Genomic DNA, 57000 nt, shown 5'->3' on the forward strand with positions numbered 1-57000 from the left:
ACCTCTTCCCGCATCTGACCGTCCTGGAGAACGTCGTCGAGGCGCCCGTCTCCGCCCTGCGCCGCCCCCGCAGGGAGGCGGCGGAGACGGCCCGCAGGCTGCTCGCCCGGGTCGGTCTCGCCGGCAAGGCCGACGCCTACCCGCGGCAGCTGTCCGGCGGCCAGCAGCAGCGCGTGGCCATCGCCCGGGCGCTCGCCCTCGAACCGAAGGTGCTGCTCTTCGACGAGCCCACCTCGGCGCTCGACCCCGAGCTGGTCGGCGAGGTCCTCGATGTGATCAAGGACCTGGCCGCCGGCGGGACCACCATGATCGTCGTGACCCACGAGATCGGCTTCGCCCGCGAGGTCGCCGACACCGTGGTGTTCATGGACGGCGGAGTCGTCGTGGAGCAGGGGCCGCCCGCGGCCGTCCTGGACACCCCGCGGCACGAACGCACCCGAGCCTTTCTCTCCAAGGTCCTCTGACCGCCCCTCAGCCCACCTCGCCGGCAAGGAGAACCACCGTGTCCACCCTCACCCGCCGTACCGCCGCAGCGGCTCTCGGTCTCGCCACCGCTCTCGTCCTCGCCGCCTGCGCGAACCCCGACGACGGCGGCACCACCGAGGTCGCGGACACCAAGGGCACCAAGACGAAGATCAACACCAGCCCCGACCAGGACCGGGTCACCACCGAGAAGGTCGACTCCATAGCCGCCCAGGTGCCGGAGGAGATCCGCCGGAGAGGCACCCTGGAGATCGTCGACTCCTCGGGCTCCGCAGCGCCGCTGACCTTCCACGCCACCGACAACAAGACCGTGATCGGCGTCGAACCCGACATCGCCCACCTGGTCGCCGACGTCCTCGGCCTGAAGGCGCACATCAACACCGTCTCCTGGGAGAACATCTTCGTCGGCCTCGACAGCGCCAAGTACGACGTCGGCTTCAGCAACATCACCGTCACCGAGGAGCGCAAGGAGAAGTACGACTTCGCCACCTACCGCGAGGACAACCTCGGCTTCGAGGCGAAGAAGGGCAGCGGGCTGAAGGTCGACGGCCCCGAGGACGTGGCGGGGAAGACCGTCGCCGTGAGCAGTGGCACCAACCAGGAGAAGCTGCTCGTCGAGTGGAGCGAGCGGAACGAGAAGGCCGGCCGGAAGCCGGTGGACATCAAGTACTACCAGAACGACAGCGACACCTACCTGGCCCTGCGGTCCGGCCGGATCGACCTCTACCTCGGCCCCCACCCCACCGCCGCCTACCACGCCGCCACCTCCGGCGAGACCGAGGTCGTCGGCACCTACTCCGGCGCCGGCGCCGACCTCCAGGGCCTCATCGCGGCCACCACCAAGAAGGACAGCGGCCTGGTGAAGCCGCTCGCCGCCGCGCTGAACGAGGTCATCGAGAACGGAACCTACGCCCAGGTGCTGAAGCGCTGGGGCCTGTCCGACGAGGCCGTCACCACGTCGGAGATCAATCCGCCCGGCCTGCCCAAGACCGCCGAGTAGCCCGCCCCCGCCCACCCCTGTACGCCGAAGGGTTCGCCATGGCCACCGTCCTGTCCGTCTCCGGAAGCCCCTCCGCCACCTCCCGTACCGCCCGGCTGCTGCGCCACCTGGACCGGCGGCTCACCGCCCAGGGACACGAGGTGATCCCGCTGGACGTCCGCACCCTGCCCGCCGAGGCCCTGCTCGGCGCGGACGTCCGGCACCCGGCGATCGCCGAGGCGATCGCCCTGTTCGACCGCGCCGACGGGGTCGTGATCGGCACGCCCGTCTACAAGGCGGCCTACTCCGGGCTGCTGAAGTCCCTGCTCGACCTGCTGCCGCAGTACGGCCTGGTCGGCAAGACGGTGCTGCCGCTGGCGACCGGCGGCACCACCGCGCACGTCCTCGCCATCGACTACGCCCTGCGCCCGGTGCTCAGCTCCATGGGCGCCGGGCACATCGTGCAGGGCTGGTTCACGCTCGACAGGGACCTCGCGGTGGCCGACGACGGCACGCTGTCCGTCGCCCCCGGCGCCGCCGAGGCGCTGGCACAGGTGGTCGACCAGTTCTCCGCGGCGCTGGGCAGCCGTACGACCCTGCTGGCGGCCGCCGGATGAGCGTCCGTCAGCTGAAGAGCGTCCGGACAGGCGTCCGTCCGATGCAGAGCGGCCGCACGGGCGCGCCGCACCGTACCGCCGACCACGAGCGAAAGGCCTGACCCGCACGTGAGCCTCACCTTCCACTGGTTCCTGCCCACCAACGGCGACAGCCGGCATGTCGTCGGCGGCGGCCACGGCAGCCCGGCCACCGCCAGCGCGGCCGACCGGCCGCCCAGCGTCGGCTATCTGAGCCAGATCGCCCGTGCCGCCGAGGACCTGGGCTTCAGCGGCGCGCTCACCCCGACCGGCGCCTGGTGCGAGGACGCCTGGCTGACCACGGCCATGGTCAGCCGGCACACCGAGCGGCTGAAGTTCCTCGTCGCCTTCCGGCCCGGCTTCGTCTCCCCGACGCTGGCCGCGCAGATGGCCGCCACCTTCCAGCGGCACAGCGGCGGGCGGCTGCTGCTCAATGTCGTCACGGGCGGGGAGAGCCAGGAGCAGCGCGCCTACGGCGACTTCCTCGACAAGGACGCCCGCTACGCCCGTACCGACGAATTCCTGCACATCGTCCGGGAGTTGTGGGACGGACACACCGTCGATCTCGCGGGCGAACACCTGCGGGTCGAGGGCGCGCGGCTCTCCCGGGTGCCCGAGCCGCGCCCGGACATCTACTTCGGCGGGTCCTCGCCCGCCGCCGGAGAGGTCGCCGCCCGCCATGCGGACGTCTATCTCACCTGGGGCGAGCCACCCGCCGCCGTCGCCGAGAAGATCGCCTGGATCCGGGCGCTGGCCGAGAAGGAGGGACGGACCCTCCGCTTCGGCATCCGGCTGCACGTCATCACCCGGGACACCGCCGAGCAGGCCTGGGCCGAGGCGCACCGGCTGCTCGACGGGTTCGATCCCGAGACCGTGGCCGCCGTGCAGGCGGGGCTGGCCCGCAGCGAGTCCGAGGGCCAGCGCCGCATGCTCGCCCTGCACGGCGGCCGGCGCGACGCCCTGGAGATCCACCCCAACCTGTGGGCGGGCATCGGACTGGTGCGCGGCGGCGCGGGTACGGCCCTGGTCGGCAGCCACGACGAGGTCGCCGACCGGATCGCCGAGTACCACGGGCTCGGCATCGACGAGTTCGTCCTCTCCGGCTACCCCCACCTGGAGGAGGCGTACTGGTTCGGCGAGAACGTCCTGCCGCGGCTCGCCGCACGGGGGCTGTGGACGCGTCCCCGGCCCTCTTGACGGGGCTCGACAGCGGGCTGACACTCCCTGGAGATTCCCTAGTGGACAGGTAGGAAATGATGGAGCGTCCGGAGTCGTCCGCCGACCGCGCGGTGCGCGCGGGGCGGCCGGCTCTGCTCCTGACCTCCCGCCGCCACATCGATCTCCTGCGCGTCTGCAGCGCGGCGAGCCTCCGGCACTGACCGGCGGCGCCCACCGGCACCGCACCCTCTCGCGCACGGGCAGGCGCTGTCGCGCGTCCGTCCCCGGCTCCTCCCGTGCGCCGCTCGCCGCCCACCGCGCGCACCACACGACGGACCCGGACCCAGGGAGACACATGCCCGCCGCACCCCTGACCAGCCCGCCGGCCCAGCCCTCCTTCCGGGGCAGGATCGGCTGCGACACCGGCAGCGGCTACTACGCCGTCGCCCGCCGCTACCGCCTCCATCTCTCGCCGTCCTGCCCGCACTCGCTGCGGCTGGCCATCACCCACAGCCTGCTCGGTCTGGAGCACGTCCTCCCGGTCACGCTGCTCCCGTCCGTGCCCGACGGCCCCGACGGCGGACACTCCGCGCTGCGTCCGCTGTACGAGGCCAGCTCGCACCGGCATCCCGGCCCCGCCGCGGCACCGGTGCTGAGCGACGACTGGACCGGACGGATCGTCAGCACCCACGCCCCCGACATCCTGCGGGACATGGTCCGCCACTTCGGCCGCGACCGCTCCGAGCTGTATCCGCGCGGCGCGGAGGCGGAGATCGAGGCCGTCGAGCAGCTCTGCGCGCGAGGCGTCGACGAGGCCGCCCAGAGCGCGGGGCGGGCCGGCGCCGACGCCGGGGAGCGCGGGGCCGCCCTCGCCCGGCTGCTGGCCACGCTGCGGCAGTGGGACGGGCTGCTCGGCTTCCAGGACTTCGTCCTGGGCGACCGGCTGACCGTCGCCGACGCGCACGTATGGGTGAGCCTGGTGCAGCTCGACACCGTGCACCGCCGGCACCTGGACGCCGCCGCCGTCCACCGCGTCGCCGGCCATCCGCACCTGTGGGCCTACGCCCGCCGGCTGGCCGCCCACCCCGCCTTCGGCCGCCATCTCGACCTGCCGGGCATCGCCCGCCGCCACCATGCCCGCTGCCAGGGGCTGGAGGCCGCGGGCGCGGCGGTCCGGATCCTCGACTGGGCGGCGCACATCGCGCCCTGTCGTCCCTGACCCGTTCCTCCTCCGCCGGCCCTTCGCGCGAGGGCCGGCCCCCCTCACGGTCCGATCAGAAAGGCACCGCTCCTCGTGTCCGTATCCCCGCCCCTGCACCTCGCCGTCGCGCTGGACGGCGCCGGCTGGCACCCGGCCGCCTGGCGCGAGCCGAGCGCCCGCCCGCACGACCTGTTCACCCCCGGCTACTGGGCCGACGTCGTGACCGAGGCCGAACGTGGCCTGCTCGACTTCGTGACCTTCGAGGACGGGCTCGGGCTCCAGTCCTCGCACCCCACGGAGCCGGACGACCGTACCGACCAGGTGCGGGGCCGGCTGGACGCGGTCCTCGTCGCCGCCCGGGTCGCACCGCTGACCCGGCACATCGGGCTGGTGCCGACCGTGGTCGCCACCCACACCGAGCCGTTTCACCTCGCCAAGGCGATCGCCACCCTCGACTACGTCAGCACCGGCCGCGCGGGCCTGCGCGTCCAGGTGACGGCCCGGCCGGACGAGGCGGCGCACTTCGGCCGCCGTACCGTCCCGCCGCTCACCGTCGAGGAGTGGGACACCCCGGCCGGGCGGGAGCTGATCGCCGGGCTCTTCGAGGAGGCCGGTGACTACGTCGAGGTGGTGCGCCGACTCTGGGACAGCTGGGAGGACGACGCCGAGATCCGGGACGTCGCCACCGGGCGCTTCATCGACCGCGACAAGCTGCACTACATCGACTTCGAGGGCCGGTACTTCAGCGTCAAGGGCCCCTCCATCACACCCCGGCCGCCCCAGGGGCAGCCCCTCGTCACCGCGCTCGCCCACCAGAGCGTGCCGTACGGGCTGGTGGGCCGCTCGGCCGACCTCGGCTACGTCACGCCGCACAGCACCGGCCAGGCCCGTGCCGCCGTCGCCGAGATCCGCGCCGCACAGGCCGCGGCCGGCCGGGCGGACGAGCCCGTGCACGTCTTCGCGGACCTCGTGGTGTTCCTGGACGACGCTTCCGGCGCCGCCGAGGACCGCAAGGCCCGCCTCGACGACCTCGCCGGACACGCGTACTCCAGCGACGCACGGATCTTCACCGGCACTCCGTCCCAACTCGCCGATCACCTCCTCGAGTTGAGGGAAGCAGGACTGAGTGGCTTCCGGCTGCGCCCCGGCGTCATCGGCCACGACCTGGAGCGCGTCACCCGGGGCCTGGTGCCCGAACTCCAGCGCCGGGACGCCTTCCGGCACACCTACGAGGCGGACACCCTGCGCGGGCTGCTCGGCCTCGCCCGCCCCGCCAACCGCTATGCCGCAGCCTGAGGGAGCGCGCCCATGAGCAAGTCGCTGAACACGCCGGCGGGCACGTCGCTGAACACGCCGACGGGCAAGCCGCTGAAGCAGATCCACCTGGCCGCCCACTTCCCGGGCGTCAACAACACCACCGTGTGGAGCGACCCACGGGCGGGCAGCCACATCGAGTTCTCGTCCTTCGCCCACTTCGCGCGGACCGCCGAACGCGCCAAGTTCGACTTCCTGTTCCTCGCCGAGGGGCTGCGCCTGCGCGAACAGGGCGGGAAGATCTACGACTTGGACGTGGTGGGGCGGCCGGACACCTTCACCGTGCTGTCCGCGCTCGCCGCCGTCACCGAACGGCTCGGTCTGACCGGCACCATCAACTCCACCTTCAACGAGCCCTACGAAGTGGCCCGCCAGTTCGCCACCCTCGACCATCTGTCCGGCGGGCGGGCCGCCTGGAACGTCGTCACGTCCTGGGACGCCTTCACCGGCGAGAACTTCCGCCGCGGCGGCTTCCTCCCGCAGGAACAGCGCTACTCCAGGGCCAGGGAGTTCCTGTCCACCGCCACCGAACTCTTCGACTCCTGGCACGGCGGTGAGATCGTCGCCGACCGGGGATCCGGCATCTTCCTCAAGGACGCGCAGGCGGGCGCCTTCGTCCACCGGGGAGAACAGTTCGACATATCCGGCCGGTTCAACGTGCCCCGCAGCCCGCAGGGCCGCCCCGTGATCTTCCAGGCGGGGGACTCCGGCGAGGGCCGCGAGTTCGCCGCCGCGAGCGCCGACGCGATCTTCAGCCGGCACGCCGCCCTCGACACCGGCCAGGCCTTCCACACCGACGTGAAGTCCCGCCTGGCCCGGTACGGCCGCCGCCCCGACCAGCTGCTCATCCTGCCCGCCGCGAGCTTCGTGCTCGGCGACAGCGACGCCGAGGCCGAGGAACGCGCCAAGGAGGTGCGCCGCCAACAGGTCAGCGGCGCCACCGCCCTCAGGCACCTGGAGTTCGTCTGGAACCGGGACCTGTCCGGCTACGACCCGGACGGCCCGCTCCCCGACATCGACCCCGACCCCGGCGCACACCACATCGCCCGGGGCCGCGCCCAGGTCCGGATGTACCGCGACCCGCTGGCCACCGCCCGGGAATGGCGCGCCCTGGCCGAGGCCCACAACTGGTCCATCCGCGACCTGGTCATCGAGACCGGCAACCGCCAGACCTTCGTGGGTTCCCCGGCCACCGTCGCGCGGGCGATCAACGACCACGTCCAGGCCGACGCCGCCGACGGTTTCATCCTCGTCCCGCACCTCACCCCGGGCGGCCTCGACGAGTTCGCCGACCGGGTCGTCCCCCTCCTCCAGGAGCAGGGCGTCTTCCGCACCGAGTACACGGGCACCACCCTGCGCGACCACCTCGGCCTGGCCCACCCGGACGAGCCGGCCGGGGAGCGGGTGGCCTCGTGAAGTTCCTCGCCATCACCCTGATCGCGCACCGCCCGGACCCGGTCACCGGCGTGCTCAAGTCCACCCGGGACCGCTTCCGCGAGGTGCTCGACAACGCCCTGCTCGCCGAGGAACTCGGCTTCGACGGCTTCGCCGTGGGGGAGCGGCACGAGCGGCCGTTCCTCTCCTCCTCCCCGCCGGTGGTGCTCAGCCACATCGCCGCCCTGACCCGGCGCATCCGGCTGTTCACCGCCGTGACGACGCTCGGCCTCCTCGACCCCGTCCGCGCCTACGAGGACTACGCCACCCTCGACCACCTCTCCGGCGGACGCCTGGAGCTGATCATCGGCAAGGGCAACGGGACCGCCCAGCGCGAGCTGTTCCAGGTCACGCCCGAGGACCAGTGGCAGCGCAACGCCGAGAGCTACGAGGTGTTCCGGACGATCTGGCGGCGGGACAAGGTGACCGCGGCGCCCCGCTTCCGGCCCGCGCTGACGGACGCCGAGGTGTGGCCGCGCCCGTACCAGCGGCCCGTACGGGTCTGGCACGGCAGCGCCACCAGCAGACAGTCCGTGGACCTGGCCGCCCGCTACGGCGACCCGCTCTTCTCGGCCAACGTCACCCACCCCGTCGAGCCGTACGCCGAACTGATCCGCCACTACCGCGAACGCTGGGAGCACTACGGCCACGACCCGGCGGACCTCGCGGTCGGTGCGGGCACCGCCGGCCTCTGCGTCGCCCGAACCTCCCAGGAGGCGCTGGCGGCGTACCGGCCGGTCTTCGAGGCGAACCTCGCCTTCTGGACGGAGGCGGGCCTGCCCGTCGTCTTCCCCACGCTGGAGGACTTCGCCGAGCGCAGCTCGGCCCTGATCGGCAGCCCCCAGCAGGTCGTCGACAAGGTCCACCGCTACCACGAGCGGCTCGGCCACAGCGTGCTCCACCTCCAGGGCGACGCGGGCGGACTCCCCGAGGGCCGACACCGGGCGTCGCTCGAACTCTTCCAGTCCGAGGTGGCACCCGTCCTGCGCCACGAGATCCCCGACCCGCCCTTCCCGTGGGCCCCGGTGGGCGCCGCCGAGGGGGTGGGTCACAGCCGGGCCGCGTGATCCGGGACGTAGGTCTGGAGATCGCGCGGGGGGCGTTCGTAGCCGGTGGACGGCGGGCGCTCCGGCAGCTCCAGCACCGGCGGCGGCACGTCGTGGTAGGGGACGGAGTCCAGCAGATGGGCGATCATGTTCAGCCGCGCCCGCCGCTTGTCGTCGCTCTCCACGACGTACCACGGCGCCTCGGAGATGTCGGTGTGCACCATCATCTCGTCCTTGGCCCGGGAGTACTCCTCCCAGCGGGTGATCGACTCCAGGTCCATCGGGGACAGCTTCCAGCGCCGCAGCGGGTCCTCCAGGCGGCGCCGGAAGCGGTCCTGCTGCTCCTCGTCGCTCACCGAGAACCAGTACTTGCGCAGCAGGATCCCGTCCTCCACCAGCATCCGCTCGAAGATCGGGCACTGGCGCAGGAAGAGCTGGTACTCCTCCATCGTGCAGAAGCCCATGACGTGCTCGACACCGGCCCGGTTGTACCAGCTGCGGTCGAACAGCACGATCTCCCCGCCGGCCGGCAGCTCCTCCACGTACCGCTGGAAGTACCACTGGGTGCGCTGCCGCTCGGTGGGCGTGGGCAGGGCCGCGATCCGGGCGACGCGCGGGTTGAGATGCTCCGTGACCCGTTTGATCGTGCCGCCCTTGCCGGCCGCGTCCCGCCCCTCGAAGACCACGACGAGGCGGGCCCCCTCGGCGCGCACCCACTCCTGGAGTTTCACCAACTCCGTCTGCAGACGCAGCAGTTCCTTCTCGTATGTCTTGCGCGGCAGCTTCTCCGCCTTCTTGCCGGCCATGGCGTCTCCCCGCTCGACCGTGTGCGCTCGCGCGTGCCCGGGGTCCTGGACAGCACCGTACTGGCCGCGGGGGAGTCGCGCGCGCCGGACGGCCGCGGGCCGTATCCGGTCAGGCGCGGTGGATCCGGTCCACCAGGATGTCGATGACCAGGGGAGTGCGCGGGCCGAAGCCGAGCAGCACCCCGTCCTCCAGGGTGACGACCCGGCGCGCCGCCCCGGCCGGGGTCTCGCGGATGCCCGGCACCTCCATCAGACCGTCGATACCGCCGACCGATTCCAGACCCTTGCTCATCATGAGGATCACGTCCGGCTGGGCCTTGACGAGGGCCTCGCTGGTGAGCGGGGTGAAGGGCTTGTCCAGGCCCGCCTCGACGCCGGCGTCCACCGCGCCCGCCGCCGCGATCAGGGAGTCGGCTCCCGAGCCCTTGCCGCCCATCAGATAGACGGCCGCGCTGCCCCGCATGTAGAGGAAGGCGACCTTGGGCCGGCTGCCGCCGGGCACCGCCGCCCGGGCGGCCTTCAGGTCCTCGGCGATCCGGGCGTTCAGCGCCTTGCCCGCCGCGGGCACGCCCAGCGCCTCGGCGATCCGGGTGGTCCGGGTGGAGACGTCGGCGAGCCTGGTGGCCGGGTCGAGGACGACGACCGGGACGCCGGCGTCGCGGATCTGGTCGATTGCCTCCGACGGCCCGGTGTCGGTGTCGGCGAGCACGACGGTCGGGCGCAGGGACAGCACGCTCTCCGCGCTCACGTCGTGCGCCTTGGTGACCAGGGGCAGCTTCTTCGCCTCCTCGAAGGTGGCGGTGATGTCCCGGCCCACGACCCGGTCGCCGAGCCCCAGCGTGAAGACGATCTCCGCCACGCCGCCGTTGAGCGGCAGGATGCGCGAGGCGTCCTTCACCGTGACCCGGCGTCCGTCGGAGGAGTCGACGGTGACCGGCAACTCCGGCTCGGGAGCTTCGCCTTCGAGGGGGAGCAGGGAGTTCCTCGCGAGCTGCTTCTCGGCCGCCGCGGCCCGCTCGCTCGCGGAGACGGGGGCCTCGCCCGACCCGTCGCCGCCGGGGGTGCCGCTGCCGCAGGCGGTGGTGAGCAGCGCCATGGCGAGAGCCAGGACGACGACACCACGGCGACGGGGTCTTCTCGATGAGCGCATGCTCGCTGTCTCCCTCACAGTCCCACGGATTGGCACACAGATGATCAGTATCTTAGGTTAGGCTCTCCTAAGTTCTCTGGTGGGGGTGTTCCCATGGCATGGGCAAGTGCCGTACGTGGCCGAAGAGTTGGGCGATCGGCCCCGGTCGCAGCGCCGACCGCACTGCTGGCAGTGGCACTGATACTCGCGACGGCACCTCAGGCGGCCGCCGCGGGCACATCGGCCACCGGGCCCGAGGGGCAGAAACTCACCGTCTCCACGGCGTCCGGACTCGATCCGGCGGGCGAGACGGTGACCGTGACCGGCTCCGGATACAACACCGCGAAGGGCGTCTACGTCGCCTTCTGTGTCGACAACGGCCCCGGCAAGACCCCCACGCCCTGCGTCGGCGGCGTCGACATGTCGGGGGAGTCCGGCGCGTCCGCGTGGGTCTCCTCCAACCCGCCGTCGTACGGCGAGGGCCTGGCCAAGCCGTACGCGGGCAGCGGCCACAAGGGCTCGTTCTCGGTCCGGATCAAGGTGCGCGCGAAGGACGCGAACACCGACTGCACCCAGTCCGGCGTGACCTGCTCCGTCATCACGCGCAACGACCACACGCGGGGCGGGGACCAGAGCCAGACGGTGCGGATCCCGGTCTCCTTCGGCACGAACGCCGGCGGTGGGACGCCGTCCGGCGCGACGGCCTCCGCGACGCCGAGCGCGACGGCCGCCGCCTCGACGACCGGCGGCGGCACGGGGGCCTCCGGCGAGGACGCGGACTCCTCGGGCGGTCCGCTCGCCAGCACCGGATCCGGTGGCGCGGTGTCGCTCGGGCTCGCCGCCGCCGGGCTGGTCGCGGCGGGAACCGGCACCTGGTTCTGGGCGCGCCGTCGCCGGGCCGGGCAGCCGGGCTGAGGCCTACGGCACCGACGGCGCCCTCATGACGGCGCCCTTCCGGAAGAGACGTGACGAGAGGCTTGACGTGAACGCGAGAAGAAGACCCGCGACCGCCGTGCTCGCGGGCAGTGCCGTGGTCGCGCTGCTGTCCCCCGGGGCGGCGGTCGCGCAGGACGGGCGGCAGTCGCCGCGCGAGGTGACCGGCGGCTACGCGAGCTGGGCGACCGGATCGGCGGAACTCGCCGAGCACGGCGTCGAGCTGGGCGCGGGCGAGGGAGCCGTGCAGGGCGGCGCGCACCGCACCTGGTTCCCGGCCGCGGGCGGCGGCGCCGACCCCGAGGCGGGCGAGGTGGACGTCACCTTCGACGGCACCGCCCGGCTGACCCGGTCCACGGCCCCCGGACGGCCCCTGCTGCTGGACGCGCTCCGGCTGCGCCTGGCCGACGGCGGCGGCACCCTGTACGCCCGCACCGAACTCGACGGCGAGCGACGGGGCATCACACTGGCCGGCGTACGCACCGACGGCGCCGCCCCCGCCGTACGCGCAGGCGGGGTCACCTGGACCGGCCTGGAGGCCTCGCTCACCGACGAGGGTGCCCGGCTGCTGTCCGCCTGGAGCGGAGGGGAGTTCACGGCGGGCGACGCGCTGGGCCTGCTGGACGTGACCGTGGGGACCGGCGGCACGGGCGCCACGCCCCAGCCCGGTGACGGCACCGCCACCCCGCCCGTGCCCGACGACGGCACGCCCGAACCCGAACCCGCCGATCCCGGGCAGACCGCGCCCGAACCGGCCGAGCCGCAGGACGCAGGCGTGCGGGCCGCCCCGGCCGCGTCGGTCGACCGCCCGGCGCTGACCGCCGGCGGTGAACAGCGGGTCACCGGCGAGGGCTTCGAGCCCGGCGCAGTCGTGCTGGTGGCCATCGATGGCGACACCCGCTATCAGGCCGTCGCCGACGCCGAGGGGCGGGTCGCCCGGACCTTCCCCGTGTACGCCACCGCCGCGGAGGGCGAGCACACGGCCGAGCTGTACACCGTGACCGGCGGCCAGGCCGGCGCCGTGGCGCGGTTCACGGTGCGCGCCGCGGACTGAGGCCGTGTCACCGGGCTTACCGGACGCGAGGAGCGGGCCCGCTCGGCCCGCTCTTCGGCGTGCCCGAAAGCCCTTGCTTCGACAGCAAGTTGAGAAACCTTCAGCACCTGTTGACAAGGACAGCAAGATCGCACTTAGTTTTGCCTTACCTAACTAGCGCGCCTTGATGGTGCGCTGGTCCCCGTTCGCCGAGAAAGGCTTCTCACGCCATGAGATCCGTCCTCTCCGCCCGGAACTCCGCCCGCGCCGGCCTGGCACTCGCCGCCTCCGCCGCCCTCACCGTCGCCCTGGCCGGCTCCGCCTCCGCCGCCACCTCGACCCGCACCGTCGTCGACGGCGGCACCACCTACAACCTGTCGCTGACCGCGCCGAACACGGCCGCGGCGGCGGGCCAGGTCATCACCGTCTCGGGCTCCGGCTACAACCCCTCCCAGGGCGTCTACGTCGGCCTGTGCGCGGTCGAGGGCGCGCAGGGTGCCAACAAGCCCACCCCCTGCCTGGGCGGCCAGGACGAGAGCGGCTCCACCGGTGCCTCGCACTGGGTGAACAACACCTTCGGCGGCATGTTCGCCAACAGCTCCAAGTTCGGCGCGAACGGCAGCTTCAGCGTGACCATCTACGTCAAGGCCACCCTCGACGACGGCAGCGTCTGCGGCCAGGACGTGGACTGCGCCATCGTCACCCGCGCCGACCACTTCGACAGCGGCGACCGCAAGTACGACGTCCACGTCCCCGTCACCTTCCAGTAAGCCCGGTCAAGGGCGCACAGCTCCGACTGGTCGACGGGCCGGCCGTCCGGCCGGCCCGTTCCGGCACGTCCAGTGACCACCCGTCACCCGAGGAACCCTCCATGACAGACCACAGAACCGGACAGCAGCGGCCGGACACCCCGGTCAGAGCCCGCCTCAGACGCCCCGCCGCACTCCTGGGCGCCGCCGCCCTGGTGGCCGCCGGAGCGACGGCCGTGACCGTCGGCTCGCCCGCCCAGGCCGCCGACACCCCGAAGACGGCGCTCGGCAAGGACGGCCAGAAGCTCTCGGTCTCCGCCTCCGCGAACCTCGATCCGGACGGCGAGACGCTGCGCGTCACCGGCGAGGGCTACGACGACACCAAGGGCGTCTACGTCGCCGTGTGCAAGGACAACGGCGACAACCGCATCCCCACCCCGTGCCTCGGCGGTGCGGACCAGAGCGGCGGCAGCGGCTCGTCGGCGTGGATCATCCCCGAGGGCGCACCGGACGAGGGCGCGGGCACGGTCGCCATCCCGTGGGGCGAGGGCGGCACCTTCGACGTCGAACTGAAGGTCAAGGCCGGGGACAGCGGCCTCGACTGCCTCGAGGTCGCCTGCGCGGTCGTCACCCGGGTCGACCACAACGGCACCGGCGACCGCTCCCAGGACGTCCGTATCCCGATCACCTTCGAGGGCCAGGACCCGGGTGGCGGAGGCGGCGGCGGTGACGGAGTGGACGTACCGCCGGGCACGGTCAGCTACGCGAAGGGCGCCGAGTTCACCACGGCCGGCCGCCCCCTGGACCTGCTGCTGCACCCGGACTCCGGGAAGCTCTACGTCGGTTCGGACAACATTCCCGACACCGCCGACGTGGCCGAGCAGGGCCTGTACGCCCTGGACCCCAAGGACGGGAAAGTCCTCAGCCACATAGCGCAGGCCCCCGGCCCGAACGGTGCGATGGCTCCCCGCGTGGTCCGCCGGATCGCCGCCCCGCTGTCCGGCGACGGCGTGATCTTCCACTACCCGCTGCGCGGCATCGGCACCGCCAAGGACGGCGACACGGCGGCGAAGGGCGTCTGGTTCAACGGGGCGTCGTTCAGCGGGATCGGCCAGGACGCCGACACCTCCACCGTGCTGGTCGCGGCGGGCGGAGAGCTGCGTCGGGTCGACCACGCCACCGGCGCCGTCGAGCAGTCGGTCGCCCTGGAGGGCGGCAACGAGCTCGGCGTGGACGCCGCCCACGGCGCCGCCTGGTCCGTCGGCACCGCCGAGGGCAAGCCGGTGCTGCGCCGGGTCGACACCCGCACCTTCGAGGTCACCGCCACGGCCGAACTCCCCGCCGACGTCCTCACCTTCGTCGAGCCCGACCCGGCGACCGGCAACGTCTGGGTGGGCAACGGCGCGTCGGTGCTCGTCTTCGACAAGGACGCCAAGCCGCTCACCACCCTGACGGGTGAGGACCGGGCCATGGCGGCGGCCTTCGACCAGACCACCGGACGGGCCTTCGTGCTGCGCGAGGACGTCTCGGACGGCACCACGGACAACACCGGATCCCTTCAGATCCTCGACAGCGCGACCTTCCGGCCGGCGGCCGAACCGGTCGCCCTGCCCGGCAGCGTCAGGGTGGGCAGCTACGCGGGCGTCGCCGTCGCCCCCGGCGCCACGTCCGTCCACCTCACCCAGGCCGCGGAGAGCAAGGTCGTCAGGTACGACCTCCGTATGTCCCCCAAGGTCACCCAGGCCCCCACCGACCAGTCCGTCGCGCCCGGCGACGAGGTCACCTTCGTCGCCGCGGCCGAGGGCACCCCGGAGCCGGCCGTGCGCTGGCAGGTCAGCCCCGACGGCGGCCAGACCTGGTCCACCATCGAGGGCGCGACCCGGAACGCCTACACCTTCACCGCCCGGGCCTCCCAGGACGGCTACGCCTACCGCGCCGAGTTCACCAACGCGGTCGGCACGACCCGCACCACGCCCCTCACCCTGACGGTCAAGGAACCCGAGGGCGACGACGGCGGCGACGGCAACGGGAACACCGAGCCCTCCGGCAGCAAGACCGTCACCGGCCCCGAGGGGCAGAAGCTCACCGTCACCCCCGTCAACAACCTGGCCACCGAGGACCAGACCCTGAAGGTCACCGGCTCCGGCTACGACATCGACAAGGGCGTCTACGTCGCCCTGTGCGTCGACAACGGCGACGGCGAACTGCCCACGCCCTGCGTCGGCGGTGTCGACATGAGCGGCGCGTCCCACTCCTCGGCGTGGATCTCCTCCAACCCGCCGGACTACGGCGAGGAACTGGCGATCCCCTACGGCGCGGGCGGCAGCTTCGAGGTGGAGCTGACCGTCGACGCCAAGGACGAGTTCACCGACTGCTTCAAGGCGACGTGCGTGCTCGCCACCCGCGCCGACCACACCCTCTCCGGCGACCGCTCCCAGGACGTGAAGGTCGCGGTCGCCTTCGTCGGCCAGGACCCCGTGGACACCGACGACGACACCGGCGGCACGGGCGGCTCCGGCACCGGCGGCAGCACCTCGGGCGGCACCGCGACCGGCGGCACCGGCACCACGGGCGGCACCGGCGGCACGACCGGCACCACCACGACCACCGCGGGCGGCGGCAGCCTCGCCTCCACCGGCGTCACCGTCGGCACCGCCGCCGCGCTCGCCGCGCTGCTCACGGCGACCGGCTGGTTCGTCCACCGGCGCGCCCGGACGAGGTCCGCGGACACGGCCGCCAACTGACCGTGATGAGGGCTCCCCGATCTCCCGAGGGAGTCCTCACCACGCCTCGCTCCCCGACGCCGCCCCCTCCGGCAGCCGCGCCCTGCCCTTCCCGGCGCGCAGGCGCAACGCGAGCAGCGGGAAGGCGAGTACGGAGATCATCGCCGCTCCGACCAGCGCGGCCGCCTCGCCCGCGCCCACCACCTTCTCGTCGAGCCCGATCGCGCGCGGCAGTAGCCGGGCCTAGCCGCGACCGCGCAGCACCGCCCGCAGGGTGGGCTCGGCCGCCGCGGGAGCCGCCGCTCCCGCTTCAGGCGATACGCCGGGTGGCACCCCGGGCGACCGCCGACAGCAGGGACCCGATGGTCATCCCCGTCGCCAGGTACACCACCGACGTGCCCACCGTGGACTCCGTGACCGCCGCCGTCCGGAACGGCAGCAGCACCATCACCGCCGTGACCAGCGTGACGATCCAGCCGAAGAACCGGCTCGGCCGCGGGGTACCGAGGATCAGCAGATGCAGCAGCGCGGTCGCCACCAGCGCGGCCGCCGCCGTACGGCATCCGCCGCGGGCCGTAGGGCTGGTTCGAGGGCTGCACGGTCGGTCTCCTCGCTCGGGACGGGTGCGCTATCCGTACCCCCACGCCGCCGGGGCAGCGCGCGGTGGTCACCTGCACGGCGTGACAGGCGACGGCCGGAAAGCCCTTTCTCGAATCCGCCCCGGGGATCTTGACGCTGTTGATGTTACCGGTAACACTCATCCTCGTCGCCAAGCCGCCGCCCGCCCACCCACCCAGGTGGGCCGTCCCCCGGAGTCCCCGTGCCCGAGCCCCCGACCCCAGTGCGCGCGGCCGCCGCCCGCAGCGCCCCGGACGCCGCCCCCGTCTTCAGCCCGGTGGCCGTGGTCGCGTCCTGCGCCGGCTTCGTGCTGATCGGCGCCCTCCAGGCGTTCTACGGCCCCGCGATCCCGGGCCTGCGCCGGGAGTTCGGGCTGTCGCCGTCAGCCGCCGGACTCGCGCTGAGCGCGCACTTCGTCGGCGGGGTCGCCGGAGTGCTGCTCTTCGACCGGCTGTACGGCCGGACCGGCAACCGGCGCATCCTCGGCGCCTCGTACGTGCTGATGGCGGCCGGCGCGGCCGGCTTCGCCCTGGCGCCGAACTGGCCCCTCGCCCTCGCTCTGGCGCTGCTCGCCGGACTCGGCTTCGGCGGCGTCGACTACGGCCTCAACCAGCTGTTCGCCGTCGGCTTCGGCCGGCGCTCGACCGCCCTGCTCAACATCCTCAACGCCCACTTCGGCATCGGCGCGATCCTCGGCCCGGCGCTGATCGCCGCCGTCGGCTCCGACCACTACCCGGCGGTCTTCCTGGCCTTCGCCCTCGCCAGCCTGCCGTTGCTGCTGTGCCTGCGCGGAGTCCGCGACCGCGCGCCCCAGCCCGGCGAGGCGGAGCCCGGCACCGCGGCGCCGGTCCTGGCCCGCAGCCTGGGCTCCGTCCTCGCGATGTTCGTCGCCCTGTACGTGCTGCACGTCGGCATCGAGGCCGGCGTCGGCGGCTGGGAGCCCACTCACCTGGAGAGCGTCGGCTACGGCGCCGGCGCCGCCGCGACCGCCACCTCGGTGTACTGGCTGATGATGACGGTCGGCAGGTTCCTCGTCGCGCCGATCGCGCTGCGCTTCTCCGCCCAGGCCATCATCACCGTCTCCTGCGCGGGCATGACGGTCTGTCTGCTGCTGGCCGCGATCCCCGGCCTCGCCCCGTACGCCTACGCCGGAGTCGGCCTGTTCATCGCCCCGATCTTCCCGACGGGCCTGCCCTGGCTGCACCGGGTGGCCCCGCGCGCCCGCCGGGCCGGGGCCCTCGTCATCGCCGCATCCATGATCGGCGGCGTCGCCGCGGGCCCGTCCCTCGGCAAGGCCATCGAGTGGTCCGGTACCCGCGCGGTCCCCCTGCTGCTCGCCGGCGGCTCGGCCCTCTGCCTGGCCGCCACCGTCTGGCTGATCCACGCCACCCGCCCCACCCACCACCGCCCCGGCTGAAGGGACTGACCATGCCCGCTCTGACGACGACGTCCGACGGATTCCTCCTGCACGGCCAACCGCTGCGGATCATCTCCGGCGCGATGCACTACTTCCGGATCCACCCCGAGCTGTGGGCGGACCGGCTGCACAAGGCCCGCCTGATGGGCCTGAACACGGTGGAGACGTACGTCCCCTGGAACCTCCACCAGCCCGACCCGAACGGCCCCGTCGTCCTCGACGGCATCCTCGACCTGCCCCGCTACCTGGAACTCGCCCAGGCGGAAGGCCTGCACGTGCTGCTGCGCCCCGGCCCGTTCATCTGCGCCGAGTGGGACGGCGGCGGCCTGCCCTCCTGGCTCACCGCCGACCCGGACATCCGGCTGCGCAGCAGCGACCCCCGGTTCACCGACGCCGTGGACCGCTACCTCGACCGGCTGCTGCCCCCGCTGCTGCCGCATATGGCGGCGTCGGGCGGTCCCGTCATCGCCGTCCAGGTGGAGAACGAGTACGGCGCCTACGGCGACGACACCGCCTACCTCAAGCATCTCCACCAGGCCTTCCGCTCACGCGGCGTCGAAGAGCTGCTCTTCACCTGCGACCAGGCCAACCCGGAGCACCTGGCGGCCGGCAGCCTGCCGGGCACCCTCGCCACCGGCACCTTCGGCAGCCGGATCGAGGAGAACCTGGCCCAGTTGCGCGCCCACCAGAGCGAGGGGCCGCTGATGTGCACGGAGTTCTGGATCGGCTGGTTCGACCACTGGGGCGAGGAGCACCACACCCGCAGCGGCTCCGACGCCGCCACCGACCTCGACCGGCTGCTCGCCGCCGGCGCCTCGGTCAACATCTACATGTTCCACGGCGGCACCAACTTCGGTTTCACCAACGGCGCCAACCACGACCACGCCTACGCCCCGATCGTCACCTCCTACGACTACGACGCCCCGCTCACCGAGCACGGCGACCCCGGCCCGAAGTACCACGCCTTCCGCGAGGTGATCGCCCGCCACGCCCCGGTCCCCGACGAGCCCGTGCCCGCCCCGAGCCGCAAACTCCCGCCGCTCGCCGTCGAACTGGACCGCCGGGCCGCGTTGCTGCCGTACGCCACCGCCCGCACCGGACCCGTGCGCGCCCCCGGCGCCCCGCGCACCATGGACGAGCTGGGCCTGCGGGCCGGCTACGTCCTCTACCGCACCACCGTCCCCGCCGCCGGCGACGGCGTCCTGCACTTCACCGGCGGCGTCGGCGACCGCGCCCAGGTCTTCCTCGACGGCGCCCCCGTCGGCGTACTCGAACGCGAACGCCACGAGGAGACCCTGCCCGTCCGCGTGCCCCGCCCCGGCACCACCCTGGAGGTGCTGGTGGAGAACATGGGCGGCGTCAACTACGGCCCACGCATCGGCGCGCCCAAGGGCCTGCTCGGCCCGGTCACCTTCGACGGCACCCCGCTCGACGGCTGGGACTGCCACCCGCTGCCCCTGGCCGACCTCTCCGACCTCTCCCTCGACACCGCCCCCGTCAGCGGCCCCGCCTTCCACCACGGCACCTTCGAGATCGCCGAACCCGCCGACGCCTTCCTCGCCCTCCCCGGCTGGACCAAGGGCCAGGCCTGGATCAACGGCTTCCACCTCGGCCGCTACTGGAACCGCGGCCCCCAGCGCACCCTGTACGTCCCCGCGCCCGTCCTGCGCCCCGGCCGCAACGAGCTGCTCCTGCTCGAACTGCACGCCACCACCACCGGCCGCGCCCAGCTCACCGACACCCCCGACCTCGGACCGGAGAAGCCCTGATGACGCACCCGCACCAGCTGCGCGTCCCCGCCCCCGCCGCACCGCCGCTCGCCGGCCATCTGCCGTTCGCCGACGCGCCCGGCGCCCCCGACCCGATCGATGTGACCAGCCGCTGGCTCACCCGCGGGGGACGCCCGTGGTTCCCGGTCTCCGGCGAGTTCCACTACTCCCGCCACCCCGTGGGGGAGTGGGAGGAGGAGCTGCTGAAGATGAAGGCGGGCGGCGTGACCGCCGTCGCCGCCTACGTCATCTGGATCCACCACGAGGAGACCGAGGGCCGGATCCGCTTCGACGGCGACCTCGACCTGCGCCGCTTCGCCGAGCTGTGCGCCCGCCACGGCCTGGACTTCATCCCGCGCATCGGTCCCTGGGTGCACGCAGAGGTCCGCAACGGCGGCCTGCCCGACTGGCTGCTCGCCCGCGACTGCGCGCCCCGCACCGACGACCCCGCCTACCTGGAACCCGTACGCGCCTGGTACGCGGCCATCGCCGAGCAGCTGCGCGGCCTGGACCGGGCGCACGGCGGCCCGATCGTGGCGATCCAGATCGAGAACGAGCTGTACGACCAGCCCGGCCACCTGCTCACCCTCAAGCGCATGGCCCAGGAGGCCGGCCTCGCCGCCCCGCTGTGGACGTCGACCGCCTGGGGCGGGGTCCAGCTCCCGCCGGACGAACTGCTGCCCCTCTACGGCGGCTACCCGGAGGCCTTCTGGACCGAGTGGGACGGCGGCTGGCCCGACACCTGCCGCAAGCACTACTTCTTCACCCACCAGCGCGACGACGAGGGCATCGGCGCCGACCTGCGCCCCACCACCGTCCGCGGCGGCGACCCCGCACCCACCGACCGCTTCCCCTGGGCCACCTGCGAACTCGGCGGCGGCATGGCCGTCGCCTACCACCGGCGGCCCCGCCTGGACGCCGCCGACATCGGCGCGCTCGGCCTCACGAAGATCGGCTGCGGCTCGGTGTGGCAGGGCTACTACATGTTCCACGGCGGCACGAACCCCGTCGGCGAGCTGACCACCCTCCAGGAGTCGCACGCCACCGGCTACCCCAACGACCTGCCCCTGCTGACGTACGACTTCCAGGCCCCGCTCGGCGAGTACGGCCAGATCCGGCCCTCGTACCACGAACTGCGCCTCCAGCACCTGCTCCTGGCCGACTTCGGGCACCGCATCGCACCCATGGAGTCCGTGCTTCCCGCCCGGCAGCCGGAGGGGCAGTACGACCGCGACACCCTGCGCTGGGCCGTGCGCGCCGACGGCGACTCCGGCTTCCTCTTCGTCACCAACCACCAGCCGCACGAGCCACTGCCCGCCCACCCGGACACCACCTTCACCGTGGAGTTCCCCGGCGCGCCCGCTCTCACCCTGCCCAGCAGCCCCGTCACCGTCCCCTCGGGCGCCTACTTCTGCTGGCCGCTGCGCCTGGAGGTCGGCGGACTGCGCCTCGACTGGGCCACCGCGCAGCCGGTGTGCACGGTCGACGACCCCAGCCGTACGGTCCTGGTGCTGGCCGCCACCGACGGCATCAGCCCCGAACTCGCCCTGGACGCGGACACGGTGGCCTCCGTGAGCACACCCTCCGGGGACGTGGTGAGCGCGGACGACCGCGTCCTGGTCACCGGGCTCCGCCCCGGCACCGACGCCCTGGTCGAGGTCGCCACGGCGGACGGCGGCCGGGTGGGGCTGCTGGTCCTGGACGCGGCGACCGCGCGCACCGTCTACCGGGGCGTCGCCTGGGGCGCCGAACGGCTGGTGCTCTGCGCCGACGGCGTGGTCTTCGACGGCGACGGCATCCGGGTGCACAGCTCGGCCGGGCAGCCGTCGGTCGCCGTGCTGCCCGCGCCGGAACACGCCCCGGCGGGGACGAAGGCCGGCGAGGACGGGGTGTTCACCCGCTACACGCTCCTGGACGAGCACACCGAGGAGGAGACCGCCGTACCGGTCACGCGGATCCGGCCCGCCGGTCCCGCACCCCGCCCCGTCACCGGTGTCCAGGGCCGGGCGAGCGCCCCCGCCGACCAGCACTTCGCCACCGTCGCGGCCGAGTACCGGATCGACGTACCGGACGCCCTCCTCGCCACGGAGGGGCGGACGATCCTGCGCCTCGACTGGTCCGGGGACATCGCCCGCGCCTACGCCGGAGACGTCCTCGTCGCCGACCAGTTCTTCGCCGGAGCCCCGTGGGACATCGCCCTCGACCGCCTCCCGCGGGAGGCGCTGCGCGCGCACGGCCTGCGGCTGAGGGTGCTCCCGCTGGCCGCCGACGCCCCGGTGCACCTGCCGGGGCGGAAGCCCGGGGAGGCGGTGCCCGCCGAGATCCGCGAGGCCACGCTGGTCACCACCCGCACCCGGACGATCGGCACCGCCTGACGCCTCGCCGCCCGCCCGGCCTATCCTGTGGATCCGCCGGGCGGGACCGCACCGCCCCGACCGAGGCCGAAGGACGACCACCCGCCATGACCCGCAGCACCGCCGACGGCCCGGCCCAGCGCGGACGCAGCCGACGCAGCTTCGCGGGCACCCGCCCCGTCATGGACGATGTGGCCCGGCTGGCCGGAGTGTCCAAGCAGACCGTGTCCCGGGTCCTCAACGACCACCCGGCGGTCCGCGCCGAGACCCGCGCCGCCGTCGTCGAGGCCATGCGCACCCTCGGCTACCGCCCCAGCCGCAGCGCCCGCTCGCTGGCCAGCGGGCGCACCCGGATGCTCGGCGTGATCTCCTTCGACGCCGCCCGCTACGGGCCCGCCTCCGTCCTCACCGCGATCAACACCGCCGCCCAGGAGGCCGGTTACCTGGTCAGCTCCATCGCCCTCGACACCGCCGACCGGGACACCGTCGTACGGGCCCTGGACACGCTGACCGCCGAGGGCGCCGACGGCGTCATCGCCATCGCCCCGCAGCGCCGGGTGGGCAACGCCCTCGCCGAGGCTCGCCTCGACACCCCCATGGTGGTGCTGGAGAACGACCTCGGCGGACGCACCCCGCTCGTCACCGCCGACTCGGCGGCGGGCGCCCGGGCGGCCACCCAGCACCTGCTGGGTCTCGGCCACGCCACCGTGCACCACATCGCGGGCCCCGCCGGCTGGACGTCCGCCGAGGTCCGCCGGGACAGCTGGCGCGCCACCCTCGCCGAGGCCGGCGCCGAGGTGCCCGAGCCGCTCGCCGGCGACTGGAGCGCCGACTCCGGCTACGAGCTGGGCCGCCGCCTGGCCGAACGCCCGGAGGTCACCGCGGTGTTCGCCTCCAACGACCAGATGGCCCTCGGCCTGCTGCGCGCCCTGCACGAGGTCGGCCGCAGGGTCCCCGAGGACGTCAGCGTGGTCGGCTACGACGACATCCCCGAGGCCGCCCATCTGCTGCCGCCGCTGACCACCGTGCGCACCGACTTCGGCGAGATCGGCCGCCGCGCGCTCCGGCTGCTCCTCGACCGCATCGACGGCACCGGCGAACCCCGGGTCGAACCCGTCGTACCGGTGGAACTCGTCGTCCGCCGCAGCACCGGGCCGGCGCCCCGGGCCTGACCCACCGGGAAGGCGTGGGACGGCGCACGCTCGGTTGCGTACGGCGCAGAGGCCGGAGCAACCGGCCGCCCACGCATGCGCCCTGTCCCGCCCGTCCGCCGGGCGCCTACAGTGTGGCGGCACGGCTCCGCACCGGCCGTTCGACACGGGCGGAGCAGCCATCAGCGACGGGCCGCCGACCGCCCGCGCACCAGACACCACCCCGTGAGTTCGCTCGGGCCGCGCGACCGAGTGCGCGCGGCACCGTGCGCTTGGAGAACCACTGGAGGCCGCCGTGTCCCGACCGTGCATCGCCCTGATCGCCGACCCCACCTCGCCCGAAGGCTGCGCCGACTACCTCGCCCGCGCCGTCGAACTGCTCACCGGAGCCCCGCCGGTCCGGATCGACTCCCGGCACTTCGCGGCCGGGGGATCCGGCCGCGCCGCCCGCGCCGGCGACCGGTTACGGCTGCGGGTGCCCGAGGAGCGGCTGGACGTGGTGCCCGACGTGGTCGTGCTCTACGAGATCCCGCCGCACCGCCGCCGCGCCCTCGCCGACTTCCAGCGGCTGCTGCGCGAGCACGACGTCGTCACCCTCGGCACCGGAACGTCCGCCTGGCGCACGGCGACCGAGAAGGACCGCACCGTGGAGCGCTTCCGCCGGGACGGCGTCGCCCACATGGAGACCGTCGTCCTGTCCCGGCCCGCACCCCACGAGGCCGCCGCCGCCTTCGACAAGCTCGGCCGCGACACCTGGGCCCGGCCCGTCGTCGGCACCGGCGGCGACGACACCTTCCATGTCACCACCGAGGAGCAGCTGGAGCAGGCCGCCGCCTACTACGCGGAGCGCGGCACCGACTGGCTGCTGTCCCGCGACGCGGGCAACATCCTGCCCGACGGCCGCCGCCACCAGTTCCGGGTCTTCGTGCTGCACGGCCGGGTCATCCACGCCCGCGAGCACATCCAGCCCGAGCCCGACACCCCCTGCAACACCTGCCAGGGCGCCACCGCCGTCCCCATCGCCCCCGCCGACCTGCCCGCGCCGCTCGCCCGGCTCGCCGTCGCCGCCACCGCCTCGGTCGGGCTGCCGTTCGCCGGCGTCGACCTGGCGATCGAGCACGGCGGGGTGGTCTTCGAGGTCAACGTGCAGCCCGCCTTCGTCGACGGCGAACTCCCGCTGGTCGCCGTGCCGTACATCCAGGCGCACCTCAGCGCCCTGGCCGCCCGCCGGGACCCGGCACCGGACCGGAAGCTGCCCGCCTGAGAAGCCGTCCGGACGCCGGAGAGGAACCTCACGCCTGGGTTACGAAACGCGCAACCTCTGGTATCAGCGCGGTGAGGAGGTGACGATGGGGCCATGACTCTGGCCCAGCGCGCCCTGGAGCAACTCACGGCCTGGCCCGACCTCACGGCGGGACCGGCCAGTTGCGGCACAGGGCGGGCACTTCGCACCGCGCACAGCGAGATCGCCCACTTCCACTCCGACCACGACGTCGACCTCCTCCTCACCAGCCGGGCCCTGCGGCGCTTCGCCGCCGACCTCGCGGAGTCGACGGCGATACGCCTGCTGCCCGGCTCCCGGTGGGTGACGGTCCACCTGGACTGCGACGCGGATGTCGATCTGTTGCAGAGCCTGGTGAGCGTCGCCCTCAAGGCCCACCAGGGCGGCCCGGCCCCGGAGGACCTGACACCCGGCGGCTGCAACTTCCACCGGGTCACCGTGCTCCCGCGCGACCCGGCGGGCACCGCCGCGCCCTGCTGAGCCGCCCGGAGTCCCGGCTGAGGTTCCGCCCGGAGTTCCGCCGCTTCACCCCGTGACCGGCGTGGACCGCACGGCCGGACGCGCCCTCGGGGAGAGACTGCTGCCGCACGGCGCCGACACCGCACCCACCGGCGGGTCGGCGCGCCGCACGCGGGAGGAGCACCGGAGTGACCGGCTGGATCTGGACGTACGAGGGCTACGAGCCCGCCGACGAGCGACTGCGGGAGTCGCTGTGCACGCTCGGCAACGGCTACTTCGCCACCCGCGGCGCACTCCCCGAGTGCGTCGCGGACGATGTCCACTACCCGGGCACCTATGTGGCGGGCTGCTACAACCGGCTCACATCCCATGTGGCAGGGCGCAGCGTCGAGAACGAGGATCTCGTCAACCTGCCCAACTGGCTGCCCCTGCGGTTCCGGCTGCGCGGCCGGCCGTGGCTCAGCCCCGACACCGCGACCGTGCTCGAACACCGCCAGACCGTCCATCTGAACTCGGGCGTGCTGGAACGCCTCACCCGGTACGGGCTCGGGAACGGACGGTCCCTGACAGTGCGCCAGCAGCGGCTCGTGCACATGGGCGATCCCCATCTGGCCGCGCTGCGCACCGAGTTCACCGCCCACGGCTTCGGCGGCGAACTCCATGTCGAGGCCGCCCTCGACGCCGGTGTCACCAACGCGGGCGTACCCCGCTACCGGGACCTGGACGGGCGGCACCTCACCCACGCGCACACCGGCACCGCCGCCGGTGACACGGTGTGGCTGCGCTGCCGCACCCGCACCTCCGACATCCGGATCGGCATGGCCTCCCGGCTCACCGCCGAGGGGCCCATCACAGTCCGGCACGCCCGGCCGCGCACCACCCAGCGGGCCCGGCTGCGGCTGGCGCCCGACATCGCGGCCACCGTCGACAAGACGATCGCCCTGCACACCTCCCGCGACCCGGCGATCAGCGACCCGCTGCACGCCGCGATCGCCCGGGTCGGCCGCGCCCCCGGCTTCGACGACCTGCTCGCCGGCCACCGCACCGCCTGGGCCCAGCTCTGGCGCCGGGGCGACCTGGACGTGCCGGGCGAGGCGGGCCGCATTCTGCGCCTGCACCTCTTCCACGTCCTGCAGACCCTCTCGCCGAACACCGCCGACCTCGACGTCGGCGTCCCCGCGCGCGGACTGCACGGCGAGGCCTACCGGGGGCACGTCTTCTGGGACGAGCTGTTCGTGCTGCCGTATCTCAATCTGCGCTTCCCGGAGGTCTCCCGGGCGCTGCTGCACTACCGGCACCGGCGCCTGGAACGGGCCTGCACCGCCGCCCGGGAGGCGGGCCGCAGGGGCGCGATGTACCCGTGGCAGAGCGGCAGCGACGGCCGCGAGGAAGCCCAGCAGGTGCACCTCAATCCGCGCTCCGGACGCTGGCTGCCGGACCACTCCCACCTCCAGCACCACGTCGGGTCGGCGATCGCGTACAACGTCTGGGAGTACTGCGAGGCCAGCGGCGACGCCGAGTTCCTGCACACCAAGGGCGCCGAGATGATGCTCCAGATCGCCCGGTTCTGGGCGGACGCCGCCACCTGGGACGACCAGCTGGAACGGCACCGCATCAAGGGCGTCGTGGGACCCGACGAGTACCACGACGCCTACCCCGGCGCGACCACACCCGGCATCGACGACAACGCGTACACCAACGTCATGGCCGCCTGGGTGCTCACCCGCACCCTCGAACTGCTGGCCGCCCTGCCCGAGCCGCGCCGCCGGGAACTCACCGAGCGCACCGGCCTCGACGACCAGGAGCTCGACCGGTGGGAGGAGGTCTCCCGCACCCTGCACGTGCCCTTCCACGAGGGTGTGATCAGCCAGTTCGAGGGCTACGGCGAGCTGGCCGAGCTCGACTGGGCCGACTACCGGGCGCGGTACGGCGACATCCGCCGCCTCGACCGGATCCTGGAGGCGGAGGGCGACTCCGCCAACCGCTACCAGGCCTCCAAACAGGCCGACGTCCTGATGCTCGGCTATCTCTTCTCCCCGCCCGAACTCCAGGGCCTGTTCGACCGGCTCGGGCTGCGGCTGGACGAGGAGACCTGGCACCGCACCGTCGACTACTACCTGCACCGCACCAGCCACGGCTCCACCCTCAGCGGACTCGTCCACGGCTGGGTGCTGGCCCGCGCCCGGCGCGCCGAGGCCTGGCAGTTCTGCCAGGAGGCGCTGCGCGGCGACATCGCCGACGTGCAGGGCGGCACCACCGGCGAGGGCATCCACCTCGGCGCCATGGCCGGCACCCTCGACCTCGTCCAGCGCGGCCTCACCGGCCTCACCACCCGCCAGGGCGCCCTCTGGCTGGACCCCGTCCCCCTCCCCGAGCTGTCCACCTACGGCTTCTCCCTGCGGTACCAGGGCAACTGGGGCGTCCGGCTGCGGCTGCGCCACTCCCAGCTGGAGATCACCGTCCCGGCCTCCGACACCACGCCCATCGACGTCCGCCTCCCGGACCGCGCGGTCCGGCTGCACCCGGGGGAGACGGGACGGCTGGTGCTGCCGGACTGAGCGGGGCCGCCGTGCGGACGGCGGGCGGCGGGTGGCATCGTCGGACCCGACGACCCTTCGATCACCGCCAAGCCGCCGTAGAGACCGCGTGGATCAGAAAACCGTAGAGACCGCATGGATCAGGAAGTCGACACCATGACCGACAAGCTCATCGTGAGCGTTCTGGGCACCGGCATCATGGGCGCCGCGATGGCCCGCAACCTCGCGCGGGCCGGACACACCGTCCGCGTCTGGAACCGCAGCCGCGCCAAGGCCGAGCCGCTCGCCGAGGCCGGCGCGATCGTCGCCGACAGCCCCGCCGAGGCGGTGCGGGACGCCGACGTCGTCCTCACCATGCTGTACGACGGTGCCGCCGTCCTGGACGTGATGCGCCAGGCCGCGCCCGCGCTGCGCCCCCGCACCGCCTGGGTGCAGTCGACCACCGCGGGCCTGGACGCCATGGCAGGCCTGGCCGGCTTCGCCCGCGAGCACGACCTGGTGCTCTACGACGCTCCCGTGCTCGGCACCCGCGAGCCCGCCGAGGCCGGGCAGCTGCTCGTGCTCGCCGCCGGTCCCGTCGAGGGCCGGGAGACGGTGACGCCGGTCTTCGACGCGGTCGGCGCCCGCACGGTGTGGACCGGCGAGGACGCCGCCGAGGCCGGCGCGACCCGGCTTAAGCTGGTCGCCAACAGCTGGGTCCTCGCCGCCACCAGCGCGGCCGGCGAGGCGCTGGCCCTGTCGAAGGCGCTCGGCGTGGACCCGCGGCACTTCTTCGACGCCATCGCGGGAGGCCCGCTCGACATGGGGTACCTGCGTGCCAAGTCCGGGCTGATCCTCGACGGCCGGCTCTCCCCGGCCCAGTTCGCGGTCGGTACCGCCGCCAAGGACGCCCGGCTCATCGTCGAGGCCGGTGAACGGCACGGCGTCCGGCTGGACGTGGCCGCGGCGAGCGCCGCCCGGCTGGAGCGCGCCGCCGCGCAGGGCCACGCCGACGAGGACATGGCCGCTGCGTACTTCGCCAGCTTCGACGAGCAGCCCGACGCCTGACCCCGGAAAGGAGCCCCCGATGTCCAGGCCCCCGCTGCCGCCCGCGGCCCGGGAACTGCTGAGCCGCCCCAACCCCTGCGTCATGGCGACCCTGCGCTCCGACGGCACGCCCGTCTCCACGCCCACCTGGTATGTCTGGGCGGACGACCGGGCGCTGATCAGCCTGGACGAGGGCCGGATCCGCCTGAAGCACCTGCGCCGCGACCCGCGGGTCACCCTGACCGTCCTCGACAAGGACGACTGGTACACCCACGTCACGCTCATCGGCCGGGCCGTCGAGCTGTACGACGACGAGGGTCTGGCCGACATCGACCGCATCGCCCGCCACTACACCGGCAAGCCGTACCCCGACCGGGTCCGCGCCCGCGTCAGCGCGTGGATCGAGGTGGACCGCTGGCACGGCTGGGGCGCGATGAAGGACAGCGACCAGGCGTCCCCTGAGGGGCGCCGGAGCCCGGGGGTAGGCTCCTGACATGCGGATCTCCGTCTCCTCCGACATGGACGAACCCGTGGCCCGCCTCCTGGTCACCGAGCTGCGCGGCCGCGGCCACGAGGTGGTCACCCATGGGGCGCTGCGCCCCGGGGACGACCCGCAGTGGGCGGCCTGCTCCGCCGCGGCGGCCCGGGACGTCGCCGACGGCACGGCGGACCAGGCGGTCGTCTGCTGCTGGACCGGCACAGGCGCGTCCATCGCCGCCAACAAGGTCCCCGGCGTCCGGGCCGCCCTGTGCACGGACGCGTACACCGCCGACGGCGCCCGCCGCTGGAACGACGCGAACGTGCTGGCGCTGAGCCTGCGCCTGACCTCCGAACCCCTCCTGCGGGAGATCCTCGACGCCTGGTTCACCGGCGTCCCCAGCGAGGATCCCGAGGACCGCGAGAACGTCTCCCGCGTCGCGGGCCTCGACGAGCGGCGCGACACCGGCTGACATGCCGGTGCGCAGGACCCGGTCGTGGTCCTGCGCACCGTGGTGTCGGGCTCGGAGAGCGGGCTAGGTCGTCCGGTCGCTCTTCGGCTTGCCCCGCTGGTCGGGGGTGCCGTGGGGCGGAGGGCCGAAGGGCTCGGCGCTGGTCGCCGGGGACACCGGGGAGCCGCCGTGGCCCTGGGCCTGCTCGGGACGGAGGGCCGACGGACTGCCCGAGGTCGGCTCGGCACCCGCGTGCAGCTGCTCCAGGCGGGCGGTCAGCAGCTCGGTGACCGGCAGCCGGTCGGCGTGCGTCCGCTCGTAGGCGATCAGCTCCTCCACCTCCTCGGCGCTCAGCGAGCGCACCCGGCTCTCCAGCCCGCCGATCGGCAGGTGGTCGTAGTCGGGCAGGGGCAGTGAACTGCGGCCGGGCTCGGCCATGGATCTCACTTCCTCGGTAGGTGTGCCGGGCACTCAGTGCGCGCCGGGGCCGCCTCCGCCCCACGAGCCACTGCTGCCCTTGGACCAGCGGGGCCGCGACTGCACCGGGCTCGGCCGCGTCTTCATGTTGCCGAAGCTGCCCATCTCGTGCGGCAGGAGCGGGCGGCCACCCTTCGGCACCCGGGGCACCTCCAGGGGCTCCCGGATCTCCCTGACCTCGTGCACCGCGCCGCCCGGCGGCAGGTGCGGCTGCTCCTCGGGCCGCGGACGCGACTCCCGGAGCCTGATACGGGTGCCGAGCCAGAATCCGCCCAGCAGCAGCGCCAGCACGGCGATGCCGACGACGAACATCGCGATGCTGAGCAGTCCGCTCGGCTCGGCCAACTGCATCGTTGCGGTACTCATACCAGGCGAATACCCCTCAATTCGGTCATGAACCGGATCGGCGTGACCGGGCCTCGCGGGTCCGGGAGCGGTTGGCCTTGCGGATCGCGTCCAGCAACTCGCCCTTGGACATCCGGGACCGTCCCTCCACGTCCAGCCGCTTGGCCACCTCGTACAGGTGCTCCTTCGAGGCGCTCTCGTCGACGCCCTCACCGCTGCGTCCGCCGACCTGCCGCGGCCGTGCCGACTGCGGGTCCGAGGGCCCCCGGCGGCCGCCCTCCTTGCGTTCCCAGTGGTCGCCGACCTTCTCGTACGAGTGCTTCAGCGCGCCGTAGGCGACGCGGTGCGCCCGCTCGCCCTCGCCGTACTGCTCCACCGCCGAGTCGTGCGCCTTGATCCAGGTGCGCTGGGCGTCTCGGGGAGAGCGCTCCAGCGTCGACGGCAGTTCCTCTCGTCCGGGCATGCGTTCCACCTCCTTCGAACGCCGTCTGCCGGCGCCGCCCGAGTGCCCGGCGGAGGGGGCGAAAAACCCGCCGCGGACGGGCCGCGGCGGGTTTGGCGGGCCCTGCGGCGGCTACCCGCGCGGTGTGACTTCGACGCCATCGCAAGCAGAACTCATCCGGTTCCTGGAAGACCGGTTCGTCTGCGCGCAGGCGTGCACGGAGTGTGCGCGGGCCTGCGCGCTGCGCGCGAGCCTGGTGGACCCGGACGGCACCGCGGAGCAGGAGCTGGTCCGGCGCAAGGGGATCATGTGTGCCGAGGTGTGTGACGCCACGTGCAGGGTGCTGGCCGAGCAGAGCCAGGTGGAGGAGACCGGCCTGCGCGTCCAGCTGGAGTGGTGCCGGACCGTGTGCCTCGAGTCCGCGCACGTCTTCGACGACCGGCCCGGGACCGAGGAGGCCGCCGAGGCCTGCCGTGCCTGCGCCCGCGCCTGCACCGACTTCCTGGCCACCCTCGGCTGACCACGTCCCCCGCCGCGTCGGCCCCCGCAGGGCCCGGGCCCGGCATCGCCGGTCCCGGCAGGGCATCGCCATTCCCAATTTCTGCAACACGTTCTACGGTGTGCGCCGTCAGGACCGCCCTTGGGGAGCCTGGAGGCGCCGTGCACCTGGACTACACGCCCGAACAGCAGCAGCTGCGCACCGACCTGCGTGCCTACTTCGCCGGCCTGGTGCCGGACGGCGCGTCCGCCCGCCACGCCGACCCGGCCGAGCAGAAGCGGTTCTACCGGCGGACCATCCGGCGGCTCGGCGCGGACGGCTGGCTCGGCGTGGGCTGGCCGAAGGAGTACGGCGGCCGCGGGCTGACCCCCATGGAGCAGTTCGTCTTCTTCGACGAGGCCGCCCAGGCGGGCGTCCCGCTGCCGCTCATGGCGCTCAACACCGTCGGCCCGACGATCATGCAGTACGGCACGGAGGAGCAGAAGGCGTACTTCCTGCCGCGGATCCTCTCCGGCGAGATCGACTTCGCCATCGGCTACAGCGAGCCCGACGCGGGCACCGACCTCGCGGCCCTGAAGACCCGCGCGGTCCGCGACGGCGACGACTACGTGGTCAACGGCCACAAGATCTGGACGACGAACGGCGACACCGCCGACTGGGTCTGGCTGGCCGTACGCACCGACCCCGCCGCTCCACCGCACCGGGGCATCACCATGCTCCTCGTGCCGACCACCGACCCCGGCTACTCCTGCACCGTCATCCGCACCCTCGCCGGACACGACACCACCGCCAGCTACTACGAGAACATCCGCGTCCCCGTCTCCCGCCGGGTCGGCGAGGAGAACCATGGCTGGCGGCTGATCACCAACCAGCTCAACCACGAGCGGGTCACCCTCGCCGCCCACGGCACCATGGCCATCCGCTCCCTCCATGACGTCCAGCGCTGGGCCACCGAGACCAAGCTCGCCGACGGCCGCCGCGTCGTGGACCTGCCCTGGGTACGCCGCCGCCTCGCACAGACGCACGCCCGCCTGGAGGCGCTGAAACTCCTCAACTGGCAGATGGTCGCCGCCCTCCAGCACGGCACCCTCACCCCACAGGACGCCTCCGCCGTCAAGGTCTACGGCTCCGAGGCCCGCCGCGACGCCTACGCCTGGCTCCTGGAAGTCGCCGCCGCCCCCGGCGCACTCCAGGAGGGCTCCGCGGGCGCGGTGCTCCAGGGCGAACTCGAACGCGGCTACCGCTCGGCCGTGATCTTCACCTTCGGCGGCGGCAACAACGAGATCCAGCGCGAGATCATCTCCTGGATCGGCCTGGGGATGCCGCGGGTGCGGCGTTAGCTGTGCTGTGACGAGGCTTTTTACTTGGCATTAAAGCGGGATAGTTGGCACTGAGCGGAGCGCTTGGCCTGACTGGTCGCAGGCTGCCGCGAGTTGCGTCGCGTAGAGGCTGAGGCGTTGGCGCAGGCGGAATCGTTCGCCGCGGCCGATGTCGGCTTCGTGGAGCTGGTGCGAGAGGTGAGCAGTCGGGCGTCTCCCCTGCCGCGCTCCTCCTTGACGATGGGGCAGTGCGGGGCTTCGGCCCGTGTGACGTCCCGGATGGACGCGGAAACAGTGCAGCGCCCCCGACAGGGAGCCTTTTCCAACTTGGTGGTCGAGCAGGCCAGTTGGCCCGATGGAGGCGCCTGAGCGCCGGCCGCCAGGCCCTGCTCGCTCTCGCCCATCTCGATGTGTGCCGCAGGCGCGTGCGCGCCATGGGAGCGCACCCATCACGTTGGCCTGCGGGAATCCTTCAACTGGCGTTCAGGGAAAGCGATTTCCCCAGGTCAAGGGGTTTTCCTAAGGGCTGTCCCGTAAACCTGAGTGAGTTCACCAGAGACTGGCCCGTTAGCAACTTATGCCGATGTGCCTCTTGTGGCCCGGCCAGTGTGCTGGCCGGGCCAGCGGCTGCTAGAGCTCGCCGACGGCGAATTCGTCGATCGTCGTCTGGTAGCTGATGGTGCCGCCGGTCGCGCAGGCGCCGCCGAGTTCAATCTGGTGGGTCGTGGTCCGGCCATTCGCGCGTGCGGTGCCGTACTGGAAGGGGCCGCTGATGACATTGCCTCCTTCGAGGCTGAACGACTGGGCATTGCCACGGAAGGTCGCCTGGGGGATCTCCGAGGTGCTTCCGTCGTTCCAGGAGTTGATCACCTTGCCGTAGCCCGGGCCGAAGGGGCCGGGGCACGCGGTCTGGAGCGTCGCTTCGATGCGGACGGTTCCGCCTGTGATCTTGGGGTGCTTGGTCGACGTGCACAGGCGCATGTCGCCGCTGCCGGAGAGCCGTACGGTCTCCTTCTTGAAGGTGATGCCCGGGTTGGTGGTGTCCATGTTCGTGGCGAACGCCCACCAGCGTTCTCCGCTGATCGGCTGGCCGAGTGCAGCGGTACCGCTCGGCGTGCGAGTATCCCGCGATCACCCTGGCACCACCGGTCCGGGTCTTACCGGGCGGGCATGCAGCCATGACCGCGGCCCTGCCGGGGTAGCCGCCGGAGGCCACCGGGATGGTCACCTCGTCCTCCACGACGCGCACGACGTCGTCGGCCTGTGCCACGGCGGCCGACCCCATTACCAGCGCCGCGGATGCGGCGGCTACGAGGAACTTCTTCAGCACGCGCTTCCCTGCTTTCGGGAGTTCGACAGCCCCCGGAGGCGCAGCAAACTTCAGGAGACGCGGGCTCGCTCGCGAGCGTGGACAGCGACTCACCAATGCGCTCCCGGCCTGCCCGGACGTGCCCTTCCGCAACGCGCATCAGGACGGGGCCGGGTGTCGAGCCCCAAGCGTCGTGCGTCCCGCTCCGGGCGGATGGCCGTGAGGGCACAGGCGCCGGCCATGAGCATCACCGCGCCGGCGACGAGGAAGGCGGTGGTGTATCCGGCGGCCGAGGTGTCGGCCGTGTCGATGAGGTGGCCGGTCAGGAACGGTGCCACGAGTCCCGGCAGGGTGCCGATACCGGCGACGATGCCGAAGACGGCGCCACGCTGGGCGGGAGGGACGACCTCCGCAGTCGTCATGTAGTGGAGTGGGATGGCGATCGCGGTGCCGCCGAAGGCCAGCGCGATCAGCACCAGCCGGGGGCCGGACGCGTCGACGAACGGGAACGCCGTCATCGCGCACCCGGCCACGCACACGGCGATGCTCTGTGCCGCCCCGCTGGACCAACGACTGCTCACGCCCCGGGATTTCAACGCATCCACAAACGGCGAGACCGCAAGCAGCAGCACCAGCCCGAAGCCGGACATGATGCTGATGGCCGTCGCGGAGGCCGCCGCCGACATGTCCATCTGCGTCCTGAAGTAGGCGGGCAGCCAGGCATGGCTGAGGGACAGCGCCCACGCCGCTCCGAAGGCGCTGGCGATGCTGCCGAGCACGGTGCCGGTCAGCAGGATTCTGCGGTACGGCAGCCGAAGCCCGCTGGATCCGGTGGTCGTGTGCTTGTGGTCGTACGGTCCGTCGTGGCCAACGCGCCACCACAGCAGCGCCCAGGTGGCACTGACGACGGCGAGGACCGCGTAGGCGGAGCGCCAGCCGAAGCCGTCGATCAGCCAGGTGACCAGGGGGGCGGCGATGAGCGTGCCCAGGGCCGCCCCGCCCATCTGGAGGGCCGAGGGCAGGGCGCGGCGCTCCGGCGGGAACCACTTGTACAGGGCGTGCATGGACATGGAGGCCGCCGGCCCTTCGGCGGCACCGAGCAGGATGCGGCCGGCCATCAGGGTCGGGACCGTGGCCACCACGAGGACCGGGAGCTGGGCCACGGCCCACAGCACGGTCATGACGAACAGCAGGACCCGGCTGGAGATCTGGGTGGAGAGAAATCCGACGAGGAGTCCGGAGACGCTGAAGAGGAAGAAGAAGGAGCTGGAGATCAGGCCGTAGGTGCTGTTGCTGAGGTCGAGTTCCTCCATGATCGGGACGGCGGCGAGGCCGAGGACCGACTTGTCGGCGTAGTTGATGACCATGAAGGCCACGATCATCGCCGTGATCAGCCAGGCTTTGCGGCGGTCGGGCGTCGGGACGGCGATGTGCCGGGGCTGCGCGGCGGCGGTACGGGGTGCCATGGGGCGACTCCTGCGGATGCGGGTGGAGCAGGGGGTCGTACGGGTGGGCGGCGGTCCCCCGTGGCCGAGGGCCCACTCGTCGAAGCGGGGGCCCGTGGCACCGCCCTGGGCACCAAGGGATCGGTCAGAAAAGGCCCTTGGCGATGGCGTTCTTGTGGATCTCGGTGGTTCCGGTGACGATCCGGAACATCCGCAGGCTGCGGAAGATCTGCTCGACCTCGCGGCCGCGGGTCAGCCCGGCCTTGCCGTGGATCTGGACCGCCTGGTCGGCTACGCGGAAGGACGCCTCGGAGGTGAAGAGCTTGCACATGTTGGCCTCGACGGAGACGTTGTCTCCCCGGTCGGCCTTCGCTGCGGTGGTCATCACCATCGCGCGGGCTGCGTAGATCTCGGTGGCCATCTCGGCGATCTTGTGGTGGATGGCCTGATGGGCGAGGAGCGGCTGGCCGAAGACGACGCGGTTCATGGCGTACTCGACCGACAGGTCCCAGGCGCGGCGGGCGGCACCGATGAGGGACGGGCAGTGCAGCAGGCGGTTGAGGGTGATGCGGCCGATGCCGATGCGCAGGCCCTGGCCGACCTCACCGAGGAGGTTCGCGGCGGGGATCCGGCAGTCCTCGAAGACGAGGTCGCCCTCCATCTGCTGTCCGGACATGGGGACTTCGCCGTCGAGGACACGGCAGCCAGGGTTGTCCAGATCGACGAGGAACGCGCTGTATGCCTCTTCGGTGCCGGCCATGCGGGCGACGACGATCGCAAAGTCCGCGAAGGGGGCGGCGGAGCTGAACACCTTCTTGCCGTTGAGGACGTAGGTGTCCCCGTCCGGGGTGGCGGTGGTCGTCATGCGGCGCACGTCCGAGCCCGCGTCCTCCTCCGTGATGGAGAAGCAACACGCCCGCTCGCCCCGGACGACGGGCATCAGGTAGCGCTCCCGCTGTTCCTCGGTGGCGTACTTCACGATCGCGCCGACACGCAGCGGACCGCCCATGTCGCCGAGCACCGAGTGGGAAAGCGCGGCACCGGAGGCGGTCAGCTCCTCCTTGAGGGCGCACAGTTCATAGAAGCTCAGGCCCTGGCCGCCGAGCTCGGGGGGCAGGCTGATGCCGTAGAAGCCGAGTTCCGCGCTGCGCTTCCAGACGTGTTCGAGGATGGTGCGGTCGAGCTTGGTCTCCGCGGTGATGCCGTGCTCGCGCTCGTACGGGATGAGCTCGTCGGCCAGGTAGGCGCGCAGTCGAGCGACGAGGTCCTGGAGGCGCGGATTGTCGTCGTAGGAGGGTTCGAGGGTGAAGGGCATGCCGGGGGTCCTGTTCAGTTGACGCGGCGCTCGGCGCCCGCCCAGTAGCGGTCGCGGATGGCGCGGCGGTCGATCTTGCCGTTGGGGTTGTGGGGCAGGGCCGCGACGAAGTCGACGGAGCGGGGCTTCTTCATGCGGGCCAGGTGCTCGGCGCAGAAGTCGATGAGGTCGGCCTCCGTGAGGGTGGCGCCGTCGCGCGTCACGACGACCGCCTTGACGGCCTCGCCCCACTGCTCGTCCGGGACGCCGACAACGGCGGCCTCATAGACGTCGGGGTGCTGGTGCAGGACGGACTCGACCTCGACGGCGTAGATGTTGAACCCGCCGGAGACGATCATGTCCTTCTTGCGGTCGACGATGAAGACGTAGCCGTCCGCGCGGCGGCGGGCGAGGTCACCAGTGAGGAACCAGCCGTCCCGGAAGGTCTCCGCCGTGAGGTCGGGTTCGTTGTGGTAGCCGGGGACGACATCGGGGCCACGGACGGCGATCTCTCCGATCTCTCCGTCGGCGACGGGCCGTCCGCTGTCGTCGACGATGGCGACCTCGGCCTCGGCGAGCGGGCGGCCGCAGGAAAGCAGCAGCTCCTCGTCCTCGCCCTCGATCGCCCGTCGGTGGTCCTCGGAGGAGAGGAAGAGCACGCCGGAGGTGGTCTCGCCGCACCCATATCCCTGGGAGAGGACGGGTCCGAAGAGGTCCCAGGCCGCCCTGATCCGGGCCGGGGACATCGGCGCGGCACCGTAGATCAGCTGGCGGAGAGTGGAGAGGTCGTAGTCGCGGGCGTTCGTCAGCGCGAGCACGGTGTTGACCATGGTGGGGACGACGAAGGCGTGGGTGGCGCGCTCGCGCTGGACGGCGGCGAGGAACTCCTCGGCGTCCCAGCGGGGCAGCACGATCGCGCAGCCGCCGGCGAAGAAGATGCCCATCAGCGGCATGCCGGAGGCGTGGGTGACGGGTCCGGCCAGGATCTGCCGGTCGCCGGGACCCACCCGGGTGTCGGCGCTCATCACCGACTTGCGCATCAGGGCGAGCCGGTTGCCGTAGGTCTGGACCGCCGCCTTGAGTTTGCCGGTGGAACCCGATGTGAAGTGCAGGACGGCGATGTCACCCTCGTCGCACTCCGTCTCAACGGGCTCGGGCTCGGTGCCCGCGAGGGTCTCGACGTAGCCTGGGCCGAGATCGCTCGGGCCGTCGTAGCCGAGGACGGTCCTCACTGCCGAGCCGGGCACCGCGGCGCGGGCGACGTCCAGATGGGCCGCGTCCGTCAGCAGCAGCCTCGCGTCGGACTCGGCGAGCAGGTGAGCCACCTCGGCGGCTCCGAGCCTGGCGTTGATCGGCGCTCGGGCCAGGCCGGCCTTGTAGAGGGCGACTTCCGTGACGACCAGTTCCGCGCGGTTGCCTGCGAGGGTCGCAACCCGGTCGCCCCGGCTCAGGCCGAGGGCACGCAGCGCCGTCGCGAGCCGGTCGCTGTGCTCGTCGAGTTCCGCGTACGTCAGGCGCACGGTTCCACAGACCACCGCCTCGGCATCGGGTTGGTGGCCGGCAGTCCGGCGTACGTACCGCCCGAAGTTCATCACACCTCCAGAGTTTCTGAACAATGTGTCCAGTAACAAGCTTGGTGTGTGGCAACCTAAAGGCAGCGTTAGTGTCAGGTCAACGGTTCGGACGAGAAGGAAACGAAGTGGACATGAAGCCCGCGGGAGACCGCCGCGTCCGCAGGACGCGGGCCGCGCTGCGCCAGGCCCTGGTCGAACTGGTCCTGGAGAGGGGGTTCCACGCGATCACGGTCGAAGAGATCACCGAGCGCGCCGACGTCGGCCGGGCCACCTTCTACGCTCACTACCGCGACAAGGAAGACCTCCTGGTCGGCATCGTCCGCGACCTCGCCGAGGACCGGGACCGCCTCCTGCCGGCGGTCCGGCAGGCGCACGCGGAGGGATTCACCGGACTGCCGGTGAAGTACATCTTCGAACACGCCGAGCAGGAGAAGCCCGTCTACCGGGTCGTCCTGCGGGGCGAGGGCGACGGGCGCGCCCTACGAGAATTCACGGATCTCATCTGCGCCCACGCCGAAGCCGCCTTCCGCACACGGACCGATCAGCTCGGGGTGACACCGCGAATCCCCCTCGACGTCGTCGCCCGCGCCTGGACCGGCGAGCTCATCGGCCTGCTCACCTGGTGGGTGGAGAACGACACCGGCTACAGCGCCGCCGAGATCACCGCGCATCTGCGCGACCTGTCGGTCTACGGCCGCGTCTGGGCCACCGGACTCGCCCCGTCCGACGCCCCGGGAGCCCTCGACCTCACCCCCTGAACCGCGCCTGCACCACGCGGTCTCGTTGCTCCACGCCTGACGCGCCTGGCGAGTTACCAGACACGACGTTCGGTATCACCTCCAATAGGCGCACGACCGAAAGGGCGGAGCGGACGTGTGACTGGCATTCCCTCATCGGCCGCTCTTGTGGGGGCACGGGGATACACGGATCCGGCCTGTGCTCCACGGCACACGACCTCGAGTCGGGAACTCATTCCGAGCCGCCGTGTCTGGCACGGCTCCGGCGGCGCGTCCGCGCTGCCGACCGCGTCGGCCGGCGCCCTCGACGGCCTCGCGTTCACCAGACCGCACGGCAAGTCCCTCACGCTCACCGAGCTGCTCAGCTGAGTGCACGGGGTCCCCGACGTAACGGCATGATCTTGTTGTGACTGCAGTGATCACGGCATCGGCCCCATCCTGGCTAGCTCCGTTCACCGGGCTGAACCCGCGCTGTTTCAGCAAGCTGGTGAGCGCGCTGCGCCGCGAAGGTGCCGATCAAGTGCGACGGGGCCGACCGTGGGGGTTGCCACTGGAGGATCGGGTGCTGTTGGTCACGGCCTACTGGCGCACCAACTTGACACTGCGCCAGCTTGCACCGCTGTTCGGCGTCTCGAAGTCCGCAGCCGACCGCATCATCAGCCATCTCGGTCCCCTGCTCGCACTCAAGCCCCGCCGGCGGTTTCGCAAGGACTCCGTGCTCATTGTGGACGGAACCCTGGTTCCCACCCGCGACCACACGGTGGCCGAGCGGTCGAAGAACTACCGCTACTCCACCAACCACCAGGTCGTCATCGACGCCGACACCCGGCGCGTCGTCGTCGGGCGACCGGTGCCCGGCAACCGTAACGACTGCAAGGCGTGGCCCCTGTCCGGAGCCAAGGACGCCGTCGGCCGCACCAACGTGATCGCCGACGGCGGCTACCGGGGCACCGGCCTGGTCATCCCGCACCGTCGCGAGCGCGGGCAGAGCGAACTGCCGGCCTGGAAGGAAGAACACAACACCTCCCACCGCCAAATCCGCGCCCGTGTCGAGCATGCCTTCGCACGAATGAAGACCTGGAAGATCCTCCGCGACTGCCGCTTGAAGGGCGACGGCGTCCATCACGCCATGCTCGGCAACGCCCGGATGCACAACCTCGCCCTCGCCGGATAGATCAGCGGGCCTCACTGCGACCAGCCATGCCCAAGCCGACTCGAAGATCATTACGGGACAGCCCTTAGTGCTGTGACCAGGAAGGTTCACGGGTTACTCGTTGTACTGGGTGAAAATGACCCCGGGCGGATGCCCGTGCGAGCCGTTCGGCCGAGCCCGTCGCGCGCGGTCGCGGCGGCGGCCGAAGGATGCTGCTGACCGTTGCCGGAACCAGCAGCCCAGGTAGGAGCCGTCCATTACGCCACAACTGAGACCCGTGAGTGCCCGCCGAAGGACCGCCCGCCCCGGGCCCGGGGCCGGGCGGGGCGCCGATGGGCCGTCCTGGGCCTCTGCCTGGTGCTGGGCGCCGTCGGTGCGAACGGAGCGGCCGCGGCCGGGCACCCCGGCGCGGCGCATCCGCGCTGCGACCGGGTGCCGACCGGTGTCGCGTCCGAGGACTACTTCCTGGACTTCACCGTGCCGACCGGGCTGATGCCGGACTCGCGGTTCGATGGCCGCCCGGCCCGCATCCAGGTCCACCGCGTCCGGCCCGTGTACGCCCACGGCAAGTGTCCGGGCGGACCCACCAGGGCTGCCGTGCTGATCCACGGCCGCTCGGTCACCGGCCCGGCGACGTTCGACCTGCGGCACCCAGCCCCCGGCGGCGGCGAGCTGAGCGTGCAGAGGTCCCTGGCCCGGTCGGGGATCGACACCTTCGCCCCGAACCTGCTCGGTTACGGGCTCTCGACGCGCTTCGAGGACGGACTCGACGACCCCGACAACGCGAGCCCGCGGCCGTACGGGGCGGACGGCAGCTGCGCCCACCCCTAGGGCTGCGACCGCACCCACAACCCGCGCGCCTTCCCCCTCGACCAGCAGGGATCCCTGCTCCTGACCAATCCGCTCGGCGGCGAGCGCAGACCGCACTCCAGCAGCACCCGGTTCGCCCGTATCGACGTCTGGGTGCGCGACATCCGCCAGGTCGTCGATGACGCCGTCGCCAGGGCCAGGCCCACGGGCGGCAAGGTCACGCTGATCGGCTACTCGCTCGGTGGGGTACACGTCGGACGCGCCCTGTACGCGGCCAACCCGGTGGTGCCCGGAGCCTCCGCCATGCTGCGCAAGGTGAACCGCGTGGTGTTCATGTCCTCGCTCTTCGGCTTCCCGACCGAAGAGGTGACCCCGCCGGGTGGTTTCGCCACCTTCCCCCTCACCCTGGGCACCCGCGGCGCCCCGGCTCCGCTGCCGCAGCCCCGTGAGGCCGAGTGCACGGGTCGCACTGTCCCGGGCGCCTGGGACAGGCGCTGGGAGCAGATCCTCGCCGAGGACCCGATCGGACGCGGCTGGGGAGGGACGGAGCCTGGTAACCCGACGGGTCTCAGCCGCACCCCCACCTTCTCCACGTACGGCTGGAACGCCCAAGTCGCCGGTCAGCTGACCCCGCCCACACTGGTCATCCACGGTCTGGAGGACTCCGACCCGACCCCGCCCTCCAATGCGACCGCCATCTACGACGCCCTGCCCGCGACGATGACGAACAAGGCGCTGGTCCACGTGGCGTGCGCCAGCCACGAAATCCTGTCGGAGGGCTGCACCGGTGAGCGGTGCACGCCGCAGACAGGAACCGTCTACGGCGGTCGCCCCAGGGAACCCTGGGCTGGCCCGCACGCCACGGTCAAGGCCGCCCTGACCGAGTGGATCAGGAGCGGTACCTTCAACGGCGCCGAAACCGGCCGCTTCATCGTCGATGAAAGCGGCGTGGCCAACCCCGCCGGCTAGTGCTGTGACGGGGAAGGTTTGCCGGGTGGGGCGGTCAGGCTGCTGTTCGTCGTGGTCTGCCGCCCCATCGGATGCCTTTCTCGCCGCGGATGCGGGCGCGTGCACGCCTTGGTGCTGCGAGGACGCCGAAACCGCACCGACCTTGTACTGCCCTGCCGGACGATGTGCTGGAGTTTCTGGCCCTCCTGCTCAGTCAGCCCGCGAACACGGACCGGTTGCGCCATTCCGCCTCCCTACGCTGGTTGGAGAAGTCATGTCCAACAAGCACAACGAGCAACCGGCGAACCTTCCTGGTCACAGCACTAGGGCCCGTCTTCAAAGGTTCTACCTGGCGTCCCGTGCCCTCTCGTAGGCGGCCAGGGCCTCTGCATTGCCGATGAAGGCCGGGCCGCAGTGTGGTGGTAGGCGATCAATGACCATCGCTACTGCAGCTTGTGCGCTGTCTGTCTCGGCGATCCGCGGGCTGGTTCGGCTCGGCCCTTCGACGTAGTACCGGCCATCTCCCAGTGTGCCGATGTAGGGGATGTCCCAGGTGTAGCGGATCTCTGTGCACCTGCTGAAGTGCAGCTCCCACATACCGGCCCAGGGGTAGAGCCGACGAAGCAGTGGCTCGGCATGCGCCACCCGCACCAGCTCGGCAAACGGAGCGGCAAGCGGCGATTCTTCCGGTCGGCGAGGTTCGCCCCGCCGTGGTCAGGACCTTGTGCCAGGCTGCTTCGACAGTATTGGTCATGCCGTGATTGTGCGGGCACTGCTGCCCGTCATCAAAGATCACCTCCTGGCAGATCATGGTCGGATGCACCGACACGAACTCAGTGACCAGGAGTGGGATTTACTCGCTCCGCTCATACCGCGGGCCGTGGCTGGCCGACCGAGGGCGGATGACCGGCAGGTCATCAACGGGATCATCTACAAGATCCGCACCGGCCTGCCGTGGCGTGATCTGCCCGACCGTTACGGGCCATGGCAAACGGTCTACACCCGCTTCCGTCGCTACGCGTTGAGCGGTGTCTTTGCCCAGGCCCTCCAGCAGATCCAGGCCCAGGCTGATGCGGCCGGCGACATCGACTGGCTCGTCCAAATCGATTCCACCATCGTGCGAGCTCATCAGCATGCCGCCGCCACCGGCCGAAAAGGGGGACGCATCGGCCGGACGAACCGGACGATCAGGCCCTCGGTCGGTCACGCGGAGGCCTGACCACCAAGATCCACCTCGCCTGCGACGGCCGAGGCAGGCCACTGGCCCTCCTGGTCACTCCCGGCCAACGCCATGACGGCATCTGTGCGCAACCGCTGCTGCAACGTATCCGCGTCCCGCGCCTTGGCTTCGGCCGCCCGCGCTGCCGCCCCGACCACGTGATCGCAGACAAGGCATACAGCTCTCGCGGGTTCCGCGCCTTCCTGCGAAAACGCGGGATCGGCCACACCATCCCCGAGAAGGCCGATCAACAGCGACACCGACACAACCGCGGCCGCCAGGGCGGCCGACCGCCCAGCTTCGACCGCGAGACATATCGTCGACGCAACGCCGTAGAGCGATGCTTCAACAGACTGAAGCACTTCCGAGGCATCGCCACCAGGTACGACAAGACCGCCACCTCCTACGAGGCGGCGGTCAGCCTGGTGTCGTTCCTGCTCTGGGTGAGACCTGTTTGAAGACGGGGCCTAGGTGAACTGACCCCGCCGCTGGGGCGTGAGGTGGACGTCGGTCCATGGCGAGGCTGCACGTTCCGCACGGAGGGCCGCCGGCGTAACGGTCAGGCGGCGTGGCCCAGCACCACTGGGCCGGCGGGTGCCGCGGCGCGGGGCGCGGTCGCGTGCATGGGACGGGCGGTGCGGACGGTGGCCGTGACCTGCGAGCGGCCCCGCGCGAAGACAACGAGGCGCAGCACCGCGAACCGCGCGCTACCGGCGAGTGCGGAGGCGGACAGGTAGACGACCTGCTCGAGCACCGCACCGGGTGCCGCCACCAGTTGTTGCAGGACGAGCATCGCCACGGACGTCACCGCATACGCGGCCGCCGCGGACCCGGCCGAGTGCGCATGCTGGCGCCGGGTCGCGCGCCCACCTGCGCCGAAGGTGAAGCGGGCATGCAACTCGGTGGCGAGGAGCGTGGAAACCACGGTGATCAGAGCGTTGGCCAGGCCCCAGTACATCCAGGAGGCGAGGGCCGCCACGGCGAAGCTGGAGGCGAGCCCCACTCCGCCGCCGAAGAGTACGAAGCGGGCGAAGGCGGTGAAGGTGCCAGGTGCCGCCTGCTGCTGACTCCGCGCTGTCTCCATGATCCGACCCGACCCCCTTGCTCGCTCGTCCTTGTGTGTCGTGACCTGACGGTGCGTTGTCTCGTCAGGGGGTGAGCCGCACGCGGATGCCCAGCGTGCTGTCCTTTCCCTGGAGCCGGCTCTGGAGGATCATGAGGCGGCCGAGGATGCCGTACTTGCGGGCGATGAGTTTGCGGTAGCGGGCGCCGGTCGCCTCGTCGGTGATCTCGGCGGTGGCCGGGACCTGTTCGCCGGTCGGGTTGCCGCGCAGGTCGCAGGGGCCGACGAGGATGTCGCCGCGGGCCCGGATCCGTTTGACCTTCCAGGAGTCGGCGGGGGTCCGCACGCCCAGCGTGTCGCCGTCGCGCACCACCCACACCGGGGTGGCGACCGGGGTGCCGTTCTTGCGGTAGCTGGTGACCAGCATGTACTTGCCCGCGCCGAGCTGCTCCAGCGTGTCGTCCATGATGCGTTCGTGCTCCTTGCTCTTGGGGCTCTCGCGGCGATTGCGCTCGGGGGCGTCGGCCACGTGGGCGGCGTATCGCATGGGGCTGCCTTCTTCCGGGTCGGTTCAGCTCAGCGGGACGTCGAGGACGGCCTTGCGGTGGCTGAACGTCTCGATGGAGTAGCGGCCGTGGTACTTGCCCATGCCGCTTGCGCCGACGCCGCCGAAGGGGAGGGTCGGCACGGCGAGGTGGTGCATCGGCAGGCCGAAGTTGAGGCCGCCCGAGGAGGTCTCGGCGGTGAGGCGGCGCTTGGTGGTGTTGTTCTCGGTGAAGGCGTAGAGGGCGAGCGGCTTGTCGCGTTCGTTGATGAACGTGATCGCCTCGTCCAGGTCCGCCACGGTCAGGATCGGCAGGATGGGGCCGAAGATCTCCTCCTGCATCACGGGCTCGTCGGGGCGGACGTCGGCCAGCACGGTCGGGGCGATGTACGTGTCCGCGCGGTCGGTCTGCCCGCCAGTGACGATGCGGCCGGAGGCCAGCAGCGCGGACAGCCGGTCGAAGTGACGCTCGTTGATGATCCGTCCGTAGGCGTCGGACGTCTGCGGGTCCTCACCGAACAGCCCCTTGAGCGCGACGACCAGGGCGGCCTGCAGTTCCGCCGCGGTGTCCGGGTCGGTCAGGACGTAGTCGGGGGCGACGCAGGTCTGTCCGGCGTTGGCGAACTTCGTCTGCGCCAGGCGCTGTGCGACCGTGGCGATGTCGGCGTCCCGGTCCACGAACACCGGTGACTTGCCGCCGAGTTCGAGGACGACGGGGGTGAGGTTCTTCGCTGCGGCGGTCATCACCACGCGGCCGACCGTGCCGTTGCCGGTGTAGAAGATGTGGTCGAAGTGCTGCTCCAGCAGCGCGGTGGTCTCCGGCGCGCCGCCCTCGACGACCGCCGTCGCGTCGGTGTCGAGATACGCGGGCAGCAGCTCGGCCAGCAGTGCCGAGGTGTGGGCGGCGTGGTCGGCGGGCTTGATGACGACCGCGTTCCCGGCGGCGAGCGCGCCGGCGACGGGCACGAGCAGCAGATTGACCGGGTAGTTCCACGCGGAGATGACCAGTGCGACGCCCAGGGGGTCGAAGACGGTGTGGGCGGTGCTGCCGGGGACTCCGGGCACCGTCACGGGGGCGGGCTGCGGGGCGGTCCACTCCTCCAGGTGCTCCAGGTAGTCGTCGATCTCGACGATCGTGGTGTTGATCTCCATGGCGTCGGCCTCGCCGCGGTTCTTGCGCAGATCGGCGTAGAGGGCGTCGGCTATCGCCGCGCGGTTGTCGGTGAGCAGGTCGCGCAGGCGGGTCAGCTGCTGCCGACGCCAGGCCAGCGGCTTGGTGCGGCCGGTACGGAAGGTGGCGCGCAGCCGGTCCACCAGCGCGGTGGCTTCGGTGGCGGTGAAGGTGTCGTCGAGGGTGAAGGCTGCCTTGGTGTCCGTCACAGTCGTGTCCTGTTCGGGGTGGGATCGAAAGCCGACCGGGACCCGGGCGGAAGGAAAGTCGCGGCCGTGTTGCGTGTGGCGCGGTCAGACCGTGACGGCCGTGCGTGCGGGCGCGCTCTCGGCGTCGTCCGACGGGGCGGCCGTATCGGTGGCAGACGAGGGGGACCTGCGGCGGATCGCCAGGCCCACCATCGCCACGCCGATGACCAGCAGGAACGCCATACCGGCGAGGGCGAAGGTCAAGGTGTACTGGCTCTCGGCGGGCAGGGCGGGGACTCCGGCGGGCAGGTTGTCGAGTGTCTGGGAGGCGAGCAGCGAGGTGACGACGGCGCTGCCGATCGCACTGCCGGTGGAGCGGGAGATGGAGTTGATGCCGTTGGCGATGCCGGTCTGGTGGTGCGGGACGCCGGCCATGATCAGCGCGGGCATCGCGGCGTAGCCGAAGCTGATGGCGACGCCGACGACCATGCCGGCCAGGATCACCGACGCGGTGGTGTCGTGGGCGAGGGTCAGCCAGGCGAAACCGATGACACCGAAGGCGGCGCCGACGGCGAGGGTGAGACGCGCGCCGATACGGCGTACCAGCATGCCTCCGAACTGGGCGGCGACGAGCGAGACGAGGGCGGAGGGCAGCAGGTAGACGACGGAGGCGCGCAGGACCGAGGCGCCGAAGCCGTAGCCGGCGAACTCAGAGGGCGTCTGGACGAGGTAGGAGACGCCGATGAACTGCGCGAACATGGCGAATCCGACGAGCAGTCCGGCGACGTTGGTGAACAGCACCGGCCGGTGGACGAACATCTTCATGTCGACCAGGGGGTCGCGGACCCTGCGTTCGACCACGACCCAGATGACGGTCATCACGGCGGCGCCGGCGAAGAGGGCGAGCGTGCGGCCCGAGGTCCAGCCCCAGGTGTGGCCCTGTGAGATGGGCAGCAGAAGCAGGACGAGCACCAGGGCGAGGCCGGCGGCGCCGAGCCAGTCGGTGCGCCCGCCGGTCCGGGTACGAGGAGCGGGGACTGCGACCGCGACCGCGATGAGCGCGGCGGTGGCGAGTCCGGCGGCCAGCCAGAAGACCTGGTGGTAGTCGGGGTTGGCACCCTGGGAGAGGAGTCCGGCGCTCACCAGGGCGAGGCCGCTGCCGAACCCGAGCGTTCCGCTGACCAGGGCCATGGCGCCGGGCAGCCGCGCGGGCTCGACCTCTGCCCGCAGCACGGACAGCGCGAGCGGGAAGATCGCGGTGGCGGCGCCCTGCATCACGCGGGCCACGATGAGCCACAGCATCGAGCTCGTGGTCGCGGCGAGCACGGATCCGGCGACCATCACCACCAGCACGCCGAGCAGGGTCGGCTTCGTGCCGTGCTGGTCGCCGAAGCGGCCGAGGAGCGGCGTGAAGACCGCAGCCGACAGCAGCGTGGCGGTAGTGACCCAGCTGACCTGCGCAGTGGTGGCGCCGAGGTCGTTCTGGATGATGCCGAGGATCGGGATGACCAGAGTCTGCATCATCGACACGACCATGGCGGCGAGGCCCAGTACCAGGACGAGGCTGAGGCTGCCGGTGCGGCGCTCCGGCGCGGCGGCAAGGGAGGACTTCACGGTCTTCTTTCCGGTGGAGGGGGGTGCCCGAAGGAGGGTGCCCGGAGGAGGGGCCCGAAGGAGGGAGGCATCGATGGTCGAGGAGTCAGACCATTGAGGTGCTCGATGCTTGAGGACATCAAACAATAAGAGCTTGGTCAATGTCAAAGGTTGGGAGGTTCAAGCTTCTCGCGGTACCCTCGAGGCATGTCCCCGATCCCGTCCAAAGCGCAGCTCATGGAGCTGCTCGCCCATTCGGTCGGTACGCACTACGCCGACTTCACTACAGCCGCCGCCGACATGGGCCTGACCTCCAGCCAGGCAAAAACCCTCACGGTGCTGCGCCGCGGGCCCGCCTCGATGCGCTCGCTCGCGCACACCCTCGCCTGCGACGCGTCGAACATGACCGGAATCATCGACCGGCTCGAAAAGCGCGACCTGGTCCGCCGTGAGGTCAGCTCCACCGACCGCCGCGTGAAGAACGTCGCCCTCACCGAGGTGGGCGAGAAGGCGATCGACACGATCCGCGAGCGGATGGAGCAGACGCAGACCGGCCTGGACCAGTTGTCCGACGAGGAGCGCGCCGAACTCTTCCGCCTGCTGACGGTCGTCTTCCCGCGCTGATGTGCGCTGTGCGAGTGCTGGTTTGCCGGGCAATCGGGCGGTGACTGGAGGGTCGACCGGGTCCCGTGGGTGATCTTTGCATGCAGTCGGACGGTGGCGAAGGCGGGCTGGACGAGGTCGGAAGTCCGTGGACGGATCAGTGTTCGGCGGGGATGGTGCCAGCCGGCAACTCGGCCTCGTCATCGGTGATTTCTTGATCCCTTGGGATCTTCGCGCTGTCGTGGCGGGTGCACCTCTTGATCGCCTGGAGCACGTCTCGCGGTTCCTGGCGTTGTGAACGTCAACGCTTTGACGCTCGGTGAGCGCGAACAAGGTTTTCAACCGGGGTGACGAGTGGCGCGGTGCCTTCGGAGAAGCTATCGTCTAGGTAGAACGACCGGTCTTTCTACTGGTTCTGGGTTATCCGGGCGGGCCCGCCTCCAGGCGGAGCAGTGCCACGGGTTCCTGGTGCACCGTAACGGGGCCCGTTCACGCCGACCCGATCGACCACCGCACTCCCCGACAAGGCCTCGACATGACCACCAGCACCGCGCCCCGAAGAGCCCGGCACTGCCGTCTCTGCAGGCCTCCGCAGGAGGCGAACGACTACACCCTCTTCCTGCGCCAGTGGGTGCGCTCACCTGCCCGCATGGGGGCCATCGCGCCCAGCTCACGGCACTTGGCCGAGGCGGTCTGTGCCCCCGTGCCGGAACGCGGCGAGCCCGTCGTGGTGGAACTGGGTGCCGGCACCGGACCGTTCACCGCCGAGATCCAGCGCCGGCTCGGCGGGCGCGGCCGCCACCTGGCCGTCGAGATCGATCCACTCCTCGCCCAGCGCCTGCGCGACCGCCACCCGGGGGCGGAGGTGATCCAGCGCGACGCCGTACACCTGCGCCACCTGCTGGACGAGCGCGGCATCAAGAGCGCCGACGTGGTGGTCAGCGGCCTGCCGTGGGCACTCTTTCCCATCGCCGTCCAACATCGGCTGATGGACGCGACGTCCGCAGTGCTCGCCCCGGCGGGTGCATTCACCGCGTTCACCTACCTCCACGCCGTTCCCCTCAGCCCCGCCCGTCGGTTCCGCGGGCTGCTGGCCGAGCGCTTCGAGGAAGTCGTCCCCAGTCGCACCATATGGCGCAACACACCCCCGGCCTTCGTCCTCCACGCCCGCCGACCCCGCCCATAACTCCTGCTTCTGTCGCCGAGCGGAGGGAGCGCTCGAACTCGCGACGCTTCCCTCGCTTGCCTCTGGCGAGGTGGTGACTGAGGCGGTCAAGGTGGGCGCGATCCGTTCTCGGCCAAGGCAGCGAGAATCAGGTCGCTGATGGCCTTGGTGGAGACCGGGTTCTGTCCTGTGATCAGGCGGCCGTCCCGCACGGCGTGCGGTGTAAGTGGACGAGTTCAGCCAGCCACAGGCCGGTCGGGTGCGTGCTCGCCCCATAGGCGGCTTGGTTGCTCACCACCGCCAGAATCCTTTTCCGTCTCACTCTTCCCACGTCTCCTTCTCCGCGATCACCGTCCCCGACCTGCGCCGAGCCTTGACTTGCCCATCGTCCGGGCAGCTTCACCAACCCGCACACGACAGTCGTCCGCGAGCACTTACTGGCCGCCGCGCAAACCCGTGAGCCGCTCCAGCGCCACGGGGCCCACCTCGACACGCGCTGTGCGACCGGCCTGGCTGCCCACGACGGGTGCTTCAGGCAGCCGCCGCTGCTCGCCTGGACCTGAGTGCGGTGCTGTGCGCCCGGACGATGACGATCGAGAGGGTGAAATCCAGGAGAACAGGGGAGCCCAGCCGATGTAGACGCCCGCCATGAAGCGGTGCACGTTGTCCGCGTCCGCGGGGCTTCCCTGCGCCAACAGTTGCAGGCCGTCTCCGAGCGCGATGGCGGTGGCGAGCAGCAGGCAGACGCGGACGACGGTGTCGGCTGCTGCGACAGGAACGCGGGCCGCCATCACGACTCCTTGGATGTGGGGGAGTTGGCCTCGGAATGGGTGGTCAGGCCTGCTCGGTGGGGCGTATGAGCAGTTCGCCGACGGCCACGTGCCGGGGGCGGGTCACGATGTAGCCGACGGCGTCGGCGATGTCCTGGCTCCGCAGCCGCTCGATGTCACCCAGACCGGCGGCGAGTGCCTTCAGAACCGGTTCCGGGTTGTGCGTGCGCAGTTCGGTGTCGACACTGCCCGGCTCGACGACGGACACGCGGACGTGCTGGCGTGCCAGCTCCTGGCGCAGCGACTCGCTGAAGGCGTTGACACCGAACTTGCTGGCGCTGTACACGGCCATCATGGGGTAGGCCTGACGGCCGTTGAGGGAGCTGATGTTGACGATGTCGGCGACCTGGCGCGGCTCATCGGCGGCGGCCTTGACCAGGTGGGGGACGGCCGCGTGGGCGGCGTACATCAGGCCCATGAGGTTGATGTCGATCATGCGCCGCCAGTCGTTCAGGTCCGCGCCCGGGGCGGGGCCGAGCAGCATGAGGCCGGCATTGTTGACCAGGATGTCCAGGCGGCCCAAACCATCGACGGACCGCTCGACCGCCTCCGCGGCGGCCTCGGCGGTGGTGATGTCGGCGGGCACGACCAGGGCCTTCCCGCCGGCGTCCGTGATCTGCGCGGCGAGGTCGGTGAGCCGGTCCTCGCGCCGACCGACCAGGGCTACGGAGGCACCCTCGCCGGCGAGCTCCAGAGCGGTGGCGTGGCCGATACCGCTGGAGGCCCCGGTTACCAGGGCGGCGGTTCCTTCGAGACGACGAGTCATGATTCAAACCTTTCGATGAACGGCCACGCCGTTGCGGGCCGTAGGGGATAGGGAGTGACAGCCTGGTGCGGCCGTATGGGGGTGGAGGCCACTCAGAACCGGGCTACGGGCAGAATGGGCAAGTGAGTACTACTGGGCAGAAGCCAACCAACGCCAAGCGTCAGGACAGCACGAGCGAGGCAAACCTCCCTCCTCGCGAACGTCTCGTCCGGGCGGCGTCGCGGCTGTTCTATTACGAGGGTGTGCGCGCGATCGGCGTGGAGCGGCTGATCGCCGAGGCCGGCGTGACGAAGGCGACCTTCTACCGGCACTTCGCCTCCAAGGACGACCTGGTCGTGGCCTATCTGCTGACCAAGGACGCCTACTACAAGGGGGTGGCCGAACCGCTGGCCGCCGCGCATCCGCCCGCGGAAGCGATCGACCTGATCTTCGAGGCGATCGCCGAGCACGCCCGCGAGCGCGGCTTCCGGGGATCGCCGTTCATGAACGCCGCCGCCGAGTACCCGGACGCCGACCATCCGATCCGGGGCCTGGTGGCGTCCCACCGGGACTGGATCCGCGCCCTCTTCCAGGACCTGCTCACCCGACTCGGCCACAGCGACCCGGAGTCGGCGGCCGGCGCGCTGCTGATGCTGTACGACGGCGCGATGGCAGCCGGCTATCTGGACGACTCGACGGCCGCCCACAAGACCCTCCTGGACGCGGTCCGGCTGATCCGGTCGGGAGGCTGACCCCGTCGGGGCGGCATCACACAGCGACTCTGTGCAGGGCCCCGACGGGGCCGGGGCGCGGATTGGTTTCACGGAACTCTTGATCTCTGTCGACGTGCACCGGCGACCTACTGGCATGTCTCCGCCTGGGGGCAGCCCGGCCAGGAAGTCCGAGCGACCGCCCTCAGGAGGTAGGAAGACCGGTCGTTCTACCGTCTGACGATAACTCCCTTGACGTCCGTGCGCCACTTATCGGCCCGCTTGTGGGCTCCCTCACGGGTTCCTTGCTGTCCCGCAGTACCTCCTGCCCCTCTGTGGCCGTCCGGAGTCGGCCATGGAGGCTCAAGGTCGGCACCTGCGCCAAGCGCACCATCCTGGACGAGTTCGGCGCACCGATGGGTGGCGCAGGGGCGGACGCCGGCGAGGAATACAACGACGCCAACAGCACCGACAACTTCGTGCCCCGACAGTGGACCCTGACGCCCTCCGGACAGCTCACCGTCTATGGCGGCACGAAGTGCCTTGACGCCTACCGTGAAGGCACGAGCAGCGCCACCGAGGTCGGCACCTACGACTGCAATGGCCAGAACAACCAGAAGTGGATGTTCTACTCCGACGGCACGATCCGCTCGGTGAAGTCCGGTCTCTGCCTGGACAAGGACCTGGCTACCTCCAAGGTCCAGCTCTGGTCCTGCTGGGGCGGCGACAACCAGAAGCGGAAGACCAGCTAACGGAAATCGCCACGGGGCGCGCCCGTAGGCCGGTCGCTGAAGCCAAGAGCCGCGACCGGCCTCCCGGGGGCGCTCGTCGGCGAGGGAGGGTGAGCGAGCCGGCCGCGGCCCAGAGCAAGATGGGGCCGACGGGCCCAGAAGGTCATCCCACCCGGTCGGTCACCGTGACAGAGCCCTCCCGGTGCGCCGGCGCGGTGATCTCCCTCTTCAGGATCTTGCCGCTGGGTCCGGTCGGCAGCGTGTCCACGAGCCACACCTGGCGCGGGTACTTGTACGCCGCCACGCGCTCCTTGACGAACTGCTGGAGCTCGGCGGGCGTTGCCCGGGCCTTCGGGCGCAGCACCACCGCGGCAGCGATCTCCTCGCCCAGATGCGCGTCGGCCACGCCCACCACCGCGGCCAGCGCGACGGCCGGGTGCTCGTGGAGTACCTCCTCGATCTCGCGCGGGTAGACGTTGTAGCCGCCGCGGATGATCATGTCCTTCTTGCGGTCGACGATGTACAGGTAGCCGTCCTCGTCCTGGCGCGCGAGGTCGCCGCTGCGCAGCCAGCCGTCCGGGATGGTGGCCGCCGTCTCCTCCGGGCGCTTCCAGTAACCCTTCATCACGTTCGGCCCGCGGACGGCCAGTTCGCCGATCTCGCCGGGCGCCACATCCTGGCCCTTGTCGTCGAGGAGCCGCACCTCGACGTCCTTGATCGGCGTGCCGATGGAGCCGGCCTTACGGGGCCGGTCGGGGTGGTTGAAGGTGACGACCGGACTGGTCTCAGACATGCCGAAGCCCTCCAGGACCATGCACCCGAAGCGCCGCTCGAAGCCGTGCAGGATCTCCACCGGCAGGGAGGCCCCGCCGGAGACGCACATCCGCAGCGTGGACACGTCGGCCTCGGACGGGTGCTGAAGCAGTGCGGCGTACATGGTCGGTACGCCCTCGAAGATCGTCGCCCGGTCGCGGGCGATGGCGTCCAGCACGGTCTGCGGGTCGAAGCGGGGGATCAGGGTGAGCGAGGCACCGGCGCGGACGGTCACGCTCATCGTGCAGATCTGGCCGAAGATGTGAAAGAGCGGCAGACAGCCCACGACCACGTCGTCCGCTGTCATCCGCTGCACATGGACGGCGTTGACCTCGGTGTTGTGCCGCAGTCCGGCGTGGGTGAGGGTGGCGCCCTTGGGGCGGCCGGTGGTGCCGGACGTGTACAGCAGCACGGCCACGTCCTCGCCGTCCGGCTCGCTCACCTCCGGCAGCGGCTCGTGACCGGACAGCAGTTCCGCGAAGGCGGCGGGCTCGACGGCCATGTGCCGCACTCCGGCGGCGGCCGCGCCCTGCGCGCCCTCGCCTGGCGCCTGGTGCCACTCGAAGAGCATCCCCGCGCCCGAGTCGCGCAGGTGGTACTCGGTCTCCCGGGTCTTCAGCAGCGGGTTCATCGGCACGACGACCGCTCCGGCGCGCAGCACGCCGTAGTACAGGACGACGAACTCGGGGACGTTCGGCAGCATCAGAGCGATGCGGTCTCCCGGCCGTACGCCCTCGGACCGCAGCAGCGCGGCGGCGCGGGCGCTGCGCTCGTCGAGCTCCGCGTAGCTGGTGACCTGCTCGCCGAGGCGCAGCGCGGGGCGTTCTGGCTGCCGCCGTGCCGTCTCCACCAGGAACTGAGCCAGATTGGCCATGACCGCCTCCACGAAAGTCGCCGTCGAAATCCGCCGTTCACGCTGACGACATCGTGCAGACGTCCGTGGCGACGGCCTATGTGCGGTACGACAGCGTCGGCCCTCCCGGATTGTTCCCGAGAACAAAACAGGGGCGTTACGCTGCGGGAATGAACCTCTCAGGGGTGGTCTCGGCGCTGCATGCGAGGCTGCCGGAACTGGGCGAGCGGATGGCGCAGCGCATCCGCTCGGACGTCGACGCCTACAAGGACGAGGCGCTGATCCCCTTCGACTCGCTGCGCCGCTCGTGCACCGCCAACGCGGACCTGCTCCTGGACCAGCTCGGCCGCGCGGGCGCACAGGACCCGAGCCCGGCCCGGGAGACCGGCCGCCTGCGCGCCGAGCAGGGCGTGCCGCTGGCGGACACCCTGCACGCGTACCGGATCGGCTTCGAACTCCTGTGGACGGACATCCTCGCCGAGGCACGCACCCATCCCGAGGTCACCGACGCCCAGTTGGTCTCCCAGTCGGCGGAGATCTGGGCCCTGTTCGGCCGCTACGCGGAGGCGGTGGCGGCGGCCTACCGGGAGACCACCGCCGAACTGACCTCGCGGCGTCAGGCCCGCCGCTCGGCACTGGTGGAGGCGCTGTTCACCGGCGTCATCGCCGACCGCACGCTGTGGGAGGCCGCCCGCGAGCTGGGACTGCCCGACCGCGGGCCCTACGTGGTCGCAGCGGCTGCCGCCGACGCTCCCGGCGAGGAGCCGCTGGCGGGGACGGAAGCGGCGCTGCGTCAGGCCCACGTCCACTTCGCCTGGCGGCTGCTGCCCGACCAGCAGATCGGTCTGGCCGCCCTGCCCACCGCGACCGCGGAGGACACCTGCCTGCGCATCCTGCGCCGCGCGGGCGCCCGCGTAGGCGTCAGCCCGTGCTTCCACTCGCTGCGGGAAACCCCACAGGCTCTGCGCTTCGCCCGTCTTGCTCTGGCCGGCCTCCCCGGCACCGGCCCCGGCGTCGCTCGGTTCGACGACGACCCGCTGGCGATGGTGGTTGCCGCCGCCCCAGCCGAGGCGGCACACCTGGTGGAGGTAGTCCTCCAGCCCCTACTCGATCTCCCGGCCGCCGAGCGTGCCCGGCTCCTGGAGACCATGGAGCACTGGTTCGCCGCAGCCGGCTCCGCCATGGACGCGGCGCGCAGCCTGTTCGTCCACCCCAACACCGTCCGCTACCGGCTGCGGCGCGTCGAGGAGCTCACGGCCCGCTCACTGTCCGATCCACGGGCGGCGGCGGACATCCGCGTCGCGCTCCTGGCGGCACGCCGGGCGAGCGCGTCGTTCAGTGACGTCATTCAGTGACTCGGCTGCGTACTGCTGCCGCACACGGCGTGTCGTGATGCTCAGTGCCTCGAGCCGCGCCGGCGTTGGTACACCTTGCGACCTGCGCTGTACCAAAGTGCCAACCATCTACTGGCGATCCTGGTCACATGTGCCCGAGCCGCGCTGTGACCCGCCGCGTATGCCTACAGTGCGCCCCCTGCCGCCTTCCCCCTCGGCGGGCGCCTTTCCACACGGTGATCAGCGCGGCGACACCACTGAAGAAGCCTCCGGCGCCTGACACCCCGGCGATCACGAGAGGCAACACGCCCCTGCTTTCAGCGGATGGATCGAGGGCGGCAGCCGAGGCAGGAGTGAATGGATCGGGGCCGGCAGCCGAGGCAGGCCGGAGGAACACCTCGGCGGAGCCGCCGGTGTCGGTGACGAAAAACCACATCGCGAGAGTGCCGAAGCAGATCGCGAAGGCGAAGAGGGCGATCGTCTGCCATCGCAGCGCGGCCGGGAAGCCCCTCTGTTTGCACCGGGCGGCAGGTGCCGCGACGCCCCTCGAAGGCCGCTCGAGAAGATTCAGCATCTGACTCACTCCAAGTTCGGCGGGCACCGCACCCTCCGTGCGACCCCATGTCTCCATTCCGCCGTAGCAGGCGATTCCCGTCATGGCACTGCATGTCGGGACTTGACAAGGGAGCCGGCGGCGCACGCGGTGCCGGGGGGCGCGTAGCGCATCCGGCGTACGACGGCCTGCCCCCGTACGCCCACACGCGGTACCGCAGACCGGCCCCCGCACCCGCCACCGTCACCCGGCGGCCGCGCCTCACCCGCACCGCGGTGCGCGCCGTTCCCGCACGTCTGCGTCGGCAACGGCCGGCCAAACACATCGTGCGGGCCATGGCCGGGCTTGCACCCGGCGCGCGCCCGGCACCGTACAAAGTCGGCCCATAGCCCGTCATACTGGGCGGGCCAGGGGAGGGCGCGGACCACCGACGGGGGCGACGGCACGCGATGGGGGAGACCAGGCTGATCCAGGGCCGCTACCGGCTGCTGGACCTGATCGGGCGCGGCGGCATGGGCGAGGTGTGGCGGGCGCGCGACGAGTCGCTGGGGCGGCAGGTCGCCGTGAAGTGCCTCAAGCCGCTCCGCGAGCAGCACGACCACTCGTTCACCCGGGTGCTGCGCGAGCGGTTCCGGCGGGAGGCGAGAGCGGCCGCCGCGCTCCAGCACCGAGGCATCACCGTCGTGCACGACTTCGGCGAGTCCGACGGGGTGCTCTTCCTCGTCATGGAACTGCTCCAGGGCCGCAACCTCAGCCAGCTCCTGGAGGACAACAAGCACCATCCGCTGCCCGTCGACGACGTGCTGGACATCGCCGACCAGGTGTCCGCCGCGCTCGCCTACACCCACCAGCAGGGCATCGTGCACCGCGACCTGAAACCCGCCAACATCGTGCGGCTCACCGACGGCACGGTGAAGATCTGCGACTTCGGCATCGCCCGCCTCGGCCACGACATCGGCTTCACCTCCCGGCTCACCGGCACCGGCATCGCCATGGGCACCCCGCACTACATGTCACCGGAACAGATCGGCGGGGACGGGGTGGACCAGCGCAGCGACCTGTACTCGCTGGGCTGTGTGCTCTACGAGATCGCCACCGGCGTACCGCCGTTCGACCTCGACGACGCCTGGGCGATCCTCGTCGGCCACCGGGACACGCCCCCCGCGCCGCCGCGCGGCCACCGGCCCGACCTGCCCGCCTACCTCGAACAGATCATCCTCGACCTGCTCGCCAAGCAGCCCGCGCAACGGCCCGCGGACGCCCGGGAGGTGGGGCGGCGGATCAGCGCGGCCCGGGACACCCCGTCGTACGTCCCCACCGTCGTGGCATCCGGCGGCGTCGCCGCCGAGCCGCGGCTGCCGTCCTGGA

At 71.8% G+C, this 57000-nt stretch carries 55 protein-coding genes and 1 pseudogene (2 of these 56 running past the window's edge); 36 read left to right on the plus strand and 20 right to left on the minus strand.

Going from position 1 to position 57000, the window contains the following annotated elements; genetic code table 11:
- From ACZ42A_RS18625 to ACZ42A_RS18665, 9 genes are all read left to right on the plus strand, one after another.
- A protein-coding gene (locus ACZ42A_RS18625) for an amino acid ABC transporter ATP-binding protein (RefSeq protein ID WP_468528282.1) crosses the window boundary here: on the plus strand, nt 1-464 show its 3' portion. It extends 301 nt beyond the left edge of the window; only the last 464 of its 765 coding nucleotides appear in the window; the start codon falls outside the window, past its left edge; the stop codon is at nt 462-464.
- Between the two features lie 38 nt (nt 465-502).
- Nucleotides 503-1483, plus strand: coding sequence for an ABC transporter substrate-binding protein (locus tag ACZ42A_RS18630; RefSeq protein ID WP_468528283.1), 981 nt, complete (start codon nt 503-505; stop codon nt 1481-1483).
- A 38-nt stretch (nt 1484-1521) separates the two neighbouring features.
- A complete protein-coding gene (gene ssuE, locus ACZ42A_RS18635; protein WP_468528284.1) occupies nt 1522-2079 on the plus strand; it encodes an NADPH-dependent FMN reductase in 558 nt (185 codons plus the stop codon).
- A 108-nt stretch (nt 2080-2187) separates the two neighbouring features.
- Nucleotides 2188-3294: an LLM class flavin-dependent oxidoreductase gene (locus ACZ42A_RS18640; RefSeq protein ID WP_468528285.1), complete on the plus strand. Its 1107-nt coding sequence runs from the start codon at nt 2188-2190 to the stop codon at nt 3292-3294.
- A 56-nt stretch (nt 3295-3350) separates the two neighbouring features.
- The gene (locus tag ACZ42A_RS18645; protein ID WP_468528286.1) at nt 3351-3476 is read left to right on the plus strand and encodes a hypothetical protein; all 126 of its coding nucleotides are present in this window, start codon (nt 3351-3353) and stop codon (nt 3474-3476) included.
- 134 nt (nt 3477-3610) lie between these two features.
- Nucleotides 3611-4474 (plus strand): glutathione S-transferase C-terminal domain-containing protein, encoded by an 864-nt coding sequence (locus ACZ42A_RS18650; protein ID WP_468528287.1) that lies wholly within the window; start codon nt 3611-3613, stop codon nt 4472-4474.
- 75 nt (nt 4475-4549) lie between these two features.
- Entirely contained in the window at nt 4550-5752 is a 1203-nt protein-coding gene (locus tag ACZ42A_RS18655; RefSeq protein ID WP_468528288.1) for an LLM class flavin-dependent oxidoreductase, read from the plus strand.
- A 12-nt stretch (nt 5753-5764) separates the two neighbouring features.
- Nucleotides 5765-7186 (plus strand): NtaA/DmoA family FMN-dependent monooxygenase, encoded by a 1422-nt coding sequence (locus tag ACZ42A_RS18660; protein ID WP_468528289.1) that lies wholly within the window; start codon nt 5765-5767, stop codon nt 7184-7186.
- Nucleotides 7183-8271 carry an LLM class flavin-dependent oxidoreductase gene (locus ACZ42A_RS18665; RefSeq protein ID WP_468528290.1) on the plus strand — a complete coding sequence of 363 codons (1089 nt, stop codon included), beginning with the start codon at nt 7183-7185 and terminating at the stop codon, nt 8269-8271. Before ACZ42A_RS18660 ends, ACZ42A_RS18665 begins: the two co-directional genes overlap by 4 nt.
- Here the strand turns inward: ACZ42A_RS18665 and ppk2 are convergent.
- Together ppk2 and ACZ42A_RS18675 are read right to left on the minus strand one after the other, a co-directional pair.
- Complete coding sequence (gene ppk2 / locus ACZ42A_RS18670) at nt 8253-9056, minus strand: polyphosphate kinase 2 (protein ID WP_468528291.1); 804 nt, start codon at nt 9054-9056, stop codon at nt 8253-8255. The two genes, ACZ42A_RS18665 and ppk2, sit on opposite strands and share 19 nt — an antisense overlap.
- Nucleotides 9057-9165: 109 nt before the next feature.
- Nucleotides 9166-10206 (minus strand): heme/hemin ABC transporter substrate-binding protein, encoded by a 1041-nt coding sequence (locus ACZ42A_RS18675; protein ID WP_468528292.1) that lies wholly within the window; start codon nt 10204-10206, stop codon nt 9166-9168.
- Nucleotides 10207-10377: 171 nt separating this feature from the next.
- Between ACZ42A_RS18675 and ACZ42A_RS18680 the strand changes: the two genes are divergently transcribed.
- The 4 genes from ACZ42A_RS18680 to ACZ42A_RS18695 all read left to right on the plus strand — a co-directional run bounded on the left by ACZ42A_RS18680 (nt 10378) and on the right by ACZ42A_RS18695 (nt 15644).
- Complete coding sequence (locus tag ACZ42A_RS18680; RefSeq protein WP_468528293.1) at nt 10378-11100, plus strand: hypothetical protein; 723 nt, start codon at nt 10378-10380, stop codon at nt 11098-11100.
- A 67-nt stretch (nt 11101-11167) separates the two neighbouring features.
- On the plus strand, nt 11168-12172 hold the full coding sequence (locus tag ACZ42A_RS18685) for an HtaA domain-containing protein (protein WP_468528294.1): 1005 nt from the start codon (nt 11168-11170) through the stop codon (nt 12170-12172).
- A 209-nt stretch (nt 12173-12381) separates the two neighbouring features.
- Nucleotides 12382-12921 (plus strand): hypothetical protein, encoded by a 540-nt coding sequence (locus tag ACZ42A_RS18690; RefSeq protein WP_468528295.1) that lies wholly within the window; start codon nt 12382-12384, stop codon nt 12919-12921.
- 101 nt (nt 12922-13022) lie between these two features.
- Nucleotides 13023-15644 (plus strand): immunoglobulin domain-containing family protein, encoded by a 2622-nt coding sequence (locus ACZ42A_RS18695; RefSeq protein ID WP_468528296.1) that lies wholly within the window; start codon nt 13023-13025, stop codon nt 15642-15644.
- A 36-nt stretch (nt 15645-15680) separates the two neighbouring features.
- Here ACZ42A_RS18695 and ACZ42A_RS18700 read toward each other — a convergent pair.
- Together ACZ42A_RS18700 and ACZ42A_RS18705 are read right to left on the minus strand one after the other, a co-directional pair.
- A pseudogene (locus ACZ42A_RS18700) lies at nt 15681-15848 on the minus strand (cation:proton antiporter); the annotation flags it as partial.
- 85 nt (nt 15849-15933) lie between these two features.
- The gene (locus ACZ42A_RS18705; protein WP_468528297.1) at nt 15934-16161 is read right to left on the minus strand and encodes a hypothetical protein; all 228 of its coding nucleotides are present in this window, start codon (nt 16159-16161) and stop codon (nt 15934-15936) included.
- A 303-nt stretch (nt 16162-16464) separates the two neighbouring features.
- On the opposite strand from ACZ42A_RS18705, the gene ACZ42A_RS18710 reads away from it, so the two are divergent.
- From ACZ42A_RS18710 to ACZ42A_RS18755, 10 genes are all read left to right on the plus strand, one after another.
- Nucleotides 16465-17658: an MFS transporter gene (locus ACZ42A_RS18710; protein ID WP_468528456.1), complete on the plus strand. Its 1194-nt coding sequence runs from the start codon at nt 16465-16467 to the stop codon at nt 17656-17658.
- 11 nt (nt 17659-17669) lie between these two features.
- The gene (locus ACZ42A_RS18715) at nt 17670-19427 is read left to right on the plus strand and encodes a glycoside hydrolase family 35 protein (protein WP_468528298.1); all 1758 of its coding nucleotides are present in this window, start codon (nt 17670-17672) and stop codon (nt 19425-19427) included.
- Complete coding sequence (locus ACZ42A_RS18720) at nt 19427-21802, plus strand: beta-galactosidase (protein WP_468528299.1); 2376 nt, start codon at nt 19427-19429, stop codon at nt 21800-21802. The genes ACZ42A_RS18715 and ACZ42A_RS18720 overlap by 1 nt, the downstream gene beginning before the upstream one ends.
- An 86-nt stretch (nt 21803-21888) precedes the next feature.
- On the plus strand, nt 21889-22953 hold the full coding sequence (locus ACZ42A_RS18725) for a LacI family DNA-binding transcriptional regulator (RefSeq protein ID WP_468528300.1): 1065 nt from the start codon (nt 21889-21891) through the stop codon (nt 22951-22953).
- Between the two features lie 274 nt (nt 22954-23227).
- A complete protein-coding gene (locus ACZ42A_RS18730; protein WP_468528301.1) occupies nt 23228-24196 on the plus strand; it encodes an ATP-grasp domain-containing protein in 969 nt (322 codons plus the stop codon).
- Between the two features lie 93 nt (nt 24197-24289).
- Nucleotides 24290-24694: a luciferase domain-containing protein gene (locus tag ACZ42A_RS18735; RefSeq protein WP_468528302.1), complete on the plus strand. Its 405-nt coding sequence runs from the start codon at nt 24290-24292 to the stop codon at nt 24692-24694.
- Nucleotides 24695-24861: 167 nt separating this feature from the next.
- Nucleotides 24862-27231, plus strand: a complete 2370-nt coding sequence (locus ACZ42A_RS18740) for a glycoside hydrolase family 65 protein (RefSeq protein WP_468528303.1) — start codon at nt 24862-24864, stop codon at nt 27229-27231.
- A 135-nt stretch (nt 27232-27366) separates the two neighbouring features.
- Nucleotides 27367-28257: an NAD(P)-dependent oxidoreductase gene (locus ACZ42A_RS18745; RefSeq protein WP_468528304.1), complete on the plus strand. Its 891-nt coding sequence runs from the start codon at nt 27367-27369 to the stop codon at nt 28255-28257.
- A gap of 19 nt (nt 28258-28276) precedes the next feature.
- Nucleotides 28277-28729 carry a PPOX class F420-dependent oxidoreductase gene (locus ACZ42A_RS18750; protein ID WP_468528305.1) on the plus strand — a complete coding sequence of 151 codons (453 nt, stop codon included), beginning with the start codon at nt 28277-28279 and terminating at the stop codon, nt 28727-28729.
- Between the two features lies 1 nt (nt 28730).
- Nucleotides 28731-29186: an RpiB/LacA/LacB family sugar-phosphate isomerase gene (locus ACZ42A_RS18755; protein WP_468528306.1), complete on the plus strand. Its 456-nt coding sequence runs from the start codon at nt 28731-28733 to the stop codon at nt 29184-29186.
- Between the two features lie 63 nt (nt 29187-29249).
- Here the strand turns inward: ACZ42A_RS18755 and ACZ42A_RS18760 are convergent, their stop codons facing one another.
- Genes ACZ42A_RS18760 through ACZ42A_RS18770 form a run of 3 tightly spaced genes read right to left on the minus strand, consistent with a single transcriptional unit; the run spans nt 29250 to nt 30450 of the window.
- Nucleotides 29250-29603: a DUF8129 domain-containing protein gene (locus ACZ42A_RS18760; protein WP_468528307.1), complete on the minus strand. Its 354-nt coding sequence runs from the start codon at nt 29601-29603 to the stop codon at nt 29250-29252.
- A 33-nt stretch (nt 29604-29636) separates the two neighbouring features.
- The gene (locus ACZ42A_RS18765) at nt 29637-30008 is read right to left on the minus strand and encodes a DUF6479 family protein (RefSeq protein ID WP_468528308.1); all 372 of its coding nucleotides are present in this window, start codon (nt 30006-30008) and stop codon (nt 29637-29639) included.
- A 25-nt stretch (nt 30009-30033) separates the two neighbouring features.
- Complete coding sequence (locus ACZ42A_RS18770; protein ID WP_468528309.1) at nt 30034-30450, minus strand: ChaB family protein; 417 nt, start codon at nt 30448-30450, stop codon at nt 30034-30036.
- A 124-nt stretch (nt 30451-30574) separates the two neighbouring features.
- Here ACZ42A_RS18770 and ACZ42A_RS18775 point away from each other — a divergent pair, with 124 nt between their 5' ends.
- A complete protein-coding gene (locus tag ACZ42A_RS18775; RefSeq protein WP_468528310.1) occupies nt 30575-30949 on the plus strand; it encodes a four-helix bundle copper-binding protein in 375 nt (124 codons plus the stop codon).
- 140 nt (nt 30950-31089) lie between these two features.
- Complete coding sequence (locus ACZ42A_RS18780) at nt 31090-32268, plus strand: acyl-CoA dehydrogenase family protein (protein ID WP_468528311.1); 1179 nt, start codon at nt 31090-31092, stop codon at nt 32266-32268.
- 609 nt (nt 32269-32877) lie between these two features.
- Here ACZ42A_RS18780 and ACZ42A_RS18785 read toward each other — a convergent pair.
- The 4 genes from ACZ42A_RS18785 to ACZ42A_RS18800 form a co-directional block, all read right to left on the minus strand.
- Nucleotides 32878-33294, minus strand: a complete 417-nt coding sequence (locus ACZ42A_RS18785) for a hypothetical protein (protein WP_468528312.1) — start codon at nt 33292-33294, stop codon at nt 32878-32880.
- A gap of 372 nt (nt 33295-33666) precedes the next feature.
- Nucleotides 33667-35022 carry an MFS transporter gene (locus ACZ42A_RS18790; protein ID WP_468528313.1) on the minus strand — a complete coding sequence of 452 codons (1356 nt, stop codon included), beginning with the start codon at nt 35020-35022 and terminating at the stop codon, nt 33667-33669.
- A gap of 124 nt (nt 35023-35146) precedes the next feature.
- On the minus strand, nt 35147-36316 hold the full coding sequence (locus tag ACZ42A_RS18795; protein ID WP_468528314.1) for an acyl-CoA dehydrogenase family protein: 1170 nt from the start codon (nt 36314-36316) through the stop codon (nt 35147-35149).
- A 14-nt stretch (nt 36317-36330) separates the two neighbouring features.
- Entirely contained in the window at nt 36331-37887 is a 1557-nt protein-coding gene (locus tag ACZ42A_RS18800) for an acyl-CoA synthetase (RefSeq protein WP_468528315.1), read from the minus strand.
- A 113-nt stretch (nt 37888-38000) separates the two neighbouring features.
- On the opposite strand from ACZ42A_RS18800, the gene ACZ42A_RS18805 reads away from it, so the two are divergent.
- The 4 genes from ACZ42A_RS18805 to ACZ42A_RS18820 all read left to right on the plus strand — a co-directional run bounded on the left by ACZ42A_RS18805 (nt 38001) and on the right by ACZ42A_RS18820 (nt 41538).
- Nucleotides 38001-38627: a TetR/AcrR family transcriptional regulator gene (locus ACZ42A_RS18805; RefSeq protein ID WP_468528316.1), complete on the plus strand. Its 627-nt coding sequence runs from the start codon at nt 38001-38003 to the stop codon at nt 38625-38627.
- Nucleotides 38628-39012: 385 nt separating this feature from the next.
- The gene (locus ACZ42A_RS18810) at nt 39013-39780 is read left to right on the plus strand and encodes a transposase (protein ID WP_468528317.1); all 768 of its coding nucleotides are present in this window, start codon (nt 39013-39015) and stop codon (nt 39778-39780) included.
- A gap of 201 nt (nt 39781-39981) precedes the next feature.
- Nucleotides 39982-40590 carry a hypothetical protein gene (locus tag ACZ42A_RS18815; protein ID WP_468528318.1) on the plus strand — a complete coding sequence of 203 codons (609 nt, stop codon included), beginning with the start codon at nt 39982-39984 and terminating at the stop codon, nt 40588-40590.
- Between the two features lie 132 nt (nt 40591-40722).
- Nucleotides 40723-41538, plus strand: coding sequence for an alpha/beta fold hydrolase (locus tag ACZ42A_RS18820; protein ID WP_468528319.1), 816 nt, complete (start codon nt 40723-40725; stop codon nt 41536-41538).
- Between the two features lie 324 nt (nt 41539-41862).
- Here ACZ42A_RS18820 and ACZ42A_RS18825 read toward each other — a convergent pair whose 3' ends face one another.
- Nucleotides 41863-42168: a DUF6193 family natural product biosynthesis protein gene (locus tag ACZ42A_RS18825; protein ID WP_468528320.1), complete on the minus strand. Its 306-nt coding sequence runs from the start codon at nt 42166-42168 to the stop codon at nt 41863-41865.
- 166 nt (nt 42169-42334) lie between these two features.
- Here ACZ42A_RS18825 and ACZ42A_RS18830 point away from each other — a divergent pair.
- A protein-coding gene (locus tag ACZ42A_RS18830) for an IS5 family transposase (protein ID WP_468528321.1) occupies nt 42335-43194 on the plus strand; the annotation gives its coding sequence in 2 pieces (ribosomal slippage) (nt 42335-42683 and nt 42683-43194; 861 coding nt in all).
- 101 nt (nt 43195-43295) lie between these two features.
- On the opposite strand, the gene ACZ42A_RS18835 is transcribed toward ACZ42A_RS18830, so the two are convergent.
- The 4 genes from ACZ42A_RS18835 to ACZ42A_RS18850 all read right to left on the minus strand — a co-directional run bounded on the left by ACZ42A_RS18835 (nt 43296) and on the right by ACZ42A_RS18850 (nt 47316).
- Nucleotides 43296-43820: a GtrA domain-containing protein gene (locus ACZ42A_RS18835; RefSeq protein ID WP_468528322.1), complete on the minus strand. Its 525-nt coding sequence runs from the start codon at nt 43818-43820 to the stop codon at nt 43296-43298.
- Nucleotides 43821-43884: 64 nt separating this feature from the next.
- Entirely contained in the window at nt 43885-44265 is a 381-nt protein-coding gene (locus tag ACZ42A_RS18840) for a PPOX class F420-dependent oxidoreductase (protein ID WP_468528457.1), read from the minus strand.
- A 105-nt stretch (nt 44266-44370) separates the two neighbouring features.
- Complete coding sequence (locus ACZ42A_RS18845) at nt 44371-45660, minus strand: aldehyde dehydrogenase family protein (protein ID WP_468528458.1); 1290 nt, start codon at nt 45658-45660, stop codon at nt 44371-44373.
- Between the two features lie 147 nt (nt 45661-45807).
- Nucleotides 45808-47316, minus strand: a complete 1509-nt coding sequence (locus ACZ42A_RS18850; RefSeq protein ID WP_468528323.1) for an MFS transporter — start codon at nt 47314-47316, stop codon at nt 45808-45810.
- A 186-nt stretch (nt 47317-47502) separates the two neighbouring features.
- Here ACZ42A_RS18850 and ACZ42A_RS18855 point away from each other — a divergent pair, with 186 nt between their 5' ends.
- Nucleotides 47503-47919, plus strand: coding sequence for a MarR family winged helix-turn-helix transcriptional regulator (locus ACZ42A_RS18855; RefSeq protein ID WP_468528324.1), 417 nt, complete (start codon nt 47503-47505; stop codon nt 47917-47919).
- A gap of 514 nt (nt 47920-48433) precedes the next feature.
- Entirely contained in the window at nt 48434-49084 is a 651-nt protein-coding gene (locus ACZ42A_RS18860) for a class I SAM-dependent methyltransferase (RefSeq protein WP_468528325.1), read from the plus strand.
- A gap of 413 nt (nt 49085-49497) precedes the next feature.
- Here ACZ42A_RS18860 and ACZ42A_RS18865 read toward each other — a convergent pair whose 3' ends face one another.
- Nucleotides 49498-49854 carry a hypothetical protein gene (locus ACZ42A_RS18865; RefSeq protein ID WP_468528326.1) on the minus strand — a complete coding sequence of 119 codons (357 nt, stop codon included), beginning with the start codon at nt 49852-49854 and terminating at the stop codon, nt 49498-49500.
- Nucleotides 49855-49897: 43 nt separating this feature from the next.
- Nucleotides 49898-50659: an SDR family NAD(P)-dependent oxidoreductase gene (locus ACZ42A_RS18870; RefSeq protein WP_468528327.1), complete on the minus strand. Its 762-nt coding sequence runs from the start codon at nt 50657-50659 to the stop codon at nt 49898-49900.
- Between the two features lie 122 nt (nt 50660-50781).
- On the opposite strand from ACZ42A_RS18870, the gene ACZ42A_RS18875 reads away from it, so the two are divergent.
- Together ACZ42A_RS18875 and ACZ42A_RS18880 are read left to right on the plus strand one after the other, a co-directional pair.
- Nucleotides 50782-51390, plus strand: coding sequence for a TetR/AcrR family transcriptional regulator (locus ACZ42A_RS18875; RefSeq protein WP_468528328.1), 609 nt, complete (start codon nt 50782-50784; stop codon nt 51388-51390).
- Nucleotides 51391-51683: 293 nt separating this feature from the next.
- Complete coding sequence (locus tag ACZ42A_RS18880) at nt 51684-52100, plus strand: ricin-type beta-trefoil lectin domain protein (protein ID WP_468528329.1); 417 nt, start codon at nt 51684-51686, stop codon at nt 52098-52100.
- 142 nt (nt 52101-52242) lie between these two features.
- On the opposite strand, the gene ACZ42A_RS18885 is transcribed toward ACZ42A_RS18880, so the two are convergent.
- On the minus strand, nt 52243-53766 hold the full coding sequence (locus ACZ42A_RS18885; RefSeq protein WP_468528330.1) for a long-chain-fatty-acid--CoA ligase: 1524 nt from the start codon (nt 53764-53766) through the stop codon (nt 52243-52245).
- 164 nt (nt 53767-53930) lie between these two features.
- On the opposite strand from ACZ42A_RS18885, the gene ACZ42A_RS18890 reads away from it, so the two are divergent.
- On the plus strand, nt 53931-55100 hold the full coding sequence (locus ACZ42A_RS18890; RefSeq protein ID WP_468528459.1) for a PucR family transcriptional regulator: 1170 nt from the start codon (nt 53931-53933) through the stop codon (nt 55098-55100).
- A 124-nt stretch (nt 55101-55224) separates the two neighbouring features.
- Here ACZ42A_RS18890 and ACZ42A_RS18895 read toward each other — a convergent pair whose 3' ends face one another.
- The gene (locus ACZ42A_RS18895; RefSeq protein WP_468528331.1) at nt 55225-55680 is read right to left on the minus strand and encodes a hypothetical protein; all 456 of its coding nucleotides are present in this window, start codon (nt 55678-55680) and stop codon (nt 55225-55227) included.
- Nucleotides 55681-56081: 401 nt separating this feature from the next.
- Here ACZ42A_RS18895 and ACZ42A_RS18900 point away from each other — a divergent pair, with 401 nt between their 5' ends.
- Nucleotides 56082-57000, plus strand: the 5' end (the start) of a protein-coding gene (locus ACZ42A_RS18900) for a serine/threonine-protein kinase (RefSeq protein WP_468528332.1). 1289 nt of this gene lie beyond the right edge of the window; the window shows 919 of its 2208 coding nt (coding positions 1-919); it begins with the start codon at nt 56082-56084; the stop codon falls past the right edge of the window.

Source organism: Streptomyces sp. NPDC030838 (genome assembly GCF_055572035.1).

Coding starts and splice junctions, on each gene's coding strand:
- ACZ42A_RS18675 (WP_468528292.1), bottom strand. CDS start 10,206: ATGCGCTCATCGAGAAGACCCCGTCGCCGTGGTGTCGTCGTCCTGGCT.
- ACZ42A_RS18735 (WP_468528302.1), top strand. CDS start 24,290: ATGACTCTGGCCCAGCGCGCCCTGGAGCAACTCACGGCCTGGCCCGAC.
- ACZ42A_RS18765 (WP_468528308.1), bottom strand. CDS start 30,008: ATGAGTACCGCAACGATGCAGTTGGCCGAGCCGAGCGGACTGCTCAGC.
- ACZ42A_RS18660 (WP_468528289.1), top strand. CDS start 5,765: ATGAGCAAGTCGCTGAACACGCCGGCGGGCACGTCGCTGAACACGCCG.
- ACZ42A_RS18835 (WP_468528322.1), bottom strand. CDS start 43,820: ATGGAGACAGCGCGGAGTCAGCAGCAGGCGGCACCTGGCACCTTCACC.
- ACZ42A_RS18645 (WP_468528286.1), top strand. CDS start 3,351: ATGATGGAGCGTCCGGAGTCGTCCGCCGACCGCGCGGTGCGCGCGGGG.
- ACZ42A_RS18760 (WP_468528307.1), bottom strand. CDS start 29,603: ATGGCCGAGCCCGGCCGCAGTTCACTGCCCCTGCCCGACTACGACCAC.
- ACZ42A_RS18750 (WP_468528305.1), top strand. CDS start 28,277: ATGTCCAGGCCCCCGCTGCCGCCCGCGGCCCGGGAACTGCTGAGCCGC.
- ACZ42A_RS18795 (WP_468528314.1), bottom strand. CDS start 36,316: ATGCCCTTCACCCTCGAACCCTCCTACGACGACAATCCGCGCCTCCAG.
- ACZ42A_RS18840 (WP_468528457.1), bottom strand. CDS start 44,265: ATGGACGACACGCTGGAGCAGCTCGGCGCGGGCAAGTACATGCTGGTC.
- ACZ42A_RS18695 (WP_468528296.1), top strand. CDS start 13,023: ATGACAGACCACAGAACCGGACAGCAGCGGCCGGACACCCCGGTCAGA.
- ACZ42A_RS18885 (WP_468528330.1), bottom strand. CDS start 53,766: ATGGCCAATCTGGCTCAGTTCCTGGTGGAGACGGCACGGCGGCAGCCA.
- ACZ42A_RS18855 (WP_468528324.1), top strand. CDS start 47,503: ATGTCCCCGATCCCGTCCAAAGCGCAGCTCATGGAGCTGCTCGCCCAT.
- ACZ42A_RS18870 (WP_468528327.1), bottom strand. CDS start 50,659: ATGACTCGTCGTCTCGAAGGAACCGCCGCCCTGGTAACCGGGGCCTCC.
- ACZ42A_RS18790 (WP_468528313.1), bottom strand. CDS start 35,022: ATGGCACCCCGTACCGCCGCCGCGCAGCCCCGGCACATCGCCGTCCCG.
- ACZ42A_RS18865 (WP_468528326.1), bottom strand. CDS start 49,854: ATGGCGGCCCGCGTTCCTGTCGCAGCAGCCGACACCGTCGTCCGCGTC.
- ACZ42A_RS18800 (WP_468528315.1), bottom strand. CDS start 37,887: ATGAACTTCGGGCGGTACGTACGCCGGACTGCCGGCCACCAACCCGAT.
- ACZ42A_RS18720 (WP_468528299.1), top strand. CDS start 19,427: ATGACGCACCCGCACCAGCTGCGCGTCCCCGCCCCCGCCGCACCGCCG.
- ppk2 (WP_468528291.1), bottom strand. CDS start 9,056: ATGGCCGGCAAGAAGGCGGAGAAGCTGCCGCGCAAGACATACGAGAAG.
- ACZ42A_RS18690 (WP_468528295.1), top strand. CDS start 12,382: ATGAGATCCGTCCTCTCCGCCCGGAACTCCGCCCGCGCCGGCCTGGCA.
- ACZ42A_RS18805 (WP_468528316.1), top strand. CDS start 38,001: ATGAAGCCCGCGGGAGACCGCCGCGTCCGCAGGACGCGGGCCGCGCTG.
- ACZ42A_RS18745 (WP_468528304.1), top strand. CDS start 27,367: ATGACCGACAAGCTCATCGTGAGCGTTCTGGGCACCGGCATCATGGGC.
- ACZ42A_RS18725 (WP_468528300.1), top strand. CDS start 21,889: ATGACCCGCAGCACCGCCGACGGCCCGGCCCAGCGCGGACGCAGCCGA.
- ACZ42A_RS18770 (WP_468528309.1), bottom strand. CDS start 30,450: ATGCCCGGACGAGAGGAACTGCCGTCGACGCTGGAGCGCTCTCCCCGA.
- ssuE (WP_468528284.1), top strand. CDS start 1,522: ATGGCCACCGTCCTGTCCGTCTCCGGAAGCCCCTCCGCCACCTCCCGT.
- ACZ42A_RS18860 (WP_468528325.1), top strand. CDS start 48,434: ATGACCACCAGCACCGCGCCCCGAAGAGCCCGGCACTGCCGTCTCTGC.
- ACZ42A_RS18650 (WP_468528287.1), top strand. CDS start 3,611: ATGCCCGCCGCACCCCTGACCAGCCCGCCGGCCCAGCCCTCCTTCCGG.
- ACZ42A_RS18755 (WP_468528306.1), top strand. CDS start 28,731: ATGCGGATCTCCGTCTCCTCCGACATGGACGAACCCGTGGCCCGCCTC.
- ACZ42A_RS18785 (WP_468528312.1), bottom strand. CDS start 33,294: ATGGACACCACCAACCCGGGCATCACCTTCAAGAAGGAGACCGTACGG.
- ACZ42A_RS18715 (WP_468528298.1), top strand. CDS start 17,670: ATGCCCGCTCTGACGACGACGTCCGACGGATTCCTCCTGCACGGCCAA.